39 protein-coding genes and 2 pseudogenes (1 of these 41 cut by a window edge) are annotated in these 50,613 nt (G+C 70.3%); 15 read left to right on the top strand and 26 right to left on the bottom strand.

Annotated elements, in window-relative coordinates:
* Window positions 1–1,295: the 3' portion of a VWA domain-containing protein gene (locus tag AB0M26_RS02295; RefSeq protein WP_365253166.1), read on the top strand. The gene continues 538 nt to the left of window position 1, outside the view; only the last 1,295 of its 1,833 coding nucleotides appear in the window; its start codon lies beyond the left edge, outside the window; its stop codon occupies window positions 1,293–1,295.
* A gap of 152 nt (window positions 1,296–1,447) precedes the next feature.
* The gene (gene metG / locus AB0M26_RS02300) at window positions 1,448–3,172 is read left to right on the top strand and encodes a methionine--tRNA ligase (protein WP_365253169.1); all 1,725 of its coding nucleotides are present in this window, start codon (window positions 1,448–1,450) and stop codon (window positions 3,170–3,172) included.
* 168 nt (window positions 3,173–3,340) lie between these two features.
* Here metG and aspS read toward each other — a convergent pair whose 3' ends face one another.
* The gene (gene aspS, locus AB0M26_RS02305; protein WP_365253171.1) at window positions 3,341–5,128 is read right to left on the bottom strand and encodes an aspartate--tRNA ligase; all 1,788 of its coding nucleotides are present in this window, start codon (window positions 5,126–5,128) and stop codon (window positions 3,341–3,343) included.
* Between the two features lie 145 nt (window positions 5,129–5,273).
* Between aspS and AB0M26_RS02310 the strand changes: the two genes are divergently transcribed.
* On the top strand, window positions 5,274–7,421 hold the full coding sequence (locus tag AB0M26_RS02310) for a SpoIIE family protein phosphatase (RefSeq protein ID WP_365253174.1): 2,148 nt from the start codon (window positions 5,274–5,276) through the stop codon (window positions 7,419–7,421).
* On the opposite strand, the gene AB0M26_RS02315 is transcribed toward AB0M26_RS02310, so the two are convergent.
* From AB0M26_RS02315 to AB0M26_RS02325, 3 genes are all read right to left on the bottom strand, one after another.
* Window positions 7,367–8,476 carry an AI-2E family transporter gene (locus tag AB0M26_RS02315; RefSeq protein ID WP_365253177.1) on the bottom strand — a complete coding sequence of 370 codons (1,110 nt, stop codon included), beginning with the start codon at window positions 8,474–8,476 and terminating at the stop codon, window positions 7,367–7,369. The genes AB0M26_RS02310 and AB0M26_RS02315 overlap by 55 nt on opposite strands.
* 167 nt (window positions 8,477–8,643) lie before the next feature.
* Window positions 8,644–9,594, bottom strand: coding sequence for a pirin family protein (locus AB0M26_RS02320; RefSeq protein ID WP_365253180.1), 951 nt, complete (start codon window positions 9,592–9,594; stop codon window positions 8,644–8,646).
* A 211-nt stretch (window positions 9,595–9,805) separates the two neighbouring features.
* Window positions 9,806–10,279, bottom strand: a complete 474-nt coding sequence (locus AB0M26_RS02325; protein WP_365253183.1) for an SseB family protein — start codon at window positions 10,277–10,279, stop codon at window positions 9,806–9,808.
* Window positions 10,280–10,418: 139 nt separating this feature from the next.
* On the opposite strand from AB0M26_RS02325, the gene AB0M26_RS02330 reads away from it, so the two are divergent.
* Both AB0M26_RS02330 and AB0M26_RS02335 read left to right on the top strand, forming a co-directional pair.
* Window positions 10,419–12,245, top strand: coding sequence for an acyl-CoA dehydrogenase (locus AB0M26_RS02330; protein WP_365253187.1), 1,827 nt, complete (start codon window positions 10,419–10,421; stop codon window positions 12,243–12,245).
* A gap of 890 nt (window positions 12,246–13,135) precedes the next feature.
* Window positions 13,136–14,845 carry a hypothetical protein gene (locus AB0M26_RS02335; RefSeq protein WP_365253190.1) on the top strand — a complete coding sequence of 570 codons (1,710 nt, stop codon included), beginning with the start codon at window positions 13,136–13,138 and terminating at the stop codon, window positions 14,843–14,845.
* Between the two features lie 366 nt (window positions 14,846–15,211).
* On the opposite strand, the gene AB0M26_RS02340 is transcribed toward AB0M26_RS02335, so the two are convergent.
* Both AB0M26_RS02340 and AB0M26_RS02345 read right to left on the bottom strand, forming a co-directional pair.
* Entirely contained in the window at window positions 15,212–16,390 is a 1,179-nt protein-coding gene (locus AB0M26_RS02340; RefSeq protein ID WP_365253193.1) for a methyltransferase domain-containing protein, read from the bottom strand.
* A 1,269-nt stretch (window positions 16,391–17,659) separates the two neighbouring features.
* Window positions 17,660–18,913, bottom strand: coding sequence for a helix-turn-helix transcriptional regulator (locus AB0M26_RS02345; RefSeq protein WP_365253196.1), 1,254 nt, complete (start codon window positions 18,911–18,913; stop codon window positions 17,660–17,662).
* A gap of 294 nt (window positions 18,914–19,207) precedes the next feature.
* Here AB0M26_RS02345 and AB0M26_RS02350 point away from each other — a divergent pair, with 294 nt between their 5' ends.
* Entirely contained in the window at window positions 19,208–19,333 is a 126-nt protein-coding gene (locus AB0M26_RS02350; protein ID WP_365253199.1) for a hypothetical protein, read from the top strand.
* A 122-nt stretch (window positions 19,334–19,455) separates the two neighbouring features.
* Here AB0M26_RS02350 and AB0M26_RS02355 read toward each other — a convergent pair whose 3' ends face one another.
* On the bottom strand, window positions 19,456–20,280 hold the full coding sequence (locus AB0M26_RS02355; RefSeq protein WP_365253202.1) for a maleylpyruvate isomerase family mycothiol-dependent enzyme: 825 nt from the start codon (window positions 20,278–20,280) through the stop codon (window positions 19,456–19,458).
* A gap of 156 nt (window positions 20,281–20,436) precedes the next feature.
* Between AB0M26_RS02355 and AB0M26_RS02360 the strand changes: the two genes are divergently transcribed.
* Window positions 20,437–21,237 (top strand): carbon-nitrogen family hydrolase, encoded by an 801-nt coding sequence (locus tag AB0M26_RS02360; RefSeq protein WP_365253204.1) that lies wholly within the window; start codon window positions 20,437–20,439, stop codon window positions 21,235–21,237.
* Window positions 21,238–21,339: 102 nt separating this feature from the next.
* Here AB0M26_RS02360 and AB0M26_RS02365 read toward each other — a convergent pair whose 3' ends face one another.
* Complete coding sequence (locus tag AB0M26_RS02365) at window positions 21,340–21,699, bottom strand: HGxxPAAW family protein (protein WP_365253207.1); 360 nt, start codon at window positions 21,697–21,699, stop codon at window positions 21,340–21,342.
* 123 nt (window positions 21,700–21,822) lie between these two features.
* Between AB0M26_RS02365 and AB0M26_RS02370 the strand changes: the two genes are divergently transcribed.
* Entirely contained in the window at window positions 21,823–22,305 is a 483-nt protein-coding gene (locus AB0M26_RS02370) for a MarR family transcriptional regulator (RefSeq protein WP_365253210.1), read from the top strand.
* A gap of 56 nt (window positions 22,306–22,361) precedes the next feature.
* Here the strand turns inward: AB0M26_RS02370 and AB0M26_RS02375 are convergent, their stop codons facing one another.
* Window positions 22,362–22,859 (bottom strand): LURP-one-related family protein, encoded by a 498-nt coding sequence (locus AB0M26_RS02375; RefSeq protein WP_365253213.1) that lies wholly within the window; start codon window positions 22,857–22,859, stop codon window positions 22,362–22,364.
* Window positions 22,860–22,933: 74 nt separating this feature from the next.
* Between AB0M26_RS02375 and AB0M26_RS02380 the strand changes: the two genes are divergently transcribed.
* Window positions 22,934–24,751, top strand: a complete 1,818-nt coding sequence (locus AB0M26_RS02380) for an NHL domain-containing thioredoxin family protein (protein WP_365253216.1) — start codon at window positions 22,934–22,936, stop codon at window positions 24,749–24,751.
* An 84-nt stretch (window positions 24,752–24,835) separates the two neighbouring features.
* Here AB0M26_RS02380 and AB0M26_RS02385 read toward each other — a convergent pair whose 3' ends face one another.
* The 4 genes from AB0M26_RS02385 to AB0M26_RS02400 all read right to left on the bottom strand — a co-directional run bounded on the left by AB0M26_RS02385 (window position 24,836) and on the right by AB0M26_RS02400 (window position 29,326).
* Window positions 24,836–25,063 carry a hypothetical protein gene (locus AB0M26_RS02385; protein WP_365253219.1) on the bottom strand — a complete coding sequence of 76 codons (228 nt, stop codon included), beginning with the start codon at window positions 25,061–25,063 and terminating at the stop codon, window positions 24,836–24,838.
* A gap of 137 nt (window positions 25,064–25,200) precedes the next feature.
* Window positions 25,201–25,899 carry a DUF4232 domain-containing protein gene (locus AB0M26_RS02390; protein WP_365253222.1) on the bottom strand — a complete coding sequence of 233 codons (699 nt, stop codon included), beginning with the start codon at window positions 25,897–25,899 and terminating at the stop codon, window positions 25,201–25,203.
* A gap of 81 nt (window positions 25,900–25,980) precedes the next feature.
* Entirely contained in the window at window positions 25,981–28,029 is a 2,049-nt protein-coding gene (locus AB0M26_RS02395) for a BTAD domain-containing putative transcriptional regulator (RefSeq protein WP_365253225.1), read from the bottom strand.
* Window position 28,030: 1 nt separating this feature from the next.
* Window positions 28,031–29,326 (bottom strand): M18 family aminopeptidase, encoded by a 1,296-nt coding sequence (locus tag AB0M26_RS02400; protein WP_365253227.1) that lies wholly within the window; start codon window positions 29,324–29,326, stop codon window positions 28,031–28,033.
* Window positions 29,327–29,487: 161 nt separating this feature from the next.
* Here AB0M26_RS02400 and dgt point away from each other — a divergent pair, with 161 nt between their 5' ends.
* Window positions 29,488–30,813, top strand: coding sequence for a dGTP triphosphohydrolase (dgt, locus tag AB0M26_RS02405; RefSeq protein WP_365253230.1), 1,326 nt, complete (start codon window positions 29,488–29,490; stop codon window positions 30,811–30,813).
* Window positions 30,814–30,837: 24 nt separating this feature from the next.
* On the opposite strand, the gene AB0M26_RS02410 is transcribed toward dgt, so the two are convergent.
* Both AB0M26_RS02410 and AB0M26_RS02415 read right to left on the bottom strand, forming a co-directional pair.
* Window positions 30,838–32,139, bottom strand: coding sequence for an MFS transporter (locus AB0M26_RS02410; RefSeq protein ID WP_365253233.1), 1,302 nt, complete (start codon window positions 32,137–32,139; stop codon window positions 30,838–30,840).
* Between the two features lie 164 nt (window positions 32,140–32,303).
* Window positions 32,304–32,963, bottom strand: a pseudogene (locus tag AB0M26_RS02415) (GntR family transcriptional regulator); the annotation flags it as partial.
* Window positions 32,964–33,095: 132 nt separating this feature from the next.
* On the opposite strand from AB0M26_RS02415, the gene AB0M26_RS02420 reads away from it, so the two are divergent.
* Both AB0M26_RS02420 and AB0M26_RS02425 read left to right on the top strand, forming a co-directional pair.
* Window positions 33,096–33,362, top strand: a complete 267-nt coding sequence (locus AB0M26_RS02420) for a type II toxin-antitoxin system Phd/YefM family antitoxin (protein ID WP_365253236.1) — start codon at window positions 33,096–33,098, stop codon at window positions 33,360–33,362.
* Window positions 33,359–33,610 carry a type II toxin-antitoxin system RelE/ParE family toxin gene (locus AB0M26_RS02425; RefSeq protein ID WP_365253238.1) on the top strand — a complete coding sequence of 84 codons (252 nt, stop codon included), beginning with the start codon at window positions 33,359–33,361 and terminating at the stop codon, window positions 33,608–33,610. The genes AB0M26_RS02420 and AB0M26_RS02425 overlap by 4 nt, the downstream gene beginning before the upstream one ends.
* A 9-nt stretch (window positions 33,611–33,619) precedes the next feature.
* Here AB0M26_RS02425 and AB0M26_RS02430 read toward each other — a convergent pair whose 3' ends face one another.
* Both AB0M26_RS02430 and AB0M26_RS02435 read right to left on the bottom strand, forming a co-directional pair.
* A complete protein-coding gene (locus AB0M26_RS02430; RefSeq protein ID WP_365253240.1) occupies window positions 33,620–33,817 on the bottom strand; it encodes a DUF397 domain-containing protein in 198 nt (65 codons plus the stop codon).
* A gap of 6 nt (window positions 33,818–33,823) precedes the next feature.
* Window positions 33,824–34,705, bottom strand: a complete 882-nt coding sequence (locus AB0M26_RS02435; protein WP_365253243.1) for a helix-turn-helix transcriptional regulator — start codon at window positions 34,703–34,705, stop codon at window positions 33,824–33,826.
* A 254-nt stretch (window positions 34,706–34,959) separates the two neighbouring features.
* On the opposite strand from AB0M26_RS02435, the gene AB0M26_RS02440 reads away from it, so the two are divergent.
* Window positions 34,960–35,397, top strand: a complete 438-nt coding sequence (locus AB0M26_RS02440; protein ID WP_365253246.1) for an ATP-binding protein — start codon at window positions 34,960–34,962, stop codon at window positions 35,395–35,397.
* 123 nt (window positions 35,398–35,520) lie between these two features.
* On the opposite strand, the gene AB0M26_RS02445 is transcribed toward AB0M26_RS02440, so the two are convergent.
* The 3 genes from AB0M26_RS02445 to pdhA are packed head-to-tail and all read right to left on the bottom strand — an operon-like array spanning window position 35,521 to window position 39,241.
* The gene (locus AB0M26_RS02445) at window positions 35,521–37,083 is read right to left on the bottom strand and encodes a dihydrolipoamide acetyltransferase family protein (protein WP_365253249.1); all 1,563 of its coding nucleotides are present in this window, start codon (window positions 37,081–37,083) and stop codon (window positions 35,521–35,523) included.
* 21 nt (window positions 37,084–37,104) lie between these two features.
* A complete protein-coding gene (locus AB0M26_RS02450; RefSeq protein WP_365253252.1) occupies window positions 37,105–38,085 on the bottom strand; it encodes an alpha-ketoacid dehydrogenase subunit beta in 981 nt (326 codons plus the stop codon).
* A gap of 1 nt (window position 38,086) precedes the next feature.
* The gene (pdhA, locus tag AB0M26_RS02455) at window positions 38,087–39,241 is read right to left on the bottom strand and encodes a pyruvate dehydrogenase (acetyl-transferring) E1 component subunit alpha (protein ID WP_365253255.1); all 1,155 of its coding nucleotides are present in this window, start codon (window positions 39,239–39,241) and stop codon (window positions 38,087–38,089) included.
* Window positions 39,242–39,881: 640 nt separating this feature from the next.
* Here pdhA and AB0M26_RS02460 point away from each other — a divergent pair.
* Window positions 39,882–40,901 (top strand): phosphotransferase, encoded by a 1,020-nt coding sequence (locus AB0M26_RS02460; protein ID WP_365253258.1) that lies wholly within the window; start codon window positions 39,882–39,884, stop codon window positions 40,899–40,901.
* Between the two features lie 218 nt (window positions 40,902–41,119).
* On the opposite strand, the gene AB0M26_RS02465 is transcribed toward AB0M26_RS02460, so the two are convergent.
* Window positions 41,120–42,724, bottom strand: a complete 1,605-nt coding sequence (locus tag AB0M26_RS02465) for a protein kinase (protein ID WP_365253261.1) — start codon at window positions 42,722–42,724, stop codon at window positions 41,120–41,122.
* 310 nt (window positions 42,725–43,034) lie between these two features.
* Between AB0M26_RS02465 and AB0M26_RS02470 the strand changes: the two genes are divergently transcribed.
* Entirely contained in the window at window positions 43,035–44,735 is a 1,701-nt protein-coding gene (locus AB0M26_RS02470) for a protein kinase (protein ID WP_365253264.1), read from the top strand.
* A 278-nt stretch (window positions 44,736–45,013) separates the two neighbouring features.
* Here the strand turns inward: AB0M26_RS02470 and AB0M26_RS02475 are convergent, their stop codons facing one another.
* The 5 genes and pseudogenes from AB0M26_RS02475 to AB0M26_RS02495 all read right to left on the bottom strand — a co-directional run.
* Window positions 45,014–45,577: a bacterial proteasome activator family protein gene (locus AB0M26_RS02475; protein ID WP_365253267.1), complete on the bottom strand. Its 564-nt coding sequence runs from the start codon at window positions 45,575–45,577 to the stop codon at window positions 45,014–45,016.
* A gap of 199 nt (window positions 45,578–45,776) precedes the next feature.
* Window positions 45,777–46,592 carry a hypothetical protein gene (locus tag AB0M26_RS02480; protein ID WP_365253270.1) on the bottom strand — a complete coding sequence of 272 codons (816 nt, stop codon included), beginning with the start codon at window positions 46,590–46,592 and terminating at the stop codon, window positions 45,777–45,779.
* Between the two features lie 476 nt (window positions 46,593–47,068).
* On the bottom strand, window positions 47,069–48,046 hold the full coding sequence (locus AB0M26_RS02485; protein ID WP_365253778.1) for an NAD(P)H-quinone oxidoreductase: 978 nt from the start codon (window positions 48,044–48,046) through the stop codon (window positions 47,069–47,071).
* Between the two features lie 16 nt (window positions 48,047–48,062).
* Window positions 48,063–49,139: a potassium channel family protein gene (locus AB0M26_RS02490; protein ID WP_365253273.1), complete on the bottom strand. Its 1,077-nt coding sequence runs from the start codon at window positions 49,137–49,139 to the stop codon at window positions 48,063–48,065.
* 344 nt (window positions 49,140–49,483) lie between these two features.
* Window positions 49,484–50,613: pseudogene (locus AB0M26_RS02495) on the bottom strand (molybdopterin-binding protein); the annotation flags it as partial.

Below are 50,613 nucleotides of genomic sequence, written 5' to 3' on the forward strand. Positions count from 1 at the left end.
GGGAGAACGCCGGAGCCGGGTCAGCCCGCACCGAGGGCACCGGCGCGGGGGGCGTCGCCGTACCCGCGCAGTCGGCGCACGAGGGGCAGACGGAGCCGGGGACGCCGGAGGGTACGCGGCCGGAGGCGGCCGTTCCGGCCCAGGCCAAGGCCGCGGGCGAGGCGCCGTCCACCTCGGTCCCGGCCCAGGCGTCGGCGAACGAGCGGGAGGCGGAGCAGAGTTCGGAGTCCAGGACGGAGACGCCGAAGGCGGACGCCGCACCCTCGGTCGGCATCCCGCAGCAGCCGGAGCGCGACGGGGCGGCGGAGGCGAAGCCGGAGGCGGAGTCCCCAGCCGCGGACGACAAGGCCGCGAAACCCGCCAGGACGGCGAAGACCACGAAGACGGCCAGGACGGCGAAGACGGCCAAGAAGACGGCGGGTACGTCCGGTGGCGCCAAGCGCACCGCCTCCACCAAGGCCGCCTCCGACAAGGCCGCCCCCGCGAAGACCGCAGCGGCCAAGCCGGCAAAGAAGGCAGCGGGCAAGCCCGGGGCCGTCGCGAAGGCCGCGACCGCGGCGAAGCCGGCGGGCGATCCGGCGGCAGCGGTCTCGCTCGCCACCGTCGAGAAGTCCGCCCCCGGACTCGCGGGCCTCTACAAAGCAGCCGCCGCCGCCCTCGAAGCGCAGAAGATCACCGGGCAGCTCGCAACCGTCTACCTCGTCCTCGACCGCTCCGGCTCCATGCGCCGCTACTACAAGGACGGCACGGTCCAGCACCTCGCCGAGCAGGCGGTCGCACTCTCCGCGAACCTCGGAACCGGCACTGTCCCCCTCGTGTTCTTCTCCACCGACGTCGACGGGACGGCGGACATCTCCCTCGACGAGTACGAGGACCGGATCGAGGCCCTCCACGCGGACCTCGGGCACATGGGGCGTACGAACTACCACTGCGCCATCGAGGCCGTCCTCGCGCACCGCGAGAAGTCCGGCGCCACAGGCCCGGCGTTCGTGATCTTCCAGACGGACGGCGCTCCGACCTCCAAGGCAGCGGCGGAGAAGGCGCTCTGCGATGCCGCCAAACTGCCTGTCTTCTGGCAGTTCGTCGGATTCGGCGACCCGGAGGCGAAGGGCTTCGACTTCCTCAGGAAGCTCGACGACCTCACCGTCCCCGAGCGCCGTCCGGTCGCCAACGCCGCCTACGCGGCGGCCGGTGAAGAGCCCCTCGAACTGGCTGACGAGAAGCTGTACGCCCAAGTGCTCGCCGCCCTCCCGGAGTGGCTGAAGCAGGCACGTGAGGCAGGCATTCTGCGCTGATCCGCAACCGCCGCACCCGCGCCGCCGCACGCGGCGCCCAGGGGCCGTCCGCGCCAAAAAGGGCGCGCGGGCGGCCCCCTGCCGTCCAGTACGATATTGACAGCCTGTAGATCAAAAACTCACTCCGCGTAACGACTTGGGAGCAGCCGGCAATGGCTCGACACCTCATCACCAGCGCCCTTCCGTACATCAACGGGATCAAGCACCTGGGCAACATGGTGGGGTCCATGCTCCCGGCCGATGTCTACGCCCGCTACCTCCGGCAGCGCGGCCACGACGTCCTCTACATCTGCGCAACCGACGAGCACGGCACCCCCGCCGAGCTGGCCGCCAAGGAAGCCGGGCTGCCCGTCGACGAGTTCTGCGCCCAGCAGCACGACCTGCAGAAGTCGATCTACGACGGCTTCGCGCTCGACTTCGACTACTTCGGCCGCAGCTCGTCCCCGGAGAATGTGGAGATCACCCAGCGCATCGCCCGCAGCCTCAAGGAGCACGGCTTCATCGAGGAGCGCTCGATCCGCCAGGTCTTCTCCGTCGCGGACGACCGCTTCCTCCCCGACCGCTACATCGTGGGCACCTGTCCGCACTGCGGCTACGACAAGGCGCGTGGCGACCAGTGCGAGAACTGCACCCGCGTCCTGGACCCGACCGATCTGATCGACGCCCGCTCCGCGGTCAGCGGCAGCAGCGACCTCGAAGTCCGCGAGACCAAGCACCTCTTCCTGCTGCAGTCGAAGCTGCAGCCCGAGGTCGAGGCGTGGCTGGACGGCAACGGCAGCAAGGAGTGGCCGACGCTCGCCTCCTCCATCGCCCACAAGTGGCTGACGGAGGGCCTCAACGACCGGGCGATCACCCGTGACCTGGACTGGGGCGTGCCCGTCCCGGCGGACACCTGGCCCGAACTCGCGGCCGAGGGCAAGGTCTTCTACGTGTGGTTCGACGCACCGATCGAGTACATCGGCGCGACGAAGGAGTGGGCGGACGTCGACCCGGGCAGCCGCGACTGGGAGTCGTGGTGGTACGACGCGAAGGACGTCCGCTACACCGAGTTCATGGCGAAGGACAACGTCCCGTTCCACACGGTGATGTTCCCGGCAATGCTGCTCGGCACCCGTGAGCCGTGGAAGAAGGTCGACTTCGTCAAGGCCTTCAACTGGCTGAACTACTACGGCGGGAAGTTCTCCACCTCCCAGAAGCGCGGTATCTTCACGGACTCGGCTCTCGAGCTGCTGCCCGCCGACTACTGGCGCTACTTCCTGATGGCGAACGCGCCGGAGTCGGACGACACCTCGTTCTCCTGGGAGCTGTTCTCGTCCGTGGTCAACAAGGACCTCGCGGACACCCTGGGCAACTTCGTCAACCGCGTGCTGTCCTTCTCCCGCAAGCGCTTCGGCGACACCGTCCCGGAGGGCAAGGAGGCGGGAGAGGCCGAGGCCCGCCTCGGCGAGGAGATCGCGCGGCTGCTCGGCGAGTACGAGACGCACATGGACTCCCTCCAGTTCCGCAAGGCGGCGGCCGCGCTGCGCGCCCTGTGGAGCGCGGGCAACGCGTATCTGGAGGAGAAGGCCCCCTGGCTGGAGATCAAGACCGACCAGGACGCGGCCGCCCTCACGCTGCGTACGGCGATGAACCTGATCCACCTCTACGCGGTGGTGTCCGAGCCGTTCATCCCGGTGTCCGCGAAGACCATGCGCTCGGCGTTCGCGCTGACCGACGACACCAAGCCGTGGGTGACGGCGGAGGAGGCCAGGGCGCTGAACTCCGTCCCGGCCGGGGCGGCCTTCACCGTCCCGCCGGTGCTCTTCGCGAAGATCACCGAGGACGACCTGGAGATCTACCGGGACCGCTTCGGCGGCGAGGAGACGCCGGAGAACTGACCCGGCGGCTCCCGCTCTCTCAGGCCCGCACCGCGCGGAGCGCCCTGACGGTACGGCTTCCGGGGGGCGGGACAGGCACCCCGTATGTGACACGGGCGGCCGTCTCCCGCGGGGACGGCCGCCCGTGACCGAGCCTGTGAACCGGCCCGTGACCGAGCCTGTTCCGCGCTACTTCGTCGGCTTGTACGGGGTCGGCTTCGCCGGGCCCTTGTAGAGGCTGAGGTGAAGCTCCTTCAGCCGCGCCTCGTCGACCTCGCTGGGCGCGCCCATCAGCAGGTCCTGTGCGTTGCCGTTGAGCGGGAAGGCGATCGTCTCGCGGATGTTGGGCTCGTCGGCGAGCAGCATCACGATGCGGTCCACGCCCGGGGCGATGCCACCGTGCGGCGGGGCGCCGAAGTGGAAGGCGCGCAGCATGCCGCCGAACTCCCGCTCCACGTCCTCCTTCGGGTACCCGGCGATCCGGAACGCCTCGTACATGACCTCCGGCTCATGGTTCCGGATCGCGCCTGAGGACAGCTCGACGCCGTTGCAGACGATGTCGTACTGCCAGGCCAGAATGTCGAGAGGGTCCTTGGTCTTCAGCGCGTCCAGTCCGCCCTGCGGCATGGAGAACGGGTTGTGGGAGAACTCGATCTGCCCGGTGTCCTCGTTCCGCTCGAACATCGGGAAGTCGACGATCCAGCAGAAGCGGAAGACGTCGTCCTCGAACTGCCCGGCACGGCGCGCGGCCTCGACCCGTACCGCGCCCATGATCTTGGAGACCTCGTCGAAGTTGCCGGCGCCGAAGAAGACCGCGGTTCCCGGCTTGCCATCGACCTCCGCGACGAGCTTCTCGACGTCGCCCTGGTCAAGGAACTTGGCGATGGGGCCGGTCAGGTTGCCGTCCTCGCCGATGCGGATCCACGCCAGGCCCTGCGCACCCTGCTGGACCGCGAACTCGCCCATCTGGTCGAAGAACTTCCGCGGCTGGTCGCCGGTGTCCGGCACGGCCAGCGCCCGTACGTGCTTGCCGGCAAAGGCCTTGAATCCGCTGTCGGCGAAGATGTGCGAGACGTCGGTGAGTTCGAGCGGCGAGCGCAGGTCGGGCTTGTCCGAGCCGTACTTCAGCATCGCCTCGCGGAACGGGATCCGCGGGAACGGCGAGGTGACGTGACGTCCGTTGCCGAACTCCTCGAAGAGCTCGGTCATGACCTTCTCGATGACCCGGAAGACGTCCTCCTGCTCGACGAAGCTCATCTCGACGTCGAGTTGGTAGAACTCCCCGGGCGAACGGTCGGCGCGGGCGTCCTCGTCGCGGAAGCAGGGCGCGATCTGGAAGTAGCGGTCGAAGCCCGAGATCATCAGCAGTTGCTTGAACTGCTGCGGGGCCTGCGGCAGGGCGTAGAACTTGCCCGCGTGCAGCCGGGAGGGCACCAGGAAGTCCCGCGCGCCCTCTGGGGAGGTCGCCGAGAGGATCGGGGTCGCCATCTCGTTGAAGCCCTGCGCGGTCATCTTCTCCCGGATCGCGGAGATCAGGGCGGAGCGCAGCATGATGTTGCGGTGCATGCGCTCGCGGCGCAGGTCGAGGAAGCGGTACTCCAGGCGCCGCTCCTCGTTCACCCCGTCCTCGGGGAAGACGGTGAACGGCAGCGGATCGGCCGCACCGAGCACCTCGACGTCCCCGACCTCGACCTCGATCTCGCCGGTGGGCAGTTCGGGGTTGACGTTCTCCGCGCCGCGGGCGAGCACCGTGCCGTCGACGCGGAGCACGGTCTCCTTGGAGAGGTGGCTCAGCCTCTCGTTGACCGGGCTGTCCGGCCGGACGACGAGCTGGACCAGACCGTGGTGGTCCCGGAGATCGATGAAGAGGATGCCGCCCAGGTTCCGGCGATTGTGCAGCCAGCCGCTCAGCCGGACGTCGGCGCCGACGTCAGTGGCACGGAGCTCGCCGCAGGTGTGGGACCGGTACCGATGCATCGTTCATCCAAGTCGTCTGGTCGGGGTCGGTTGCCCTGGAGAAGCACACAGCAGGGACTCGTGCAAGCGTACCGGGAGAGCCGGGGCTCCCCGGCTGACGTCCGGCCGGTCGTCAAAGCAGAGGAAAGCACCATAATGTGGTGCAATGCGCACCGAGGACGTCCTGTCGGCCATCGCTACCGGCCTCTGGCGCTGGAACAGCGCGTCGGGGGAGGTCTCGCTGGATGCCGAGGCCGCCCGGCTGCTCGGTCTGCCCGCGGTGCCCGTACGCCTCACCGAGTCCGCAGTCCGGGCCCGCTTCCACCCCGTGGACTGGGTGGAGATCCAGGGCGTGATCAGCCTGTCGCTCGCCGAGGGCACCCTCGCCGAGGCCCGGCTGCGGATCATGTCGGACGACGGCAAGGTGCAGCGGATCGTCCGCAGCCGCTCGCGCCAGTACATGCGGGGCGAGGGCTACGAGCTGGTCGGCACCCTCCAGGAGGTCCCCGAGCCCCAGCCCGGCACCGCCGCCGCGGCTGTGCACAGCAGGGTCACCGGTGACTGGCGGCGTTCCCGTGAGGCCTTCCTGCTCGACGCCGGACGGGCCCTGGCCGAGGCCCGCTCCACCGCCGAGGTGCTGCGCGTGGCCGCCACCCTTTCCATGCCCGGCTTCACGCCCGACGGGCTTGCCGTCTTCGGCGTCGAGGGAGACCGGCTGAAAATCATCGGCTACCACGGCTACCAGCAGGGCGACGAGGGGCCGTTCCTCCACATGTCGGTGGACACGGAGTACCCGGCGGCCGAGGTCGTACGGAACGGCCGCGCCATCTATCTGCCCAGCCCCGAGGACTACGCCAAGCGCTTCCCCTCCACCTGGCCGCTCGCCCGCCGGTTCCACCGCAAGTCCTGGGCCTTCCTCCCGCTGATCGTCGGCGGGCGCACCATGGGCGCCTGGATGGCGGCCTTCAGCTACCCGGTCGCCTTCACACCCGACGAGCGCTCGGTCCTCACCACGGTCGCCCGGATGCTCGCCCAGGCCCTTTCCCGCGCCGGCGTCCAGGAGACGGAGCGCGAACTGGCCACCGGCCTGCAGCGGAGCATGATGCCGACCGTCCAGCCGAACATCCCCGGCATGAGCGTGGCGGCGCGCTATGTGCCGACGGGCGGCGGGCTCCAGGTCGGCGGCGACTGGTACGACATGATCTCGCTGCCGTCCGGCCGCATAGCCCTCGTCATCGGGGACGTCCAGGGGCACGACGTACGGGCGGCCGGTCTGATGGGCCAGCTCCGGATCGCCCTGCGCGCGTACGCGGCCGAGGGACACCACCCCGACGCCGTGCTGTCCCGGGCCTCCCGTTTCCTGGCCGGACTGGCCGAGCAGTGGCCGGACGGCGAGGACGGGGCCGGGGGCGAGGGGCGCTTCGCCACCTGCCTCTACATCGAGGTGGACCCGGAGACCGGCACGCTCGACATTGCGCGGGCCGGGCATCCCGACATCGCCACGCGGATGAGCGACGGGACCATGCTCGTCCGCCCGACCGCGGGCGGACTGCCGCTGGGCATCGATCCCGACAGCGACTATCCGACGACCCGGCTGACCCTGGAGCCCGGCGAGCTGATGATGGTGTGCACCGACGGCCTGATCGAGACCGGCGGCCACGACCTCGAGACGGGTTGGCAGCGGCTGCGCGAGGCCATCGAGACCCATGACGGCAGCATGGAGGCGCTCGCGGACGGGCTCGTCCAGGCCGTGCACGGCCCGTCCTCGCACCACAGCACCGGCCCGCTCGCCGACCGCCGCGAGGACGACATCGCGCTGCTGCTGCTGCGCCGGGACCCCATCGCGGCCGGCTGCGACCCGGTCGAGGGGACGGCGCCGCGCCCCATTCGCCGTACGGTCCTCAGCGTGCCGCAGACCGAGCCCGAGCAGGTCGCCGTCGTGCGACGGCAGCTACGGGACCTGATGCACGACTGGGCCGACACCGAGCAGGTGGACTCGGCGGTGCTGATGATCTCGGAGATGGCGAGCAACGTGCTCCTGCACACCGACGGCGACGCGCTGATCATCGCCGAGATCGTGGGCGGGAGGGGCGAGCGGCGGCTGCGCGTCGACGTCGCCGACCCGAGCGACGAACTGCCGCACCTCCGGCACCCCGGCGAGATGGCTTCCTCCGGACGCGGTCTGGTGCTCATGCAGATGCTCTCCGAGACCTGGGGCGTCGATCCCCGGGGCGAGGGCAAGTGCACCTGGTTCGAGCTCTATGAGCCGGGCTCGTCCGCCGAGGAGCTGGAGGACGCGGAGCCGGCGGCGTAGCGGGCGCGGAGTTCGGAGACCACCCCGAAGGCGGCCGCGGACAGCGGCACTGCCAGCAGCATCCCGAGGATCCCCGCGAGGCCCGCGCCCGCGGTGATCGCGATCATCACCATCGCCGGATGCATCTGGACCGTACGACTCTGGATCACCGGCTGCAGCACGTGCCCCTCCAGCGCCTGCACCGCGAGCACCACGGCCAGGACCCACAGCGCGATGACCAGCCCCCGGTCGGCGAGCGCCACCAGGATCGCGACGGTGCCGGAGATGAACGCGCCCAGGTACGGGATGTACGCGCCGACGAACACCAGCGCCCCCAGCCCCGGCGCGCCGGGCACCCGGAGGATCAGCAGCCCGACGGTGATGCAGACGGCGTCGATGAGCGCGATGAACGTCGTCCCAGGCATGAAGCCCTCCACGGCCCGGAACGCCCGGCGCGCCACGGCGACGATCTCCGTGCCGGCGCCTCGCGGGGCTGCTGCCTTCAGCCACTCGGCCGCGCGGTGCCCGTCGCGCAGGAAGAAGAACGTCAGGAACAGCGCGAGTACGGCGTCAGCGACCACGTGCCCGACGAAGCTCACACCGCTGAGCAGCCCCGACGCGGCCGTACTGCCGTACTTCCCGGCCAGCTCCTTGGCGTTGGAGGCGAAGTCGTCGAGGGAGTCGCCGGCGATGTCGAAGTGCCGGGAGAGGTCCATCGCCGCGTGCTTCAGCGAGTCGATGATGTGGTCGCCGCTCTCGATGAGGGCGCTCGCGACGATGTATCCGGCGCCCCCGACGACACAGACCAGCACGGCGCAGGTGAGCAGCGCCGCCGCCGAAGCCTTGAGCCTCAGTTTCAGCAGCCTCCGGTGCAGCGGCTGGAGGAGCGCCGTACCGAGCATCGCGAGGAGTACGGGGGTGACGGCCGCCTTGAGTTCGACACAGAGCCAGATGAAGGTGGCGGCGACGCCGGAGACGAGCAGGACGACCACGCACCAGGCCGCCGTGCGGCGGGCGCCGCGGGGGAGCAGTGCGAGGGTGGAGGCCTCGCGTCCGGGGGTGCGGTCCTCGCTCACGGCCTCAGCGGACCACGCCCCCGTGGGCCCGGCGCGCGGAGTGCCCCTGCCCGCGCGCAATTTCCACCCGTGGGGTGTGCAGCCAGGCGCCGGCGCCCCAGGGGCGTGCACCCCTGGGATGCGGGTCACGCGCACCGCGGCACGCAGACACCCCCCGCGCGGGCGCGCTACGCGCCGGCGGGGATGCGGCCCAGACGGCCTGCCTGAAAGTCCTCGAACGCCTGGGCCAGTTCGGCGTGCGTGTTCATCACGAACGGCCCGTACTGCATCATCGGCTCCCGGATCGGCTCCCCGCCGAGCAGCACCACCTCGAAGTTCGAGCTCCGCGACTCCTGCGCCTCGTCCGCGCGGATCGTCACCGACTCCCCGTGCCCGAAGACGACGGCCTGACCCATGCGGAAGGGGCGCCCCTCCGCGCCTGCGGTGCCGCGCCCGGCCAAGCCGTACGCGAGCGCGTTGAACTCCGGCCGCCAGGGCAGCGTCAGTTCGGCTCCGGGGCTGACCGAGGCGTGGATCATCGTGATCGGCGTGTGCGTGATGCCCGGCCCGCGGTGGCCGCCGATGTCACCGGCGATCAGGCGGAGCAGCGCCCCGCCGTCCGACGAGGCGAGCAGTCTCACCCGGCCGCCCGCGATGTCCTGGTAGCGCGGCGGGATCATCTTGGCCTTGCGCGGCAGGTTCACCCAGAGCTGCAGTCCGTGGAAGAGCCCCCCGCTCACCACGAGCGACTCGGGCGGCGCCTCGATGTGCAGCAGTCCGGAGCCCGCGGTCATCCACTGGGTGTCGCCGCCGTTGATGACGCCGCCACCGCCGTGCGAGTCCTGGTGAACGAACGTGCCGTCGATGAGGTACGTGACGGTCTCGAACCCCCGGTGCGGATGCCACGGGGTCCCCTTCGGCTCACCGGGCGCGTACTCCACCTCGCCCATCTGATCCATCATGATGAACGGGTCGAGGTACCGGTAGTCGATCCCGGCGAAGGCCCGGCGCACCGGGAAGCCCTCACCCTCGAAGCCGCGCGGCGCCGTGGAGACGGCGAGCACGGCGCGCGGCTCGGACTCGGCCGCGACCGCCACGCGCGGCAGATCCAGCGGGTTCTCGGCAGTCACAGCGGGCATGGCCGTCCTCCTGGGGGTGTCACCGTCCAATTTAGTTGAACAGTGAACATCCAGCAAACGGACGGTATTCCCGGGGGTTCCGGAGGCATTCCCACGGCGATCACGGTCGCCCTGCCTGCCGCCGGCACAGGCAAAGCCCCCACCGCCATGGCGGTGGGGGCCCGGTCACCGGCCGCGTACCGTACGCACAGCCGGTCGCACAGGTCTCGACTCAGCCGTACATGCGCCGCATCGCGAAGTCGACCATCTGCTCCACGGCCTTCGCGTCGAACACCATCCGGTGCTCGCCCTCCATGTCGAGCACGAACCCGTACCCCGTCGGCAGCAGGTCCAGCACCTCCGCGCCCGTGATCACGAAGTACTTCGACTCCTTGCCCGCGTAGCGCCGGAGCTCCTTGAGCGAGCTGAACATCGGGATCACCGGCTGCTGGGTGTTGTGCAGCGCCAGGAATCCCGGCCCCTCACCCCGTGGACAGTAGATCTTGGATGTCGAGAAGATCTGCTGGAAGTCCTCGGCCGACATCGAGCCCGTGGTGAAGGCGCGCACGGCGTCGGCGAGCGAGGGCGGCGACGGCTCGGGATAGAGCGGCTGTTCGCCATAGCCGCCGGGCGCCTGCTGCTGCGGGCCGGGCGGCGGCGCGGCGTAGCTCTGCCCCGCGCTCGCGGTCTGGTCATAGCCGTACATGCCCGCAAGAGTACTGAGTCACATTGAGCGGGCGAGGGCTTGCTTCTTATTACTGGCCGGTAGCATCATGAGAAGCACCAACTGATACGCAAGCGTGTGACGAGGACCAAGCCTCCCGATCCCTAACGGAGCCGTCGCCATGGGGCACTACAAGTCGAATCTCCGCGACATCGAGTTCAACCTCTTCGAGGTGCTCGGCCGCGACGCCGTCTACGGCACCGGCCCGTTCGAGGAGATGGACGTCGAGACCGCCAAGAGCGTCCTTTCCGAGATAGCCCGGCTCGCCGAGAACGAGCTGTCGGAGTCCTACGCCGACGCGGACCGCAACCCGCCGGTCTTCGACCCCGAGACCAACACCGCGCCCGTTCCTGACTCGTTCAAGAAGAGCTACCAGGCGTACATGGACGCCGAGTGGTGGCGCCTGGGCATCCAGGAGGAGCTGGGCGGCACCACGACCCCGCGCTCACTGCTCTGGGGCTTCGCCGAGACCATCCTCGGCTCGAACCCTGCCGTGTGGATGTACGCCTCGGGTCCGGCCTTCGCCGGCGTCCTCTTCGAGGAGGGCACCGAGCAGCAGAAGCACATCGCCAAGCTCGCCGTCGAGAAGCAGTGGGGCTCGACCATGGTGCTGACCGAGCCGGACGCCGGCTCGGACGTGGGCGCCGGTCGCACCAAGGCGGTCCAGCAGGAGGACGGCTCCTGGCACATCGAGGGCGTGAAGCGCTTCATCACCTCGGGCGAGCACGACATGTCCGAGAACATCATTCACTACGTCCTGGCCCGCCCCGAGGGCGCCGGCCCGGGCACCAAGGGCCTCTCCCTCTTCCTCGTGCCGAAGTACGAGTTCGACTTCGAGACCGGTGAGCTGGGCGAGCGCAACGGCGTCTACGCCACCAACGTCGAGCACAAGATGGGCCTCAAGGCCTCGAACACCTGCGAGCTGACCTTCGGCGACCGCCACCCGGCCAAGGGCTGGCTCATCGGCGAGAAGCACGACGGCATCCGCCAGATGTTCATGATCATCGAGTTTGCGCGGATGATGGTCGGCACGAAGGCCATCGCCACGTTGTCGAGCGGCTACCTCAACGCCCTGGAGTACGCCAGGGAGCGCGTGCAGGGCCCGGACCTGGCTGCCTTCACCGACAAGACCGCGCCGCGCGTCTCGATCACGCACCACCCCGACGTGCGCCGCTCGCTGATGACGCAGAAGGCGTACGCGGAGGGCATGCGTGCCCTGGTCCTCTACACGGCCACCGTGCAGGACGAGATCATCGTCAAGGAGGCCGCGGGCGAGGACGCCTCCGCCGCCCACGCCCTCAACGACCTGCTCCTGCCGATCGTGAAGGGCTACGGCTCGGAGAAGTCCTACGAGCAGCTCGCCCAGTCGCTGCAGATCTTGGGCGGCTCGGGCTACCTGCAGGAATACCCGATCGAGCAGTACATACGGGACGCCAAGATCGACACCCTCTACGAGGGCACCACCGCCATCCAGGGCCAGGACTACTTCTTCCGGAAGATCGTCCGCAACCAGGGCCAGGCGCTGACCGCCCTCTCCGAGGAGATCAAGAAGTTCCTGGCCGACGCCCCGGGCGGCGACGCGCTCGCCGAGGCCCGCGAAGAGCTCGCCGCGGCCGCGGTCGACCTGGAGGGCATCGTCGGCGCGATGCTGACCGACCTCGCCGCAACGGAGAAGGACGTCAAGTCCATCTACAAGGTGGGGCTCAACACCACCCGCCTGCTGATGGCCTCCGGTGACGTGGTGGTCGGCTACCTGCTGCTGAAGGGTGCCGCGGTCGCGAACGACAAGCTGCCCTCCGCCACGGCCAAGGACAAGGCCTTCTACGAGGGCAAGGTCGCGGCGGCGCAGTTCTTCGCCCGCAACGTCCTGACCGGTGTCGCGGTGCAGCGCCGCCTGGCCGAGACCACCGACCAGTCCCTCATGGAGCTGGACGAGGCCTCGTTCTGATCGCCTGATCCGCCCTCCGCTGACCCGCCCGACAGCGGCCGCCTCACCCGGCCGCGGTCGACGCGGTCCGAGCCCCATGCGCCGGGGCCCCTGCCCGCCGTGCACCGGACGGCAGGGGTCCCGGCGCGTTCCGCTTCTGTCCTGGTCGCAGGCAGTCCGCTCGGTAACCCTCCACACTGAAGGAGCACCGTGGCGGGCTTTCGGCGGCTGAGGCCACAGCCACAAAACAGAGCACCGGTCACCGGCCTCATGCCGAGCTTGACACCAGCCATCAACTAGCCATGCAACAGTCCGTAAGTTCCCATGGATGCCCCGGCTCATGACCGGCGAACAGCGAACGGGCATCCTGCTGCGTCGGGCCTTCAGAGGGTTCGTCCAGCCCGCACGGCTGCACACATACATACGTGAGCAGCCCCCGGTTCCCTCTGACCCACACGTGCATGTCGACGGTCATCCCGCCCAAGTAGTCGGCGTGCCCATCCTCATGGTCCGCGACTAATTCACGGACAAAATGCGGGTAGAGATGCCGCAGAAAGTCTGGGGGTCTTCAGGGCTGTTTCTGCTTCAGTCAAGCCCGTCAAGATCTCCGGCGCCCTGTCCCCGCCCAGAGGGAAAAGTGGGAAACGCCGGATACAAAACAGCACCCTGGCCCCGAGCAGCCGATCGGGGCCGGGGCGCTGTCTTTGTCCACGGGCTTCACCAACCGGACAAATCTTTCGAATTCCTCCGGGGGTTCGGAATTCACCAGCGGCAACCAAAGTCAGGCGCAGAACTGGACGGGGGTGGGGGCCGTTGGGGTGAGGAACACCAAGGGCCCATGACGGAAGGCACACAGTGGAAGTTGAGGAAAGGAGATGGCTTGGAACATCACTCATCAAGGAGGCACCCAGGTGCGGGCACACAAGATCGCGACAGCCACCATGCTGGTCCTGACAGTCAGCGGATGGGGCGTAGCAGGAACCGGGACGGCGTACGCCGAGACCGGCCCCGGCCATGAGGGGAAGGCGAAGGCCGCCGGTAAGGGCTTCGCCCACGGAGGGAGGGCGAAGGCACGGGCACAGGGAGGATCGGCCACCGTCGGCGGGGAGCTCTTCCAGCAGAACGTTGCGCAGTCCGCCCGGCAGAACAACAACTGCAACAACACCAACGCAGAGGATGAGACGATCTCGCTCACCGACAGCCGGGCAACGGGCCGGTGTGTGACCGCAGATGGCTCTCTCACCGCGTTCTCCCGCGTCCACAACGGGCCCGCAGACGCTGAAGGCGGCTCGGCGACCGCAAGCCTGGTTCAGCAGAATACTGCCCAGCGCGGCAGACAGAACAACAACTGCAACAACGCCAACAGCGCAGACATCTCGAATGCCGGCCGACTGGAGGGTCGCTGCACCGACCAGGACCTCTCCATCACCGAACACGCCCATATCAAAAGCGGCGGCGCCCGTGTCGACGGCGGCTCCACCACAGGCGGAGACGTGATCCAGCAGAACACCGCGCAGGAGGGCCGGCAGAACAACAACTGCAACAACCTCAACGACGTCTCGCTCCTCGATGTGGAAGAGGGCAGTCGCGTGGGGCTGGGTTGCGGGAACAAGGACCACTCCTTCAGCAAACACACCCACATCAAAAGCGGCGGCGCCCGAGCCGAAGGCGGCTCCACCACAGGCGCCGACGTGATCTCACACAACACCGCCCAGGAAGGCCGGCAGAACAACAACTGCAACAACACCACGGACTTCGACAACCTCGAGGTGGAAGTGGGCAGCCGCGAGCGGGCCGGATGCGGGAACAGAGACCACTCCTTCAGCAAAAACACCCACATCAAGGGCAGCGGGGCTCGCGTCGAAGGCGGCTCCACCACAGGCGCCGACGTCAACCAGCAGAACACCGCTCAGGAAGGGCGACAGAACAACAACTGCAACAACCTCAACATTGCGGACATCGACCCGACCGATGGAGGCCGCGTGCGGGTGCAATGTGGGAACAAAGACCATTCCTTCAGCAAAAACACCCACATTAAAAGCGGCGGCGCCCACACCCAAGGCGGCTCCAACGCCGCTTCAGTGGAACAGCAGAACACCGCTCAGGAAGGCCGACAGAACAACAACTGCAACAACCTCAACGGCGACGACACGGAACTCGACGTGACCGGTGGCCAGCTGGTGGCACGTTGCGAGAACAAGGACCACTCATTCAACAAGCACACCCACATCAAGAGCGGCGGCGCCCAAACCCAAGGCGGCTTCAGCACGGGCGGTGACGCGTTCCAGCAGAACGTGGCCCAGGAAGGACGACAGAACAACACCTGCAACAACTTCAACAACACGCCCGTCGATGTGGAGGAGGGGGCCCGGTCGAAGTCGAGCTGCAAGACGGTGGATCACTCCACCAACCTCCATATCACGGACATCGGCGGAGGAGCCAAGACCACCGGCGGCGCAGCATCAGCCGACCTCTTCCAGCAGAACACCGCCCAAGAAGGCCGACAGAACAACAACTGCAACAACACCAACAACCTCGAACTCACCCTCACCGGCAGCCGCACACAAAACCGGTGCAGCGCCATCGACCGCTCCACCAACATCGCCACGATCAACCGGTAAACCAGGCGCACCACCCACGGCCAGCGCCCCGCCCGCAGACCGGGTGCCGCGGACTCGGCGTGGTCGCTGGTTTATAAGAAGCGCCCTGGCCTCGAGTAGCTGATCGGGGCCAGGGCGCTGTCTTTTTCCACGGGCTTCACCAACCCGACAAATCTTTCGAATTCCTCCGGGGGTTCGGAATTCACCAGCGGCAACCAAAATCAGGCGCAGAACTGGACGGGGGTGGGGTGTTGCGCGACCTTGGGTACGGCCCCCGGCGGGGATCGTCCAAGGGACAGACACCGGCGAAGAAGAGGGAGATCGGCCACACGCTGGCCGGTTGTCACCCCCGGTCGCGGTCGGGCCCCTGACCGGCGGAGCCCCTCTTCAGAGGGCCCAGGAATCCTCCGGATCGTCCAGCCACGCCCGCTGTCCCTCCGGCGTCACGGTGAGACCGAACCGATCGTGCTCGGGCCTGCCGTGGCCGTCCCACCATCGGTAGGCCGCCTCCACCTCGTCCCACAACCGGCGTGGCCCGGATTGCCAGACACGCGCCTCTTCTTCCCCGTCGCGGAACATCACGCACGCCCATGAACGATCCGACAGCCCGTAGAACCACACAGGCCGCGTACCCTCACGCTTGTCGGCAACCGCCTGGCAGCAGTCCCGTACGCGCAGCCCCAAGGCCAAGAGGACAGCGGTATGGCGTCCCGTGACGAACTCCGCCTCAGTGACCGTTGTGGTGGACATACCGGCGTTGCTCATCGCTTCCGCAGGGACGTAACTACCGTGATCCAGTTCAGGCAGTCTCTGGTCGCGCAGTTTCATGAACTCCACCGGACGCATGAAGTGCCCCGAGGCCGCCCCGTCACTCACCACCACGCGGACCACAGCGTCCGCGTGCGAGTAGTGAGTACCCCACGGGGCGACGATGAGACCGCCCCGCCGCGTCTGCTCGATCCACGCCCGCGGGACTTCCCGGAGTCCGACCGTGGCCAAGATGCGATCAAACGGTGCGCCATCCGGGACCCCGTGGTACCCGTCGCCTACGACAACTTCGGGGTAGAGCCCGGCCGCGCAGAGCCGTTCGCGGGCTCGCATCGACACCGAGCGGTCCACCTCAATCGTGGTGACGTTCCCGCGGCCGCACCGGTGCGTCAGGGCGCCGGCAGTCTCGCCCGTACCGGTGCCCACATCCAACACCCGCATGCCCTCGTCCACGGCCAAGTCCTGAAGCACCGCGTACACAACAGAGGGCATGGACGAAGAGCTTGTCGACACCTTTCCCGGCTCGGTGCCGGTGTGGTCGCCGTCGTCCCACTGCGTCACGATCGGTGTGTTGCTGTCTGCCGCCGCATGCCATGCATCAAGGTCAACGGTTCTGTCCACGGGCACGCTCGCCTGTTGCTCCATATCGAACGGCCACATCAGGTCCGGCAGGAACGCGGCCCGGTCCACCGCCGCGAAGGTCGGCGCCCAGTCCGAGGTCATCGAACCCGTCTCAAGGAGCACGCGCCCCAGCTCCTTACGGCCGGGGCGCTCCACCTGCATCGCGTTGCTCGTCACTTGCGGCGCGTCCCGTCGCCCGGCGGGGTGGACCCATCAGGGTTCGGGGGCTCCTGAGGCGGCTGCCACGGCGTCCCAGGGTGCCCGTCGCCTCCGCTGCCTCCGTCGTCTCCCCCGCCATCAGCAGCGGCCATGCTCTGCCACCTCATACTGCGCTCCTCCCACCAAGATCCATACCGCCGGTCGACTTGGGCGGATTGGGAACACCCGGGCCACCATCCGGAGTCGGCGGCAGGGGCGGACCCGGCCACGGCTCGCCGGGAGTCGAACTGAGCATCTGCACCATAAGTGCTCTCCTTAGTCGGTATCGGTTACTGCTCTGCACCTGCTGACCGTTCCAGCAGCCCAGTCCTCACCTACGCGTGGGCAACCGGAACGGGCGTTTGAGTTGTCCGCCCCGGGCGGGAAGGGGGGAATCACTACCCGCAAGTTTCACGGGTCTTCGCCGAGGGCGGACCGGTCTATGGGTGCGGCGTAGCGGCCACAGAAATTCCGACAACCAGGCCGCAGGAGACGCTGACGCCGATGATGAACAGAACCCCGGCACAGCGGCCAATGCCGCGCATCGTGGCCCCAAGGGCCAGTGCGGGAAGGCCCTTGCCGAGGAGTGAGATAGCAGGGATCAGCCGACAGACAGCGAGGTTGACCTTCGGGACAAAACGCCGACGTGCATGCGTGCCGTTCACCGAGCTGCCTCGATTGCCTTGGGGTTCGTCGTCCACTCAAGACCACCGGTTGCAGGTGCCAGCCATGCCACGAGCGGCGTCCCAGGCACGGTGATGACCGGACCAACACGGGGGCTGGTCACGTCGGGAGCAAGAGCCCTGAGGACGCCGACACGATCGCCATGATCGTGATCAACCACAAGACGCCCCAGCAGCGGATGGTCCAGGTGTCCAAGCCCGAGGTGAGCCGCGCTCACGATGCGTGCCCCGGTCCACGCTCGAACCCTTCCGGCGGCATAGCGGCTTCATCCAACATCAGGTCAGCGTGCGTCGGCCCTGCCTCCCGCAGTCGCGCCCGGGGAGCGGTCCACCCATCTCCGCCGCCCTCGGGCCGAAGGCCATAGACCGTGGTCCCCGTGTCTTCTGGCAGGTCGACCACGATGCCCTTGGTATCTCTGCGCGTGTCGTACACCAGGTCGCCACGCCGTGGCTCCCACCCGGAAGCCGCATCCGCTAACAGGCGTCGGCGGCGAAGATCTTGGGAGGTGCGTCGTCCTTCCGTCATGCAACAGACGGTAAGGATGCCGCTACCCTCCAATATGAATCAGCGGAATAGCTCCTGGTCATCGAGGTGAAATCGATTCGACATCCCTCGCAACTGCTCGCGCGTGGACTCCCGCTCGGCGTAAACGATCTGACGGAGCGTCGCCCGCGCAACAGGATGGTTGCGCACCAGCTGGGGGGCCAACTCTTCGGCCTTCCTCAGCTCGCCGAGGGCCATGTGCCGGTTCCCGTCCCACAGCCAGGCACGAGACATGTCCATGTGGTGGTGCCCCCTGCGAGAGTTCGGCAGGGCGTCGATCTCGCCCGGCGCAGCTCTCCGCTCCAGGGTCAGCGCCTCTCTCTGATCGCCCATCTCCAGGGCTACAGAGATCGCATGGATCTGCACGTTCCCACTGGAGAAGTTCAGCGAGTAGCGGTCGAACACGGCAGGAGTGTCGCCGGCGTCAAGACGTGACGCTGCCTCCTGCGCATGTCCAATCCGGTCTTGGGCCTCTTCCTTTCGCCCTGCCCGAGCAGCACTTACGGCAGCCCGGAGTTGTCCAGAGCCCCAGACCCGAAGGGCCAGAGGATCACCGCGGTCGTAGAGGGCCTGGATGGCATTCAAGGCTTTGTCCGAGAGGACAACGGCGTCTGCCCAGTCAGCAGTTGCCCACATGTCCCACACTCGCATCCAGTCGGCAACTGAAGGCATAAGCGGGTCTGCGGAGAGCTGGGCAGACCAGACAGCCCGCTCGCATGACATGGCGATGAGTTCGGCGTGGCCAAGGGCGTGCGCTGCCGTGTGCGCGAACTTACACGCCACGGAATAGATCGCAAACGCCTCTTCCCGCTCGTGACCAGTAGAGATCTCTGCCAAGGCGCGAGCCTCGCGGAAGAGGTCGGGGAGGCTACGCATGATCGCTGTGTTGGCAGCAGCATCCCGCAGCCTGTAGAGACGAACGGTCTCTTGCCACAGCTCCGCCGAAGGCCGGGGGTTACCGTCGAAGACGGGCGTCAAGTCGTACCGACGCAGCTCTCTCAGGATGGATGAAGCAGCTGCCTGCCACTGGTTCTCTGCAACGGTTCCGGCGTAGGGCCGGCCGATCAGGTCGTTGGGGTGGCAGTGCAGGGCATTGGCTACGGCATTGATCAGGCCAGCCCGATCCAGCTCAATCCTGCCCCGCTCGACTTTCGAAACCCACCCCTGGGTCTTCGCCAATGCCGAGGCGAGGTCAGCCTGCGGCATGCCGAGGGCGAGTCGACGTCGTTTGATCCGGCGGCCAATGGCTTCCTGCTCTTCCAACTCGCGCGGCACGATGGCCTCCTGTGGTCCGGTTCAAGTCGACACCAGCACGGTACTTACCCCATGCGCTGCGCGCGTCCCTCTTTCGATGTGCCCGAGCGCATCCCTGAGTCGCCTTGCTCTGCGGTACGGCCTCCGGGCCCAGCTTGAATTGCACTCTTGGGATGTGGGCGCGGACTCGGGCCAGATTGGACGGAGTGGAACCATTGTGGTTGCGGCAGCGCCACTCCCAAGGAGTCTCCGTCCAGCACTGACCCGCTGACCAGCGAAGATGCCCGTTCAAGGTGACTGTTTTCGAGGGTAGGTTTGCGCCACGACGGCTCACGCCGCGTCCGGGCCAACTACCGGCAGAACGACGGCCGTTCGGCGCAGATCGAGCGCCACCACGACCCCGGCGACCTCTTCGGCCTGAACCACGATGTGGCGCCCTGACGACCCGCGGCAACCATCGCTCACCCATGACGCCGCGCCGTCCCGCGACGTCATGACGAGGCCGGAGCACACGCGCCTCTCCCGCCCGCACGACCCTTCAACCGGCCCTTCCCCCGCGACCGTTACGGTGTGACGGCGAAGTTCTTCAGGATCGCCTGGGCCAGGTCCTGGTCCCCCTCGATCTTCACCTGCTCCGGGACGGCCTCCGGCTTCACACGGCCGCATGCCAGCAGCACGTACGTCTCCCAGCCCAGGGTCAGCGTGACCGCCGGGCCCAGCGACGGGCTGCCGTTGATGGAGGCGTTGCCCTCGGCGTCCAGCCGGACCGTCCGCATGAACTCCAGCGGGCCGTGCACATCGAAGACCACCGCCGTGTTCGGCTGCGCGCCCGCGTCCTTGGCCACCACCCGGGGCAGCGCCTCCAGGAGGTGGTCACGCGCGACGGTCGCGCCCGGCGCGTCGAGATTGCCGGGCTTGCCCAGCGCACGCCGCAGGTCCTGCTCGTGGACCCAGACGTCGAACGCCCGCCAGCGCAGGGCCTCTTCGAGGGTCTGCTCGGCACCCAGCGGCCCGCGCACCTTCGTGCCGGGGTCACGCGTCTCGTTACGGAGCTGCCGGGAGCGGCGGATGATCGTGTACTCCAGTTCGGAGGTCATCTCCGGCGCGGTGTGGCACCGCCGAACGTCGACCGGGACCTCGGTGTAGCGCGCCATCTCGGTCGTGACGTGGTACAGGTCGCGAGGCAGGGTGTGGATCGGGCGGGGATCGCCGAGCATCTCGCAGTCCACCCCGATGACATGGGAGACCACGTCCCGCACCGACCAGCCGGGGCAGGCGGTGGGGCGGTTCCATTCGCCCTCGACGAGTGGCGAGACCAGCTCGGATATGGCTTCGATGGAGTGAGTCCAGGCGTCGGTGTAGGGCTGAAGAGTTGGATGGACGGTCACGGGACCCCTCGGGCGGTTCGGCACGGGCTGAGTTCTCGAGCCACTGCTCTGCAGTTAAGTTACGCTGCGCACGGGCGCACCGGCAGTGCTTTCGCCACTGATCGTAGGCCCCGTTGACCGACGGAATCGAACACGGATGCCGAGAGTGGTGGTAGTGTGCGCGCCTCGTTGCTCCAGATCGACGTGAATTCCCAGGAGTCGGTCGCGGCACGCCGGGAACGCGTGGCGGCGCTGGTCCGGGAGCAGACGGATTCCGATCTCGTGGTGCTTCCCGAGCTGTGGAACGTCGGCGCCTTCGCGTACGAGAGCTTCGACTCCGGTGCCGAGGCGGCCGCGGACGGCCCGACCGCCGGGGCGATGGCCGCCGCGGCGGCGGACGCGGGTGTCTGGCTCCACGCCGGTTCGATCGTCGAACGGGCCCCGGACGGCACCCTCTACAACACCTCGCTCGTCTTTGGACCGGACGGCGCGCTGCACGGCACGTACCGCAAGATTCACCGCTTCGGCTTCGACGAGGGCGAGGCCGTGATGATGGGCGGGGGGCAGGAGCTCGTCACCGTCGAACTCCCGGACGCCGTCGCGGGTCTGGCGACGTGCTACGACCTCCGCTTCCCCGAGATGTTCCGCCGGCTCACCGACGCGGGTGCCACCCTGTTCGTCCTCCCGGCCGGCTGGCCGGCCCGCCGCCGCGGCCACTGGACCCTGCTGGGCCGGGCCCGTGCCGTCGAGAACCAGGCATACGTCCTGGCCTGCTGCTCGGCGGGAACGAACGGCGGTGTCCAGGGTGCCGGGCACAGCCAGGTCGTCGACCCGTGGGGCGAAGTACTGGCCGAGGCGGGCGAGGAGGAGCAGGTGCTGACCGTCGAGTTGGACCCGGGGAAGGTCGCGACGACCCGCGAGCAGTTCCCGGTGCTGCGCGACCGCGTGCTCGGCCTGGACCTCCCGAAGGGCGCCTGACCCCTGCGGCTCCGGTACCTGCGGCTCGGTACCTGCGGCTCGGTACCTGCGGCTTCGGTACCTGCGCGGGCAGGTCGGCGGTATGCCGGGTTCCTCGCCGGGTCAGCCCGGCTGCGACTCGGGTACGGGCGCGACGACGCTTCCCGTCGCCGCCTCCGCCGGGCGCCGCCCGGCCATCCGGCAGCCCACGCATCCCGGGTGACCGTCCCGGGCCGAGAGGTCGCGAACGCGCCAGTCCCACTGGTCCCTCTGCCGCGGACCGCTCGGCTTGCCCCAGCCGGCCAGGTGCAGGACCCAGGTCACCATGGCGGCCCCGCCCGCGATCCCGAATCCGGCCAGGACGACGGGGGGCGAGGCGGCGCAGAGTCCGGCGCCCGAGACGGTCAGCCCGGAAAGGGCGATGGCCGTCCCGGTCCACCCCGCGACCGTGTGCCCGAGATCGACGTCCCCGTGCGCGCTCATGGCTTTGCCTCCCGTCAGGCGGACCAGGCGCGCGTAACCGTCGGACCGTGCACGCCGCAGTAAGCTCGGAGAACGACAATTCATCTCACGAACTAAGTAACTTAGATGCTAAGGAGGATCGCCGTGGAGGGCAAGCCCCGCCCAGCGGCCACGGCCGCCGAGGCCCTGCACCGGATGGATCAGTACGTGGCCCTCGGCATCGTCGGGCAGCACCAGGTGGCGCAGAAACTGGGGCTGAGCGTCACGGATCTGACCTGTCTCGGCTTCGTCCTGGAAGCCGGCGACGAACCCCTCACCGCGGGCGACCTCGCCGAGCGGGCCAACGTCACCACCGGTGCCATCACCGGGGTGCTCAACCGCCTGGAGCGCGCGGGGTACGCGAGCCGCCGTCCCGACCCCTCGGACCGCCGCCGCGTCCGGGTGGTCGCCGACCCGGGCGCGCTGGCCCCCGTGATCGCGCTGTACGAGCCGTTCTACAAGCGGCTGCGCGAGCTGTTCGCCGACTACGCACCCGACGAAATCGCCGTGCTGACCGACTGGTTCAGCCGGGCCGCCGACGCGGCGCGGACCCATCTCGCCGAGCTGCGTGAGACCACCGCCGACTGACCGCCCGTACTCCCCTGAACCGTGCCGGTCCCCTGAAGCCGGGTCGATCCTCACCGTCAGTCGTCGAGACCGCGCTCCCGCTCCGCGAGCCGGATCACGCACACCGCCACGGCGATGATCAGCGCCGCGTCCGCCTCGTCGCGTACGACCTCCACCGCGTAGGTGTCCCGCACCCGGAGCCACTGACGGGAGATGCGCGCCACGAGTTCGCCCTCGTACTCGATGGCGAACTCCCGGTCCAGGATCCGGCCGCTCACATCCAGCACGGTGCCGTCCACCAGCTCCACGCGGTAGTGATTGCGGATCAGGGAGAGGCGCGTCTTCCGGATGACCGCGAGCCGACCGTCCCCGCGCTCGATGTGCATCGCGTCGCGCAGGCTGACCATCTTCTTCCTGATCGTGACGAGAACGCGCCCGTCGGTGTCCTTCAGCTCGAAGGTCTCGCGCAGCCGCAGCGCCTTGCCGTCGACGAGGAAGACCTTCCGGCCCCGCTCGTCCTCGATCCAGTAGTCCTCGCCGATCCCGAAGATCCGGTCGCGCACCAGGTATTTCATGGAAGACCTCTTCCCGCTGCGCCGGGCGCTGCCCACAGGAATAACCCGTACGCCCGTTGTGGTTGGCTGGAACCATGTCTTCTCGCGCACGCGTCCGCGCTCCCGAGCTGATCGGCAAAGGGGGGTGGATCAACACCGGCGGCAGGGATCTGAAGCTGGCCGACTTCCGAGGCCGCACGGTGATCCTCGATTTCTGGACGTTCTGCTGTGTGAACTGCCTGCACGTCCTGGACGAGTTGCGGGAGCTCGAGGAGAAGTACCGCGACACCGTCGTGATCATCGGCGTCCACTCTCCGAAGTTCGTGCACGAGGCGGAGCACCGGGCCGTCGTCGATGCCGTCGAGCGCTACGAGGTGCACCACCCCGTCCTGGACGATCCCGAGCTGGCGACCTGGAAGCACTACGCGGTACGGGCCTGGCCCACACTTGTCGTCATCGATCCCGAGGGTTACGTCGTCGCCCAGCACGCGGGCGAGGGCCACGCGCACGCCATCGCCCGGCTCGTCGAGGAACTGGAGGCCACGCACGCCGTCAAGGGCACCCTCCGGCGCGGCGACGGCCCGTGCCTGGCGCCGGAGCCGGAGCCGACCGTTCTGCGCTTCCCCGGAAAGGCCCTGGGGCTGGCCGGCGGCGGCTTCCTGGTTTCCGACACCACCCGCCACCGGCTCGTGGAGCTGGCGGGCGATGGCGAGACCGTGATCCGGCGGATCGGCACGGGAGAGCGCGGGCTCATGGACGGCGGGCCGGAGCAGGCACGGTTCAGCGAACCGCAGGGCATGGCCCTGCTGCCCGACGGCTCGGTCGCGGTGGCCGACACGGTGAACCACGCCCTGCGCCGCTACGATCCGGCCACGGGCGAGGTCACCACACTTGCCGGCACCGGGCTCCAGTGGTGGCAGGGCTCTCCCGCGTCGGGCCCCGCACGCGAGGTGAGTCTGTCCTCGCCGTGGGACGTGGCGTGGTTCGCCGACCGGCTGTGGATCGCCATGGCCGGGGTCCACCAGCTCTGGACGTACGACCCGGCGGCCGGGATGGTCGAGGCGGCGGCCGGGACGACCAACGAGGGGCTGGTCGACGGCCCGGCGTCCGAGGCGTGGTTCGCCCAGCCCTCCGGGCTCGCCGCCGCCGGGGACCGGCTCTGGGTCGCGGACTCCGAGACGTCCGCCGTCCGCTGGGTCGAGCGCGACAGCTCCGGCGGCTTCGCGGTCGTCACAGCGGTGGGCACGGGGCTCTTCGACTTCGGGCACCGGGACGGCCCGGCCGGCCAGGCTCTGCTGCAGCATCCGCTCGGGGTGACCGCGCTGCCGGACGGCTCGGTGGCCGTCAGCGATACGTACAACAACGCGTTGCGCCGCTACGACCCGGCGACCGGTGAGGTCAGCACGCTGGCCACGGATCTGCGGGAGCCGTCCGGCGCGGTGCTGGTGGACGGCGACATCGTGGTCGTCGAGTCGGCGCGTCACCGGCTGACCCGGCTGCGCCTTCCGGAGGAGGCCGTACGGGTCGAGGCCGTGGCCCACCGCACGCAGCGGGCCGCGACCGATGTCGCTCCGGGAAAGCTCCGCCTGGACGTGGTCTTCCGGGCCCCGGCGGGGCAGAAGCTCGACGAGCGGTACGGGCCGTCGACCCGGCTGATCGTGAGCGCCTCACCGCCGGAACTCCTGGCGGAAGGCGAGGGGACCGGCACGGACCTGGCGCGGGACCTCGTCCTCGCGGCCGGGGTCGCGGAGGGTGTCCTGCACGTCTCCGCGATGGCCGCGTCGTGCGACGACGATCCTGCTCAGGAATACCCGGCCTGCCATGTGCACCAGCAGGACTGGGGTGTTCCGGTCCGGGTGAGCCCGTCGGGCGTGGACCGGCTGCCACTGGTGCTGGCGGGGCTGGACGGCTGAGCGCGACCGGGGCCGGACGGCTGAGCGCGGCCCGCCCCGCCGGGTGCGGCGGCCGCGGATCTTCCGGCCGCCTGACGTGCTGTGTCACGTAATGCGGTTGCGTTCGTCGACCTCGATGACCGGTGCGCCGGGGGCGGGCGGCTGGACCCTCCGCCTCTTGAGGATGCTCACGTAGGCGGCGAGGCCGATGAAGCCGACGACCATCATGATCAGGCCGGCCAGGTCGAGGTTGACTCCGGCCATGTGCCAGTCCGTTGCGAAGGTGATGATGGCACCCACCGCAATCAGGGCGATGCACCCGCCGATACCCATACTGTCCGCCTCCCGAGATGACTTGACTGTTCCGGGCTGGACCCTCCTCGGGTACCCGGGCCCGGAACAGCCATGCACGGTGGGGAGTTGCGCGGGTCCTCCTCCCGGCCTTCCACCGGCAGGAACCGGTGCGGAGGTCACCAGGCGAGGGCGTCCTCCATGCCGGCGAGCCAGTAGGTGACCCGCGCACTGTCGTCGACGTGTGCCTTGCCGCCGGGCGCGGGCACGATCACGGGGCGGCCGGAGCCCCCGGAACCCTTGGCGCCGGCGAGGGAGACCGAGAAGTTCTCCGTCTCACGGCCGTTCCCGCCCGACCCGTCGGCGGCGGACAGGGCGACTCCGGCGTACGCGGTCTTCCCCGGGGCGAGGGTGATGACCGCCTGCGGCTTGCTGTCGTCGACGGAGCTCATGACGGCCTGGTCGCCGACGGCCGAGACGAGCGGATGCCCGTAGAGATTGCAGGCGGTCTTCGAGGTGTTGGTGGCGGTCAGGACCACGTGGTTGACCGGGCGGTCGACCGGCTGAGCCTCCACCCGGACCGTCGAGGGCGAACACGCCGCGAGCTGACCCGTACTCTTCGTGCCGGTGCCCGAATCGCCTCCCGTCCCACCGGCCTTGCCGCTGCCGCCGGTTCCGCCGCTCTTGCCCCCGGTCCCCTGGGAGTTCTGCCCGCCCGAGCCCTGCTCGACCGCGGACTTCCCGCCGTCGCCCGACGTCCGTACGCCCGAGGCATCGTCGTTGCAGGCGGTGAGGGAGAGGGCCGCGGCGGCGGTCAGGCAGGCGGCGGCAATACGCAGAGAACGGTTTCGGCGGGTGGCACGGATGCTGCTCGGCATGTCGGATCTCCGTTGCGAAAGGGGTTTCTCGTTGACGGAAGAAACCCTGCCGAGGCCCGTTGCCGTGTCACTAACCTCCGCCTAACGCTCCGTTGTCGCCGTCGACGAACCGTCCGAACCGTCCTCCCCCGCCTCCTCGTCGCGCGCGAAGAGCTGCACCAGGGTGCTGATGACGTAGCGGTCGGTGGCCGCCTCGTCGACGAGGTGCATTTCGGCGAGCCGGTCCAGCCCGTCCCGGGCACGATCGGGGTCGGACCCGGCGAGTGCGGCCACCGCCAGAGCGTCCACCTCGCGGCCGGACCCCATGGCCAGCTTGCTGAGCAGCCGGGCGTCGTCCGCGGAGAGCCGGGCCACGGACGTCCGCAGCGCGGCGGCGATCCCGGTGTCCTCGGCGGAGAGCAGCGACAGCCGCCGCCGTTCGTCGCCGAGCGCGGCGGCCAGCCTGGCGAGGCGCCACCGCGGCCGGGCCGTGAGCTGCGCGGCGGCGGCCCGCAGGGCGAGCGGGAGCCCTTCGCAGAGGGCGACCAACGCGCGGGCGGCGTCGGGGTCTTCGGCGACCCGGTCCTGTCCGAGCATCGTGCCGAGCAGGGCCACGCCTTCCTCGGTGCCGAGGACCTGAACGGGTACGGGACGGGCGCAGTCGGTGACCACCAGTCCGTCGAGCCGGCTGCGACTGGTGACGATCGTCGCGCAGCCCGGTCCTCCGGGGAGCAGCGGCCGCACCTGGGCGGAGCTTCGGGCGTTGTCGAGGACGACGAGGACACGGCGGCGGGCGACGAGGGAGCGGTAGAGCGCGGACGCGGCGTCGGCCGAGGGCGGGATGTGCCCGGGCGGGGTGCCGAGGCCGAGCAGGAACTCCCGCAGGACGGCGGCGGGTGTGGCCTCGGCGCCTTCCCCGAAGCCGCCCAGGTCGGCGAAGAGTTGTCCGTCGGGGAACGCGGCCGCGTGCCGGTGGGCCCACTGCACCGCGCATGCGGTCTTGCCCACGCCTGCCGGCCCGGTGACGACGGCGATCGGGCTCTCCCCGCCACCCGTGTCGGTGAGCCACCGCGTCAGTGCGGCGAGTTGGGCCTCCCGGCCGAGGAAGCGGGCGGGAGGCCGGGGCAGGTGGCGGGGGGCGGTGGGACAGGCCGGGTCACCGCCGCCGTCGGGTGGCGTGCCGTGCACGGATGCGAAGGCGCGGGCCGGTCCGGTGGCGGGGCCTCGCTGTTCAGGGACCGGTGGCTGCTGTGTGGGGTCCGGCGGCTGGTGCTGCAGACGCGTCGCCGGATCCGTACCCGCCGGGGGACCCGTGCGCGTGGACGGCTGCGGGAGCGCGGACGGCTGCGGGAGCGCGGAGGGCTGCGGGGGTACGGAGGGCCGCTGGCGCGCGGGCGGCTCCATCGCCACGGCCTCGGCCCGCAGGATTTCCTCGTACGCCCGGGTGAGCCGTTCTCCGGGGTCCACGCCCAGCTCTTCGCCGAGCAACTGCCGTGTCCGGTGGAACCAGTTGATCGCGTCCGACTGGCGGCCCGCGCGGTACAGCGCCCGCATCAGGGCGGCGACGAGCCCTTCGCGCAGGGGGTTCGCGACCGCCTCCGCGTAGAGGACCGCCGCGGCATGGTCGTGCTCCCCCAGCGCGCCGTGCGCCCTCGCGAGGGCCTCGACGGCCGCCAGCCGCCGCTCCTCCAGCGCGTGGGCCGCGGCGGCGAACTGCGCCCCGGAGACCGTCCCCGACAGCGCCGGCCCCCGCCACAGGCCCAGCGCCTCGCGCAGCAGGGAGACCGCGTCCTGCGGGGCGGACTCCGGACGGGCCAGCGCCAGCAGTTCGCTGAACCGGTGGGCGTCGATCAGCTCCTCGGGCAGCCGCAGCAGATAGGACGAGCCGCGCGTGGCGAGTTCGACGCCGTACGCCTCCGCACCCCCCTCGGCCAGGGTCTGGCGCAGGCGGGAGACATGGCCCTGGACGACGGTACGGGCGTGGGCGGGCGGCTCGTCCTCCCACAGCGAGGTGATGAACTGCTCGATCGACACCGTGATGTTGGGCTGGAGCAGGAGCAGCGCGAGAACACTCCGCCGCTTCGCGGGCCCCAGCGCGAGTTCACCTGCCCCGGTCGCGACACCCACCGGGCCGAGCAGCGAGAATTCCAACTCAGTCCTCCAGGAAGGCGGACAGCGCGTTCGCCAGCAGGTACGGGTCCTCGGCCCCGCACAGTTCGCGGGCCGAGTGCATGGAGAGGATCGCGACACCGATGTCGACCGTGGCGATGCCGTGGCGGGCGGCGGTGATGGGGCCGATCGTGGTGCCGCAGGGCATGGCGTTGTTGGACACGAACGACTGCCAGGGCACACCGGCCCGTTCGCAGGCGGCCACGAAGACGGCCCGGCCGCTGCCGTCCGTCGCGTAGCGCTGGTTGACGTTGACCTTGAGGATGGGGCCGCCGTTGGGCACGGGGTGGTGACCCGGCTCGTGACGCTCGGCGTAGTTGGGGTGCACGGCGTGGCCGGTGTCGGAGGAGAGGCAGACCGTCCCGGCGAAGGCCCGTGCCTTCTCCTCGTAGCCGCCGCCGCGGGCGAAGACCGACCGCTCCAGGACGTTGCCGAGGAGCGGCCCGTCGGCTCCGGTGTCGGACTGGCTGCCGTTCTCCTCGTGGTCGAACGCGGCGAGGACGGGGATGTGGTTCAGGCGCGCGCCGGAGGTGGCCGCGGCGGTGAGCGCCGCCGTACCGGCGTGCACGGACAGCAGGTTGTCCATCCGCGGACCGGCGAGGAGTTCGCGGTCCCGGCCGAGGTACGCGGAGGGCTCGACGCTGTGGACCATCAGATCCCAGCCGGCGACCTCCTCGGCCGGAACGCCCGCCTCCTCCGCGGCGAAGCGGACGAGGTCCCCCTCCTCCACCTTTCCCAGGCCCCAGACGGGCGTCATGTGCCGCTGCTTGTCGAGTTTGAGGCCGTCGGCGTTGACGGAACGGTCGAGGTGGACGGCGAGCTGCGGCACGCGCAGCAGCGGCCGGTCGACCGAGACCAGGGTCTGCGCCCCGCTGCGCAGCGTGAGGCGGCCCGAGATGCCGAGGTCCCGGTCGAGCCAGGTGTTGAGCAGAGTGCCGCCGTAGATCTCGACGGCGATCTGGCGCCAGCCGTGTGCGCCCGTGTCCGGGATCGGCTTGACCCGCAGATTGGGGGAGTCGGTATGTGCTCCGACGATCCGGTAGGGGGTCTCCGGGCCCGCGCCCTCCGGCATGTACCAGGCGATGATCGCACCCCCGCGCAGCACGTACCTGCCCCCTGCCGTGCCGTCCCACGCGGCGGTCTCCTCGACCTTCTTGAAGCCCGCCTTCTCCAGTCGCTCCGCGGCGTTCGCCACGGCGTGGTAGGGCGAGGGGCTCCGGTCGAGGAAGCCGGTGAGGTCGTCGGTGTGGCCGCGGTCGAAGCGGGTCTGGGGGCTCATGCCGACAGCATAGATACGGGGCGGCCCGGGGTCTCAGGGGCGCGAGCACCGGCGTGCGCGCCCGCGCGCGGGGCCCGGCCGGGCGTCGCGGCGCTCCGCAGTCGTGCCGTGGCTCACCGTTGCGAATGGTCCCCTCCGGCCGCGCGGCGTAGCATCCGCGCATGCGACCGGCCAAGTACACCGACGAGGATCTCGAGCAGCACTCCCTGGGCCGGCGCGTGTCCGACGACGGCCAGCGCTCCGGCTTCGAGCACGACGTGGACCGGATCCTGTACTCGACGCAGTGGCGGGCGCTGGCCGGCAAGAGCCAGGTGGTGGCGAGCGGCGAGCTGGGCGCGTACCACACCCGGCTGACCCACTCGATGAAAGTGGCCCAGCTCGGGCGGCGCATGGCCGAGCGGCTCGAGCGGCAGTACGGCGGCCCGAACCCGGCTCTGGTCGAGGCCGCCTGCATGGCGCACGACATCGGGCACCCGCCGTTCGGGCACGCGGGCGAAACGGCGCTGCGGCGCACGATGGACGAACTGCGGTTCGCCGACGGGGTGCTGGACAGTTTCGAGGGCAACGCGCAGACGCTGCGCGTCCTCACGTTCCTCGCCGCGCACAAGTACCCCGGCCACCGGGGGCTGCACCTCACACGCGCCTGCCTGGACGCGTCCACAAAGTACCCATGGGAGCGAACGCCGCTGGACCAGGACCCGGCACGGCATCTGAAGTGGGGCGTCTACGTCGCCGACCGTGAGGCGTTCGCCTGGGTGCGCGCCGGCTGCCGCGGCACCGACGTGCCGGTCGAGGAGCAGGTGATGGACTGGGCGGACGACGTCACGTACGCCTGCCACGACGTGGAGGACTTCTACCGCACGGGCCTGATCCCGCTGGCCTCGCTGTTCCCGCCTCCGGGGACGGCGGGCGGCGAGACGGAGCGCGAGACACGGCGCTTCCTGGACTACGTCCAGCACAAACGCGAGCGGGAAGGCACGGAGTTCGACCGCGGGGCGGCGCGGGATCTGATGGCGGACATCGGCAAACGGCTGGCAGTCCCGGCCCCGTACAGCGGCAGCCACGAGGACGCGGTGGCGGTCAACCGGCGTACGGCGGACCTGATCGCCTACTTCACACGCGGAATCGAGCTGGAGGTCGGCGGCACCGCCGCGATCCGGTACGGCGCGCGCCTGATCATCCCGCAGGAGCGCCGGGCGGCCTGCGACCTGCTCAAGGAGCTGGTCTGGGCGTACGTCATCGACCGCCCTGCCCTGGCCACGCAGCAGCACGGCAAGCGGCGCATCGTCAGTGAACTCCTGCGCTGGAGCCACGAGTCGCCCGAGCTGCTGCCGCCCGACCGGGCCGACGAACTCCAGCTCCACGGGGACCCGTTGCGAGTGGCGGCCGACCATGTCGCCTCGCTCACCGAGGACCACGCCATCGCCCTGCACCAGCGACTGTCGGGGACGGGGCTGGGTTCAGTCAACGACAACGTGTGGTCCTGAGCAGGACCCGCCCGCCCGCTCGGTTCAGGCCGGGACGTGGACGGTCTCCACGCGGCTCGCCACCACGCGCTCCCGCTCGCGCCGGTGCGCCCGCCCGCGCAGGCGCAGGATCTGGGTGATGCCGAACGCCTCCAGTACGAAGACGGACGCGAACGCGACCTGGTACCGACCGCTGGTGAGATCGAGCAGGACGCCGATCGCCATGAGCGTGACCATGGAGGCGGTGAATCCGCCCATGTTGACGATCCCGGAAGCGGTGCCGAAGCGCTCGGGCGGATTGGCCGGCCGGGCGAAGTCGAAGCCGATCATCGAGGCCGGACCGCAGCCGCCCAGCGCCGCGCAGAGCGTGACCAGCAGCCACATCGGCGCATGCCCGCCGGGCCAGAACAGGGCCGTGCCCCAGGTGAGCGCCGTTACCCCGACGGTGCCCAGCGCCAGGGGCATCCGGGCCCGGTGGTGGCGGGCGATGACCTGGCCGTGGACCAGACCGATGACCATGTTGGACAGCACGACCAGGGTGAGGAGTTCACCGGCGGCGGCGCGGGAGAGCCCCTGTGCCTCGACCAGGAACGGCATGCCCCACAGCAGCAGGAAGACCATCGCCGGGAACTGGGTGGTGAAGTGCACCCACATCCCCAGCCGCGTACCGGGCTCGCGCCAGGCCGCCGCGATCTGCCGCCGTACGAAGCCCTTGGCGTGGTGGCGGGGCGGGGGCTCGGGTTCGTAGCCCTCGGGGTGGTCCTTGAGGAAGAGCAGCACCAGCATGAGGACGACCGCGCCGCCGATGGCCGACCCGACGAACGTCGGCGTCCAGCCGATGCCGTGGAGGAGACGGGAGAGCACGATCGTGGAGATCAGATTGCCCGCCATGCCGAAGAGCGCGGCGATCTGCGCGATCAACGGCCCCCGGCGGGCCGGGAACCAGCGCGAGCCGAGCCTCAGCACACTGATGAACGTCATCGCGTCGCCGCAGCCGAGGAGCGCCCGCGAGGCGAGGGCGGGGGCGTAGGCATGGGAGAGCGCGAAGCCGAGCTGGCCGACGGTGAAGAGGACGATGCCGAGCGTCAGGACCTTCTTCGTGCCCAGCCGGTCGACGAGCAGGCCGACGGGGATCTGCATGCCCGCGTAGACCAGGAGTTGGAGGATGGAGAAGGTCGAGAGGGCCGAGGCGTTGATGCCGAAGCGGTCGGTCGCGTCGAGGCCCGCGACGCCGAGGCTCGTGCGGTAGGTGATCGCGACGAAGTAGACCGCGACACCGAGACCCCAGACGGCGACGGCCCGGCGCCCGCCGGGGGGATCACCGGGCAGCCGTATGGCCGCGGTCACCGTCCCTCACCGCGCCCCTCGCTGCTGTTCGGTTCGCTGCTTTTCGGTTCGCTGCTTTTCGGCTCGCTGCTTTTCGGCTCGCTGCTTTTCGGTTCGCTGCTTTTCGGCTCGCTGCTTTTCGGCTCGCCGACCGTCCGCCCGTCGTCCCACCGCTCGTCACGCCACCGCTCATCGCCCCGGACGAGGACACGGACCCAGCTCACGTGCTGATGCACGGCCTCGGCCGCGGCGTCGGCGTCACCGGTGCGCAGCGCCCGGAGGATCTCGGCGTGCTCGGCGATGTTCTTGGCGATCCGGTCTGGGTGCGCATGCATGACGGCAACGCCCATCCGCAGCTGCCGGTCGCGGAGTTGGTCGTAGAGGCGGTCGAGGATCCGGTTGCCCGCGCTGCGGACGATCTCCGCGTGGAAGCAGCGGTCCGCCACAGCCACGGCGGACAGATCGCCCTCGGCCGCGCACCGCCGCTGCTCCTCCAGCAGCTCCTCCAGGCGCGCGATCAGCCGCGGGCTCGCGGGTGCCGCCTTGCGCGCGGCGTGCTCCTCGACGAGGAGGCGGGTCTCTACGACATCGCCGATCTCCTGGGCGGAGACGGGCAGTACGAGCGCACCCTTCTTGGGGTAGAGCTTGATCAGCCCCTCGACCTCCAGCCGCAGCAGCGCCTCGCGCACGGGCGTACGCGATACGCCGACCGCTTCGGCGAGCCCGCCCTCGGTGAGCAGGGTCCCGCCTTCGTAACGGCGGTCGAGGACAGCCTGTTTGACGTGGGCGTAGACGCGGTCGGCGGCAGGGGGCTGCTTGGCGGGAGCGGACGACGCGGGAGCCATGCGCACAGCTTAGATACAACAGGTATGCGTCAGCATCGGCCGTCCGGGATGCGGACGGGGGCGCGAGAGACGCGCCGGCCGACCATCAGTCATCAGGCCCCGGCAAGAGTGCAGATGTGTACACTTTCGTGCATGACTGACGCATACTCCATGACTGAGGCTCGCGCGAACTTCGGGACCCTGGTACGCCGGGCTGCTCACTCCCGGGAGCGGATCGCCGTCACCGATCACGGGCACATCGCGGCGATACTGATCAACCCTCAGGAACTCGCCGACTTGGAAGACGCCCTCGCGCTCGCCCAGTACGAGCTGGAGAAGGCCACCGGCACGGTGGCCGCCGTCCCGCACGACGAGGTGGTCCGTGAGGCGAAGGGCCAAGCCCGGAGTCACGCTGCGTGATCTATCGGGTCGAGTGGCGACCGTCCGCCAAACAAAAGATCATCGAGTTCCGCAAGTCCGACCTCGAGGGCACGGATCAGGTCCTCGACGCCGTGAATGCCCTCGCCCACGACCCACGCCCCGTAGGCGCCCGCCCGTACGGCTCCCCTGACGTCCTGCGCGTTCACGTCGGCCGCTACCGCCTGATGTACGAGGTGGCCGATGCCGTGGTGACCATCACGGTGGTTCACGTCGGCCGGATGCCGTGAAGCCGACGTTCAGCGGTCGAAGTCCCCGCGAACCAGGCTGTCACGGAACACCGACCACTGGTCCGCGGGGAAGCGAAGTATCGGACCCTCCGGGTCCTTGGAGTCCCGCACGGCGACCGTGCCGGGGACGTTGGTCGCGACTTCGACGCACTCCTGGCCCGCATTGCCACCGCTGTAGCTGGACTTGGTGAACTCGAAGCCGGCCATCGCGCCCTACATCTCCTTGCGGATGCTGTCGATCAGTCTGGTCGAGCTGCGCTCCGCAAGGCCGAGACGGGTGATGCGGTCAAAGATCCCGCCGTGGTGTGCGGCGTCAGCCTCGCTCTCCAGCCAGAGAGTAGTCGAGGTGGTATCCATGTGCACCACATCGATCGCGCCGGGTTCGGCGAACGAAACGACCGTGAAAGCGCTGGTCATCCCAGGGTGTGCCCCCGCCAGGAACGGCACCACCTGAAGCTTCACATTGGGCTGCCGAGCAACCTCCAGCAGGCGCTCCAACTGGGCGCGCATGACCTCGCGGCCTCCGACCAACTGGCGTAGCGCTCCCTCGTGGAGGACCGCCCACAACGTCAACGGGTTATCCCCTGCCAATCGGGCCTGCCGAGCCAGCCTGGACTCCACGAACGGCTCGATCTCGTCGGGGTCGTGCCACGCGCCGTTGCCGACGGCGAGCGCCCTCGCGTAGTCGGCTGTCTGCAACAGCCCAGGCACGATGGCCACTTGCCAGGTACGGACGGTCGTCGCGATGTCCTCCAAGGCGACGTACTCGACCATCGACCGTAGAGCTGGGTACTGGTTCCACCAACCCTTGGCCTTACGGCGCCCCCGGTCCGCCTTCGCCAGACTCAGCAGCCGGTCGACCGCCTTCGCGTCGGCGACCCCGTACAGGTGGCACAGAGCGCGGATGTCGGGGTCGCGCATCGGCACCAAGCCGCGTTCCATCTTTGCGACCTTGGGAACCGATGCGGTCAGTGCTTCGGCAGCTTGTGGCTGGCGCATCCCACACGCCTCACGCATGCGTAGCAGCTCACCGCCCAACCTACGACCCAGGACGGTCGACACCGGCGTCCCGCGATTCTCCCGACTGTCCGTCATCTCGCTACCTCTCCTGGCTGGTTGCCACAGTGTGCGGTGAAGCGCACGGACTCACAACTTGTGTGCGAGAAATATTTCTCGGCAAGCAACTTGCTGCGCGAGCACTTGCGTCGCTACGGTCGGTACGCAACCGCTCGCACAGCGAAGCAAGTTGGCGGAAGTGCACCGCCTCACCATGCCCAGGCGACGTCGGCAACGCCACCGCCGTAACACCGCCGTACTCGAATCCCCAGCTCGACCGGAGGCGCGATCCCATGGCCGTCCCGCAACCCGAGACCGTTCTCCGCGAGGACGCGCTCAACTACACCGCGAGTCCCCGCAGCGTCTCCCTCGCCCGCCGACGGGCGGCACGGCTGGTCACCGAGTGGGGCCACGCCGACCTGGCCGACCGAACTGCGCTGATCGTCAGTGAGTTGTCGACGAATGCCCTGCTGCACGGCACGCTGCCCGGCCGTCTCTTCCGCGTACGGGTGGCCCGGATCGTCTCCGCCGTACGCATCGAAGTCAGTGATACACGCGGGGAGCGCCTGCCCCTCGTACGGACGGCCGCCGCCGACGAAGCCTCCGGCCGTGGGCTGGTGCTGGTCGGCAACCTCGCGAACCGTTGGGGCACCTGGCCCCGCAATCCCGGCAAGACGGTGTGGGCCGAGCTGGACGTCCTCGGTGGAACGCCTCTGCGGCGGTCGCGATGAGGGCGGAGACTCCGCCGGGTCCGCAGACTGCCTGCACGTTCGGTTCCGCACTGCGTGAAGTACGACGGAGAGGGCCCGGACGCCGAGCGTCCGGGCCCTCTCCGAGTCGCTGCCGACAGGCTGTTACGTCCAGGTCATCAGCCGCTTCGGGTGCTCCAGGACGCCCGCGATGTCCGCGAGGACCTTCGAGCCCAGCTCGCCGTCGACCAGGCGGTGGTCGAAGGAGAGCGCCAGCGTGGTGACCTGGCGGGGCTTGACCTTGCCCTTGTGGACCCAGGGCTGAAGCTTGACCGCGCCGAAGGCCAGGATCGCCGACTCCCCGGGGTTGAGGATCGGGGTGCCGGTGTCGACGCCGAAGACGCCGACGTTGGTGATCGTGACCGTGCCACCCTGCATCGCCGCGGGGGATGTCTTGCCCTCGCGGGCGGTGGACACCAACTCACCGAGGGAGTAGGCGAGTTCCGGCAGGGTCTTGGCGTGCGCTTCCTTGATGTTGGGGACGATCAGGCCGCGCGGGGTGGCCGCGGCGATGCCCAGGTTCACGTAGTGCTTCTGCACGATCTCCTGGTTTGCCTCGTCCCAGGCCGCGTTGACCTCCGGGTTGCGGCGGATCGCCACGAGGAACGCCTTCGCGACCATGAGCAGCGGGTTGACCCGCAGCCCGGCCATGTCCGGGTCCTGCTTCAGATCCTGGACGAGCTTCATCGTGCGGGTCACGTCCACGGTGATGAACTCCGTGACGTGCGGCGCGGTGAAGGCGCTGGAGACCATCGCCTGCGCGGTGGCCTTCCGTACGCCCTTGACCGGCACGCGGGTCTCGCGCTCCCCGGCGGCGACGGCGGGCGCCGGGGCCTCGGCGGGCGCAGCCTGTGCCGCGGGGGCCTGCCCTGCCGCCGGAGCGGCCGGGGCGGCTTCCGTCGCGGCCATGGCCGAGGCGGCTGCCGCGTGCACGTCGTCCCGGGTGACGATCCCGTCCGGACCGGTCGGTGTGACGGTCGCCAGATCCACGCCGAGGTCCTTGGCCAGCTTACGGACCGGCGGCTTGGCGAGCGGGCGTCCGCCCGGCACGGTAGGCGCGGTGGTCCCGGCCGGCCGTGCTCCCTGCCGGGGCGCGGTCGGGGCACCGGCGTGGCCGTTCATCTCGGCCTGCAGGGCCGCGGCCGCACCGTTCCGACCCGGTACGGACGGGGCCTGGTCCGGCTGCTGCGGCTGCTGCTTGCGCGGGCGGCGCTTGGTCGACGAGGCGGAGACGCCGTAGCCGACCAGGACCGGCTGGCGCCCCTCCGGCTCGTCACCGCCCTCCGAACGCGCCGGGGTCGGCGCCGGTCCCGACTCGGCCGCCTCGCGAGCGGCCTCCTCGGTCTTCGGCGCCTCGAAGCCGGTGCCGGGGGCCGCCGAGCCGCCGGGCGCGGTGTCCACAGAGATGATCACCGTGCCCACGTCGACGGTCGTGCCTTCGGGGAAGCGCAGTTCGTGCACGGTCCCGTCGAACGGGATGGGCAGTTCGACGGCTGCCTTCGCGGTCTCGACCTCGCAGACCACCTGCCCGTCGGTCACCGTGTCGCCGGGCTGGACGTACCACTTGAGGATCTCGGCCTCCGTCAGCCCCTCGCCGACGTCCGGCATACGGAACTCACGGATGGGGGTGCCCCCGGACGGATTCCGGGGGAGCGTCGTCTCGGTCATCGTCACGATCTCCTCGGCCCCTCAGTAGGCCAGCGCGCGGTCGACGGAGTCCAGCACCCGGTCGAGCCCCGGCAGGTATTCGTCCTCGAGCCTGGCCGGCGGGTACGGCGCATGCATACCGCCGACCCGCAGGACGGGTGCCTCCAGATGGTAGAAGCACCGCTCGGTGATCCGGGCCGCGATCTCCGAACCCGTCCCCAGGAACACCGGCGCCTCGTGGACGACGACGAGCCTGCGGGTCTTCTCCACCGACCGCTGGACGGTGTCGAAGTCGATCGGGGACATCGAGCGCAGGTCGACGACCTCCAGCGACTTGCCCTCCTCGGCCGCCGCGGCGGCCGCCTCCAGGCACACCTTCACCATCGGCCCGTACGCGGCCAGGGTCAGGTCGGTGCCCTCGCGCACGACGCGGGCGGCGTGCAGCGGGCCGGGGATGGCGGCCGTGTCGACCTCTGCCTTGTCCCAGTAGCGGCGCTTGGGCTCGAAGTAGATGACGGGGTCGTCGGACTCGATGGCCTGCTGCATCATCCAGTACGCGTCGGCCGCGTTGGACGGGGAGACCACCTTCAGCCCTGCGACGTGCGCGAACAGCGCCTCGGGCGACTCGCTGTGGTGCTCGACAGCGCCGATGCCACCGCCATAGGGGATACGGATGACGACCGGCAGCTTGACCTTGCCCAGCGCGCGGGCGTGCATCTTGGCGAGCTGCGTGACGATCTGGTCGTACGCGGGGAAGACGAAGCCGTCGAACTGGATCTCGGCGACGGGGCGGTAGCCGCGGAGCGCGAGGCCGATCGCCGTGCCGATGATGCCGGACTCGGCGAGCGGGGTGTCGATGACCCGCTCCTCGCCGAAGTCCTTCTGCAGTCCGTCGGTGACGCGGAAGACGCCACCGAGCTTGCCGACGTCCTCACCCATGACGAGGACCTTGGGGTCGGCCTCCATCGCCGTGCGGAGCGAGGCGTTGATCGCCTTCGCCATCGCGAGTTTCTCGGCAGCCATGTCAGTTCCCCTCCGCGTCCGCGAACGAAGCCTGGTACGCGGCGAACTGCGCGCGCTCCTCATCGACGAGCGCATGGCCGTCGGCGTAGACGTGCTCGAACATCGCCATCGAGTCCGGGTCGGGCATGGCGCGCACCGCCTCGCGCACCCGCTTGGCGAGCGCGTCGCTCTCCTTCTCCAACTCCGTGAAGAAGGCGTCGTCGGCGAGGCCCTGCTTCTCCAGGTGCGTCCGCAGCCGCAGGATCGGGTCCTTGGCCTCCCACGCGGCCCGCTCCTCGTCCAGTCGGTAACGGGTGGGGTCGTCGGAGGTGGTGTGGGCACCCATGCGGTAGGTGAACGCCTCGATGAGCGTGGGGCCCTGGCCGCTGCGCGCCCGCTCCAGGGCGGCGCGGGTGACGGCGAGGCAGGCCAGCACGTCGTTGCCGTCGACACGGACGCCGGGGAAGCCGAAGCCCTGGGCGCGCTGGTAGAGGGGGACGCGGGTCTGCTTCTCGGTGGGCTCGGAGATCGCCCACTGGTTGTTCTGGCAGAAGAAGACGACGGGGGCGTTGTAGACCGCGGAGAAGGTGAAGGCCTCGGCGACGTCGCCCTGGCTGGACGCGCCGTCGCCGAAGTAGGCGATCACGGCGGAGTCGGCACCGTCCTTGGCCACGCCCATCGCGTAACCCGTTGCGTGGAGCGTCTGTGAGCCGATGACGATCGTGTAGAGGTGGAAGTTGTTGCTGTTGGGGTCCCAGCCGCCGTGGTTGACGCCGCGGAACATCCCGAGCAGGTTCGTCGGATCGACCCCGCGGCACCAGGCGACGCCGTGCTCGCGATAGGTCGGGAAGACGTAGTCGTCGTCGTGCAGTGCGCGGCCCGAGCCGATCTGGGCCGCCTCCTGACCGAGCAGCGAGGCCCACAGTCCCAGTTCGCCCTGACGCTGGAGCGCCGTGGCCTCGGCGTCGAAGCGGCGGGTCAGCACCATGTCCCGGTACAGAGCGCGCAGCTCCTCCCGGGTCAGGTCGATCGAGTAGTCGGGGTGCTCGACCCGCTCGCCCTCCGGCGTCAGCAGCTGTACGAGCTCCGGGCGGGCGTCGGCCGGCGGCTTCTTGGCGCCGGTGCGCTTGCCGCTGCTGCGACGCGGTTTCCGCGCGGCAGTGCTCTCCACGGTCACGGTTGTGCTCCTCCGTCTGTCCGGCCCCCGGGATCCGCCGGCGGCCAGTTAGGGCTCACCCGCTCCGAACGGCGCACGGGGTATGTGCGGCGCGGCCGGACCGGGCGTGACAGGTGCCCCGGACGTGGCCTGCAAGAGGCACGTTACCCAGTGCGCCACATCTCCGCGAAACCCCTCTGACCTGCGTGTTTGCTTGGATATCCAAGTAAATCGCGAGGAGTGCGGGAACTGCACTGGTCACAGCCCTGCGGGCTGCCGGGACAACCGCACGGTATCCCGGAGAACTGGGGCACGGGAAGAGTCGGTGTGTGACACCGCTCCCGTGGCCGAAGACGGAGAAATCAGAGTATTCCCGGTCGACGACCCGGACGTGGTACGGCGCGAGGCCCGGGAACCGGGGGTGGCGCGAGGAGCGGAAACCTGGGGCGGCGCGAGGAGCGAGGCGACCGTCGGGAACCACCGCTCGCGGGCCTCCGCGTACGCCGCCCGGCTGCAGGCGGAAAAACGCTGAACCGGCCCAGCCGGCTGCCTGTTCACCCGCATCGACACGGGACCGCGGTACGACCGGCCCCTCCCGCGCCCGCGTCCCCGTGCGTCCGGCCGGGCACGCTGCGTGACGAAGTGATCTAACATCTGGCGAGTGCCGCGCACATATGACACTCCCGTCGCGCTCAGCGCCCTGCTCAGCCGGTACGAGGGCACCGGCGAGCCCCTGTCCTGCGAGCGTGTGGCCCAGGGCCTGCTCAATCGCGGCTACCACCTGGCAACCACCCGCGGCCGGTACTTCCTCAAGCACCACTTGGACGGCGACTGCGAGGCCATCGCCCACCAGCACGACGCAGTCACGCGGCTGGGCGCCCTGGGGCTCCCGGTCGTCCTGCCCCTGGCCGACGCGGACGGCCGTACGGTCACGGTCATCGGCGACGCCTGCTACACCCTGCACCCCTGGATCGACGGCAGGCACCGCGATGGCGCCGAGCTGACCTGCGCCCAGTCGCGACGGCTCGGCGCGCTGCTGGGGCTCGTGCACACCTGCCTGGAGCGGGTGATGCGGCAGTCGCCGGTCCCGGAGGCCGAGGCCAGGACGGAGAGCGCCGACCCGTCGGACACCTTCGAGCTGATCGACGAACTGCTCGGCCTGGCCCGCGCCAACCGCCCCCGCGACAGCTTCGACGAACTCGCCGAACACCGGCTCCTCGAGCGCCGCTCCCTGCTCGAACGCCATGCCCACCAGCGCCCGGAGGCCGGCGCGGAGCCCGCAACCGGCTGGGTCCACGGCGACTTCCATCCGCTGAACCTGCTCTACCGCGGCGCCGAGCCCGCGGCGATCCTCGACTGGGACCGGCTCGGCGTGCAGCCGCGCGCCGAGGAGGCGGTCCGCGCGGCGGCGATCTTCTTCGTACGGCCGCTGGGCACGCTGGAGCTGAGCAAGGTGCGCCCGTACGCCCGCGCGTATCGGGCGGCGACCGGCGCGAGCCCGGCCGAACTGGCGGCGGCCGTACACCGGGTGTGGTGGGAGCGCCTGAACGACTTCTGGATGCTGCGCTGGCGCTACCAGCTGCTGGACCGGCGCGCCGACCCGCAGTTCCCGGCCGCCGCCGCGCTGTCGGTGTGGTGGACGCGCGAGTACGAGGCGGTCTGTGACGCCTTCACGGGCTGAGGCAGGCTGCGGCGCCGTCAAGGGCCACCGAGTTCACGAGCCCACGAGTTCACGAGCCCACGAGTTCACGAGCCCACGAGCCCACGAGCCCACGAGTTCACGAGCCGACGGGATCACGGGCCGGACCGCGTTCACGGGCCACGGAGTGCACAAACCGGCGAGGGACCCCTGTACCGGACAGGCACCTTCACCGGGTGGAGGGAGCCTCCCCGCCCGGCTCAGTTCTCGCCGACCGGGTCCGGCAGGCTCGGGTCGGACGACGGCTCGCCATTGCCCCCGTCGTCCGTGCCACCCGGGTCCGAGGGCTCGTCGCTGGGGTCGCCGCCGCTCGACGTGCCGTCCGAGGGCTCGCCGGTCGGCTCGTCGGTGGGCGACTGCGAGGGCGTCTGCGACGGCGTCTGGCTCGGCAGCTGCGTCGGCTGGCCGGACGGGGTGTACGAGTCCTGGCCGCCGATGTCGTCCGCCGGATCGGTGCCTTCCGTCGTCTCCTCGTCCTGCGACTTCGACGGCTTGTTCTCCGTCTTCTCCGGGGCCGTCGGCGAGGGCCTGTCCGACTTGTTCCCGTCGGACTGCGTACCCGCGCGGTCCAGCGCGTAGGCGGCACCGAGGATGACCGCGATCACGGCGAGCGCGGCGAACAGCCACATCTTGCCGCGGCCGCCCTTCCGCTTCCCGCCGCCCGGACCGCGGCCGTCGAAGCCGCCGTCGTCCGGCCGGGCGCCGGGCAACAGCGGGCCGCCGGCGCCCATCGCCGTGGTGCTCGTCCGGAACGACGGGGGAGTGTCGCCGTGGTTCGGGTGCGGCAGCACGCTCGTGCCCGCCACACCCATGGCCGGGGTGTTGGCGCCGGTGTGCGCCACCGGCCCGGTGTCCCACACGCCCGTGTGGCCACCGCGCTCGTGCAGCATCTGCAGCGCGTACTGGACCAGGCCGCGCATCTCCTCCGCGCTCTGGAAGCGGTCGTCCGGGTCCTTCGCGAGCGACCGCATGACCAGTCCGTCGAGTTCCGGCGGCACGGCGACGGCGGCTTCGGACGGGGGCACCGGGTCGTCCTGAACGTGCTGGTAGACCACCGAGAGCGGGGTCTCGCCGGTGAACGGCGGGCGCTGGGCGAGGAGTTCGTAGAGCAGGCAGCCCGTGGCGTAGAGGTCCGAGCGGTGGTCGACTGCCTTGCCGAGGGCCTGCTCGGGGGAGAGGTACTGGGGGGTGCCCATGACCATGCCGGTCTGCGTCATCGTCGACTGCGCGCCGTGCAGCGCCCGGGCGATGCCGAAGTCCATGACCTTGACTGCGCCGGTGTTGGTGATGATGACGTTCGCCGGCTTGATGTCCCGGTGCACGATGCCGTGGTGGTGGCTGTAGGACAGCGCCTCGAGCACTCCGGAGACGATGATCAGCGCCTGGTCGGGCGGCGGCGCCTCGGCGTTGAGCAGCAGATCCCGGATCGTCCGGCCCTCGACGAGCTCCATGACGATATAGGGCACGGTGTGCGGGCCGACGACGTCCTCGCCGGAGTCGTAGACCGCCACCACCGCATGGTGGTTGAGGCCGGCGACCGACTGCGCCTCGCGCGTGAAGCGTGCCTTGGAGACCGGATCCTCTGCGAGATCGGCCCGGAGCAGTTTCACTGCAACCGTCCGGCCCAGACGTACATCTTCCGCTGCGAAGACCTCTGCCATACCGCCGCGGCCGAGGCGATGCGTGAGACGGTAGCGGCCGTCGCCGACCAGCCCGCCGGCCCCCCACGCCTCCGGCGCTTCGGGGACGCCCCCGCCGGTGGCATCGGGTTCGGACGGGCCCTGGGCGCGCTGCGTCTGTGCCATCAGTCCTCGCCGTCGTTTCTGTCCGCGACTGTCGGTGCCGTGCTACGTCTTCCCTGAAGCACGCTACAGGGTCCGGGCCCGGGTCCGGATCGTGATGGACCGGCCATCCAACCTCCGAGGGGTGCCTCGACGCAAATCACACCGTGCCTCGTAACCATTGAGAGACGCTTCTTGCGCATCCGGTCACGGAACGGGCATGCGGCTTGACGTGTACCGGCCCTGGGGCAGACTTGGCCGCGAATCACGGTTACGGGACGAGGGCACCGGGCCGCAGCGCAAGGCCGTGCGTGCCACGGGGGGAGCAGAACAAATGAGCCAGGACGGCGCACAGGGCCGTTACGAGGGCCGTTCCGTCGGTGGCGGCCGCTACCAGCTGCGCGACCTGCTCGGCGCCGGTGGCATGGCGTCGGTTCACCTGTCCTACGACTCCGTCCTGGACCGGCAGGTGGCCATCAAGACGCTCCACACCGAGCTCGGCCGGGAGCCGTCCTTCCGCGAGCGGTTCCGCCGCGAGGCCCAGTCCGTGGCCAAGCTCTCGCACACCAACATCGTCTCCGTCTTCGACTCCGGAGAGGACGAGATCGAGGGCGCGCTGGTCCCCTACATCGTCATGGAGTACGTCGAGGGCCGGCCGCTGCGCTCGGTCCTGGACGCGGACATCGCGCAGTACGGCGCCATGCCGGCCGAGAAGGCGCTGAAGATCACCGCGGACGTCCTGGCCGCGCTCGAGGTCAGCCACGAGATGGGCCTGGTCCACCGGGACATCAAGCCCGGCAACGTGATGATGACCAAGCGCAACGTGGTCAAGGTCATGGATTTCGGCATCGCGCGCGCCATGCAGTCCGGCGTCACCTCCATGACGCAGACCGGCATGGTCGTGGGCACCCCGCAGTACCTCTCGCCCGAGCAGGCCCTCGGCCGCGGTGTGGACGCCCGGTCCGACCTCTACTCGGTGGGCATCATGCTCTTCGAGCTGCTCACCGGCCGTCTGCCCTTCGATGCCGACTCGCCCCTGGCCATCGCGTACGCGCATGTGCAGGAGGAACCGCCCGTACCCTCCTCGATCAACCGGTCGGTCCCCCCGGCGGTCGACGCGCTCGTGGCGCGTGCGCTGAAGAAGAACCCCAATGAGCGGTTCCCGACGGCCGAGGCGATGCGCGACGAGTGCGCACGGGTGGCCGGGAACGGACAGACCGGGGCGGCGCCCAACGTGGTCGCCGGAGGGGCCGCGGCCAACAGCGGGGCGGGTGTCGATGCCGCCGTCTTCCCGCCCGTGGACCAGGGGACGCCTCCCCCGCCCAACGTCCACACGCCGTACCCGGCGCCCCAGCAGGGTCAGCAGATGGGCGGCTTCGGGCCGTCCACTCCTCCCCCGCCGCCCCACGCCGTGCACCAGCAGGGCTACCCGACACCGGGCCCGCACACCCCGGCGCCGTCGCCGTACGGCAGCGGCCAGACCCCGCCGCCGTACACGATCCACCCGCCCTCCCAGGGCGCACCCCCGAGCGGGAAGAGCAACATGCCGGTCGTGGTGGGCGCGGTCGTCGCGGCTCTGCTGGCGGCGGGCGGTCTGGTCACCCTGCTCCTCGTGAACAACGATGACGGCGGCGAGCCACGGGCCCGCGGCAAGGAGACGCCCCAGGCGGCGACGGAGGGGCCGGACGGCGACAGCGACTCCCGCGACTCCGACCCGGAGGACGAGGACACCGGCGGGGACTTCAACCCGGGCGACAAGACCAAGGTCATCGACCGCGAGGAGTGCACCGAGCCGAACGAGTACTGGGACGACGACAGCAAGATCTCGGCCCCGCAGTTCCAGTACTACGACCTCACGTCCGTGAAGGACTGCCTGAACGCGGCGGGTTGGAGGTACAGCGTGGTGTACGAGAACGAGAACACCTGGGGCAAGGACATCGTGATCCGGCAGACCCCGCTGACGGGTGATCCGTTCGACCCCGACGACAAGACCGACAGGTTCGTGCTGACGGTCTCGACGGGCAAGTCCGCCTGATCGGCTGCCCGGCGCGCGGCCCGGGGGACGGCCGCGTCGCGAAGCGGCAGGGGGACGGCCGCGTCGCGAAGACTTCCGCGGCGAGTGCCCGGCGCGCGGCGTGGGCTGCCGGGCCCCGTTCATCGTGTGTCGTGCGACGGTGTCCCCGCGGGAGCGGCCGGTCGCTGCGGCCGTGCGGGGGCTCCCTGCACGTGCCGGGCCTCCCCCGCCGTACGGGAGCCCTGGCGGAAGCAGCGCCTCCGGCGAGCCGCGGAAGCGGCCCCTTCCGGCGATCGTCGCTACAGGTACGGGCCCGAGCGCGCGCCGCCCTGGTGGGGCCGCTCGTCGTCGCCCTCCGGGCCCATCACGCCCGGGGGCAGCGCACGGCGCATCTGCTCGAGCTGGGCCCGTGCCGCCATCTGCTGCGCGAAGAGTGCCGTCTGGATGCCGTGGAAGAGGCCCTCGAGCCAGCCGACGAGCTGGGCCTGCGCGATCCGCAGTTCGGCCTCGGTCGGAACGGCGTCGTCGTTGAAGGGCAGGGACAGCCGCTCCAGTTCCTCCACGAGTTCCGGCGCGAGGCCGTCCTCCAGCTCCTTCACTGAGCTGTGGTGGATCTCCTTCAGGCGAGCCCGGCTCGCCTCGTCCAGAGGTGCCGCCCGGACCTCCTCGAGCAGTTGCTTGATCATGCTGCCGATGCGCATGACCTTCGCGGGCTGCTCGACCATGTCGGTCAAGGGCACCTCGCGGGATTCCTCGCCGCCCTCTCCGCCTCCGGAGCCGGCGTTGCCGAGAGACATCCCGTCCGCCCCGACGACCAGGACGTGCGGGCTCTCCTGCGACCGTTCATTTCTCGGCATCTCCATGCCGCCCATTCTCTCTCACACGCGTCTGCTGACGGTTCTGCCCCCGGAAAAGGCTGATCCACCGCCCCCGACGTGCGCGGAATGCGGAATTACGGGCACCGTATGGCCGAGGGGATACGGCCGGGCGGACGCCGAGGGGACACGGCCGGGCGGACATGGCCGGAGAGATGGCCGGTGCTGGATGCCCGGGCGGATCGCGTCAGCGCTTCCGCAGCCGGATGCCGATGTACGCGAGCCCGAGTCCCATCAGCGCAAGCCCCGTACCGATCGGCAGCACGCGCAGCATGCGCCCGGTGGGATGTGCCGATTGCCCACCGCGATCGTCTCCCGCGGTGGTGCCGTCGGCGGGCGTCTCGTCGGCGGAGGGGTCGACGGGCGGGACGCCGACGTCGGTCCACTCCGGTTCGTCCGGTTCCGGGGGCTCCGGCTCGTACGGCAGCGGGGGACGCCACGCTCCCTGCAGCTCGCTGTCGTCGGAGTCCGGCGGGCGCTCCGTGGGTCCTGCGGAGCTCGCGGGCGGAGGGCGCGGTGCGTCGGCCGGGGGGCGGGGGGCGCCGCGCGTGGGGGCTTCGGACGGTGCGCCCGAGGGGTGGCGGGGGCCCGGCGGGGTGCTCGGTTCGCGGGGTCCGTCGGGGTCTTCGGCGCCGGGGTGGGACGGCCGGGGGGCCCAGGGCGGCTCGTCGTGAGCGGAGGGGCCGGGGGGTTCGGGTTCGGGTTCGGGGAAACGTCCGGGCTTCTGCCGCCCTTCACCCGCCCTGCGCCCGGCGTACGGGCCGCTGCGGTCGTCGTCCGGCACGGCCGGGCGCCGCGGGGAGTCCACGGGGAAGCCGGGGAGGAGCAGCGGGGCACCGGAGGGACCTGTCGAGTGAATCCGCGGGGGCTGGACCGCGACGGTGCCGGTTCCGCGTCCCGTGAGGAACGAGGTCTGGTCGCGGGAGAACGCGGCGGGGGCCGGCAACAACGCGGCCCCGACCAGGAGCCCAATGGCGAGTCGCGAGCGCAGCGCTGTGGCCACGGCAGTGACCCCCTCCCGTACCGAGCGGTCAGGGTGACCCTTCCGATGCAGTGTTCAGAGTCACATGTCGGGTGAAATCCGGCATCTCGGACGGGAGTCGGTGGAGCGGGCCGGTTGAACCGTGATCTCAACAGGCCGACGGCGGCCGTACGCGGTCGGGCCCGGCCGGAGGCACGGAGACCGCCCCGAGCCACCGGTACGGGCTTCCAGGGCCGCGCCCCCCCTTGCTCCAGGCCACGCCACCTGCTCCCCGGGCGACGGGGGCCCGCTCCCTGGGCGACGGGGGCCCGCTCCCTGGGCGACGGGAGCCGATCCCCGGCCAATGAGAGCTGCCCCCGGCCACGCCACCCCGCTCGTGGCCACGGCGACGCGGCCCTTGGCCCGGTGTCGAGGAGTGCGGTCCGAGGCCACGGCGCCGAGGCTCCATGGCTCCGTGCCGTGCCGTCCGTGCCGTGCCGTCGGATCAGGCCCCCGCGTCAGACCGTGAGCAGGATCTTCCCGACATGGACGCCGCTCTCCAGAACCCGGTGCGCCTCGGCCGCGTCCTGCATCGGGACCGCACGGTCCACCACCGGGATCACCCTCCCGGTTGCGAGCAGCGGCCAGACGTGCTCCCGCACGGCCGCCACGATCGCCGACTTCTCCGAGAGCGGCCGCCCGCGCAGCGACGTGGCGGTCACCGCCCCGCGCTTCGCGAGCAGCGCCCCGAGGTCCAGTTCGCCCTTCCGGCCGCCCTGGAGCCCGATGACGGCGATACGGCCGTTCACGGCCAGCGCCTTCACATTCGGCCCGAGGTACTTGGCACCGATGATGTCGAGGATGATGTCGGCCCCGGCACCGTCCGTGGCCTTGCGGATCTCCTGGACGAAGTCCTGCTCGCGGTAGTCGATGAGGATGTCCGCGCCCAGTTCGCGGCAGCGGTCCAGCTTCTCCGGGCCGCCCGCCGTCACCGCGACCCTGGCGCCGACGGCCTTCGCGAGCTGGACCGCCATCGTGCCGATGCCGCTCGCGCCCCCGTGCACCAACAGCGTCTCGCCCGGCCTCAGATGGGCGACCATGAACACGTTGGACCACACCGTGCAGACCGCCTCCGGAAGGGCCGCCGCCGAGACCGCGTCCACACCCTCCGGCACCGGCAGCAACTGACCGACGGGGGCCACGACCTTCTCCGCGTACCCGCCGCCCGAGAGCAGGGCGCACACCTCGTCGCCGACGGACCAGCCGGAGACGTTCGGCCCGAGGGCGGCGATCCGGCCGGAGCACTCGAGGCCGGGATACCGGGAGGCGCCGGGCGGCGGGTCGTAGAAGCCCTGCCGCTGCAGCACGTCGGCGCGGTTGACGGCACTGGCCGCGACCTCGATGAGGACCTCGCCCTCGCCGGGTACGGGATCCGGGACCTCGGCCCACACCAAGGCCTCGGGTCCTCCGGGTTCGGGAACGGTGATCGCGTGCATAGGCATGGCGGCGAGGCTACTCCGCCTGCCGCTCCGCGCCGTTGCCCACCGGCCTGGCGCGGATGACCGCGATGACACGGTCGGTGGCCTGGAGCGGGCTGGCCTTCGGGTCGTCGTAGCCGAGGAGCCGGTGCCCGCGCAGGACGGAGACGACCAGGTCGTCCACCTCCCGTACGGAGCGGCCGACTTCGGACTTCACCACCGGGCGCTCGATCACGTCCAGACCGCTGCCCTGGTGGATCAGGTCCTCCAGGACGGTGACCGAGCTGGGACTGACGACGGACAGACCGAGGAGGCGCCCGGCCGCGCTGGAGCTGGTGATCACCGCATCGGCGCCGGACTGGCGCAGCAGCGGGGCGTTCTCCTCCTCGCGCACCGCGGCGACGATATTGGCGCCGCGGTTGAGCTGACGGGCTGTCAACGTCACCAGCACGGCGGTGTCGTCGCGCTGCGTGGCGATGATGATCTTGCCCGCGCGCTGCGCCTCCGCACGCTTGAGCACCTCACTGCGCGTACCGTCGCCGACGACGCCCACGAAGCCCTCTGCGCTCGCCGCGTCGACGACCTTCTGACTCGGATCCACTACGACGACCTTGTCCTTGGACAACCCCTTGGCCGTCAGGGTGAGTACGGCGGAACGGCCCTTGGTACCGAAACCGACGACAACGGTGTGATCGCGCAAGGAGGACCTCCAGCGGTTCAGTCGCCACTGCTCGCGGGTGCGCTCGGTGAGGACCTCGAGTGTGGTTCCGACCAGGATGATCAGGAAGAGGACGCGCAGGGGCGTGACGAGCAGGACGTTGATGAGCCGCGCACCGTCGCCGTACGGGACGACGTCGCCGTAACCGGTGGTGGAGAGCGTAACGGTCGCGTAGTAGACGCAGTCGAGGAAGTCGACTCTGTCGTCGGCGTTGTCGTGGTACTCCTCGCGCTCGGCGTAAACGATGAACACCGTGGTCATCAGGACCACGAGGGCCATCAGCAGCCGGCGGGCGACCTGTTGGAGCGGACCGGTGACCGAGCGGCGGGGAAGCTGGACGCGGCCGCCGGCCTCCGGGGGCCGGGCGGCCGCATCCTGACTGGGAAGCTTCATCGTGCGGGGCCTCCGTCGCGCGGTGCGGGGGCGGGTCGGGGCCCGCGGGCGGGCCTGGGTGCGGGCCCGGGTGCGGGCCCGGGTGCGGGTCCGGGTCCGGGTCCGGGTCCGGGTCCGGGTCCGGGTCCGGGTCCGGCGGGACGGTCGGTCACACTGTCGGTCTCACGGGCGGAATCGAGGCCGGTGTCGAGCCCGGTATCGAGGGCGGTCGTTCCGTCGGTCTCGGTCGATTCGCCGGTACCGGTCGATTCGCCGGTCGATTGGCCGGCACCGGTCGCTTCGTCGGTCACGGTGTCGTCCGCCGCGCGGCTGACCGGGCCTACCGACCGAGGAGGTTCGGCGTACCAGGGGAGTTCGAGGAACTGGACCGCGTCCCCCGGCCCCGCGCCTCCCGGCGGGATGACGGCGAGCCCGTCGGCCCCGGCGATGCCCCGGAGCATGGCGGGCCCGGCGAAGTGCAGCGGTACGGCGCGCCCGGCCCGGAGGGCAACGGGCACGAGCCGGGTGTCGTACGGGTGTCCGTGCACGGCATTGGTGACGCCGACGGTGGTGGTTCCGGTTGCTTTCGCCGCGGTACCGGTTCCGCTCCGGCCCGCGAGTGTACGCAGCAGCGGCTCGGCGAGGGTCAGCAGACCGGAGACAGCGGCGAGCGGGTTGCCGGGGAGTCCCACGAGGTGTTTTCCGGGCGCGAGCCTGGCGAGCAGCATGGGATGGCCCGGCCGTGCGGCAACCCCGTCGACGAGCAGGTCGGCCCCGGCGCGGCGCAGGACCGGGTGCACATGGTCGACGGGCCCGGCCGCGGTGCCGCCCGTGGTGACGACGAGATCAGCGGTGGACGCGGTGACGGCCCGGTGCAGGTCGTCGGCCTCGTCGCGCAGATGGCGGGTCCCGGTCACCTCGGCGCCGACCGCGTTCAGCCACGGACCGAGCATCGGGCCGAGCGCGTCGCGGATCCGGCCGTCGCGCGGGAGGCCCTCGTCCAGCAACTCGTCGCCGAGGACCAGGATTTCCACGCGGGGGCGCGGGAACGTCCGTACCTCGTCATAGCCCGCGGCGGCCGCCAGCCCGAGGACGGCGGGGGTGATGACCGCCCCGGCGGCCATCAGCCGGTCCCCGCTGCGGCACTCCTGGCCGCGGGGGCGGATGTCCTGTCCTGGCGCGACGGGCGCGCGGCCGGGGAGTACGTGGAGCGAGGCATCGTACGGACGTTGGCAAGCGGCACCGGAGGCCTCACCGTGCGGGGCATCCGCGCCGAGGCTGTCTGATCGAGGGGCGGCGGGGCCGGTGTCGTCAGCGCCAGGGACAGCGGGGCGACGGTCGTCAGCGCGAGGGGCGGCGGGATGGGTGTCGTCAGCGCCAGGGACAGCGGGACGACTGCCGTCAGCGCCAGGGACAGCGGGACGACTGCCGTCAGCGCCAGGGACAGCGGGACGACTGCCGTCAGCGCCAGGGACAGCGGGACGACTGCCGTCAG

It is taken from the genome of Streptomyces sp. NPDC051776 (assembly GCF_040681345.1).
GTDB lineage: Bacteria > Actinomycetota > Actinomycetes > Streptomycetales > Streptomycetaceae > Streptomyces.

Bases quoted from the DNA above. Each gene is read 5' to 3' on its own strand.
- metG (WP_365253169.1), top strand. From the start codon at position 1,448: ATGGCTCGACACCTCATCACCAGCGCCCTTCCGTACATCAACGGGATC.
- aspS (WP_365253171.1), bottom strand. From the start codon at position 5,128: ATGCATCGGTACCGGTCCCACACCTGCGGCGAGCTCCGTGCCACTGAC.
- AB0M26_RS02310 (WP_365253174.1), top strand. From the start codon at position 5,274: ATGCGCACCGAGGACGTCCTGTCGGCCATCGCTACCGGCCTCTGGCGC.
- AB0M26_RS02320 (WP_365253180.1), bottom strand. From the start codon at position 9,594: ATGCCCGCTGTGACTGCCGAGAACCCGCTGGATCTGCCGCGCGTGGCG.
- AB0M26_RS02325 (WP_365253183.1), bottom strand. From the start codon at position 10,279: ATGTACGGCTATGACCAGACCGCGAGCGCGGGGCAGAGCTACGCCGCG.
- AB0M26_RS02330 (WP_365253187.1), top strand. From the start codon at position 10,419: ATGGGGCACTACAAGTCGAATCTCCGCGACATCGAGTTCAACCTCTTC.
- AB0M26_RS02365 (WP_365253207.1), bottom strand. From the start codon at position 21,699: ATGAGCGCGCACGGGGACGTCGATCTCGGGCACACGGTCGCGGGGTGG.
- AB0M26_RS02375 (WP_365253213.1), bottom strand. From the start codon at position 22,859: ATGAAATACCTGGTGCGCGACCGGATCTTCGGGATCGGCGAGGACTAC.
- AB0M26_RS02380 (WP_365253216.1), top strand. From the start codon at position 22,934: ATGTCTTCTCGCGCACGCGTCCGCGCTCCCGAGCTGATCGGCAAAGGG.
- AB0M26_RS02385 (WP_365253219.1), bottom strand. From the start codon at position 25,063: ATGGGTATCGGCGGGTGCATCGCCCTGATTGCGGTGGGTGCCATCATC.
- AB0M26_RS02390 (WP_365253222.1), bottom strand. From the start codon at position 25,899: ATGCCGAGCAGCATCCGTGCCACCCGCCGAAACCGTTCTCTGCGTATT.
- AB0M26_RS02400 (WP_365253227.1), bottom strand. From the start codon at position 29,326: ATGAGCCCCCAGACCCGCTTCGACCGCGGCCACACCGACGACCTCACC.
- dgt (WP_365253230.1), top strand. From the start codon at position 29,488: ATGCGACCGGCCAAGTACACCGACGAGGATCTCGAGCAGCACTCCCTG.
- AB0M26_RS02420 (WP_365253236.1), top strand. From the start codon at position 33,096: ATGACTGACGCATACTCCATGACTGAGGCTCGCGCGAACTTCGGGACC.
- AB0M26_RS02430 (WP_365253240.1), bottom strand. From the start codon at position 33,817: ATGGCCGGCTTCGAGTTCACCAAGTCCAGCTACAGCGGTGGCAATGCG.
- AB0M26_RS02435 (WP_365253243.1), bottom strand. From the start codon at position 34,705: ATGACGGACAGTCGGGAGAATCGCGGGACGCCGGTGTCGACCGTCCTG.
- AB0M26_RS02440 (WP_365253246.1), top strand. From the start codon at position 34,960: ATGGCCGTCCCGCAACCCGAGACCGTTCTCCGCGAGGACGCGCTCAAC.
- AB0M26_RS02445 (WP_365253249.1), bottom strand. From the start codon at position 37,083: ATGACCGAGACGACGCTCCCCCGGAATCCGTCCGGGGGCACCCCCATC.
- AB0M26_RS02450 (WP_365253252.1), bottom strand. From the start codon at position 38,085: ATGGCTGCCGAGAAACTCGCGATGGCGAAGGCGATCAACGCCTCGCTC.
- AB0M26_RS02465 (WP_365253261.1), bottom strand. From the start codon at position 42,724: ATGGCACAGACGCAGCGCGCCCAGGGCCCGTCCGAACCCGATGCCACC.
- AB0M26_RS02470 (WP_365253264.1), top strand. From the start codon at position 43,035: ATGAGCCAGGACGGCGCACAGGGCCGTTACGAGGGCCGTTCCGTCGGT.
- AB0M26_RS02475 (WP_365253267.1), bottom strand. From the start codon at position 45,577: ATGGAGATGCCGAGAAATGAACGGTCGCAGGAGAGCCCGCACGTCCTG.
- AB0M26_RS02485 (WP_365253778.1), bottom strand. From the start codon at position 48,046: ATGCACGCGATCACCGTTCCCGAACCCGGAGGACCCGAGGCCTTGGTG.
- AB0M26_RS02490 (WP_365253273.1), bottom strand. From the start codon at position 49,139: ATGAAGCTTCCCAGTCAGGATGCGGCCGCCCGGCCCCCGGAGGCCGGC.